Genomic DNA, 54,665 nt, shown 5'->3' on the forward strand with positions numbered 1-54,665 from the left:
CAGCAGCACGGAGATCGGGTCGCCCGAGGCGGCGCGCGTGAGCACGAAGACCAGCACGGCCACCAGCGCCAGCACGACGAGCATGCCGGCGAAGCGCGAGGCAATGAAACGGAACAAGCGCGCCTCCTACTTGATCTTCACATTCCAGAAGAAGGGCCAGTTCGTGGGTTGGTAGTTGTCCAGTGCCGGGCTCTTGGCCGAGAGGGCGTTGAACTTGCCGACGCTGATGTACGGCACCTCGTCGTACACCACCTGCTGCACCTTGCCCCACAGTGCGCCGCGCTTGGCCGGATCGCTCTCGGTATTGAATGCGCTGAGCGAGGCCTTCTTGGCGGGTGAGTCCCACCAGCCGGGCGCGCCGTCGCCCAGTTGCGGCGGCGACAGCATGGGCTCGGGGAACAGCCCCGAATGGGTGATGAAGATTTCCCACAGCCGCGGGTCGTTGCGGCGCTGGGTGAGCGTGGCCCAGTCGACCACGTTGAGGTCGACCTTGAAGCCGGCGCGCTTGAGCTGCTCGGCCATCAAGAGTGACATGTTGTAGTGGAAGTCGTACTGGCGGCTGGTGAGCACGCGGATCGGCTCGCCCTTGTAGCCGGCCTTGGCCGCGGCGTCCTTCGCCTTGGTGGCGTTGCGCTGGTTGTACTGGTCGGTGCCCGCCGCCGAGTAGAACGGCGAACTCTTGGGAAAGTGGTTCGCTTCCGCGATGAAGAAGCGCGTGTCGCCGAAGCCGGCCGCGAGCATCTCGCCCTGGCCCATCGCCGTCTGCAGGGCCTGGCGCACGGCCTGGCTGGCGAGCGGACCTTCCTTGGTGTTGAAGACCACCAGCGGAAAACCGAACGCGGGCGTGATGATCGGCAGCGTCTTGCCACTGGCCTTCTCCAGGCGCGGCAGCGCTTCCACCGGCAGCAGGTCGGCAAAGTCGTACTGGCCCGCGAGTGCACCTTCGACACGCGTGCTGGCGTTCGGCACGGGCACGAAGCGCAATTCTTCGATGACCGCTTCGCGCTTGCCGCCGTAGCCGCTCGCAGGTTCCTTGCGCGCGCTGTACTTGTCGAAGCGCGTGAGCAGCACGAACTGGTCGGGGCGACGCTCCTTGAACTTGTAGGGGCCGGTGCCGACGAAGTCCTTCAGCGGCGAGGCCATCGATTCCTTGGCCATCATCGCGGCGGTGCCATTGCTGGGCAAAGCCAGTTGCGAGAGCAGCGGCGCGTACGGCGCCTTCAGCACGATCTCCACGCCCAGCGGGCCCTTGGCCTTGAGGCTCTCGATTTCCTTGCCCACGGCCTTGCCGCGCGGCGACTGGTCCATCCAGCGCTGCAGGCTGGCCACCACGTCGTCCGCAGTGAGCTCGCGCCCGTTGTGCAGCGCCACGCCCTTGCGCAGTGTGATCGCGTAGGTCTTGCCGTCGGCCGAAATTTTCGGCATGCCCTCGGCCAGCATCGGCACCACGTTCCACTTGGCGTCGAAGGTGTAGAGCGTCTCGTACACGTGCTGCATGATGGTTCCGACCAGGTCGGCCGTGGAGGCCATCGGGTCGAGCGTCTGCGGCTCGGCCACCATCGCCAGCGTGGCGAAGTTGCGAGGGCCCTGCGCATGCGCTGGATGGTGGGGCAGCGTGGTGCACAGCATCGCGAGCAGCGAAGCGCCCAGCAGGCTGCGCTTGGACAGGCGGGGCAGGCGCTGGACAACAAGACCGGCGTGAGACATGGGGTGTTCCTTCATGGGCGATCGGTGGGCAATGAATTCACTTTTTTCAGGCCCGAACTTTGAAGCACAACCTATGCCAAAACATCACCATTTACCCTGAGCAATGATCTAAATATTCGAACCCTCCCTTCGAAATTCAATGCCGTTCGCGCACGCATCCGCTGCTAGATTCCGGTCGAATCTTTTCCCACCGAAAGATGGCGTCCGATCGAATTTGCGAGGATGAAAATGAGCACCAAGAAAGTTCTTGCGGTAGGTTTTCTGTTCGGCTGTGCGTTGCTGACGCATGCGGCGATCACCGGGGTGAACCCCCTGGACACGATCAGGAAGGCCGCCACCAGCATGGCCTCCGCGGCCGCTGACCTGGTGGCCGATCCCTTGCCGCTGCAAGGACCCGGACTGGGCAACCTGACCTACACGCAGGCCGAGCTGTTCAAACCCATCTCGATGATCAAGGAAGAGGTGGACACCGGCGTCGGAGCCGGCACCGGCGCCGACGTGCCGAAGATCCCCGGGGGCAGCGTGACGCACCCCACCGCCGGGTACACCAAGTACCACTACGGCCAGAACGTGGGCCTCATGATCAACGGCTACTTCCTGACGACGTTCACGCCCGACGGTGGGCTGGGCCCCGGGGGCTTCCTGCTGTATGACGTCTCCGATCCGCGCAACCTGCGGCTCGTCAAGCGCATCTACGAGCCGGACGGCCGCACCAAGGAGTTGAGGGAGCCGCATTCCATCGGCATCGCCAGCATCGGCGGCAAGCAGTACGTCGCCGTGCCCAGCGTCTTCGGCGTGGAATTCTGGGACTTCACCGACATCAACGATGTCAAGCAAGTGAAGAAGCTGGTGTTGCCCAACGTCAACAAGGGCGACTACAACAACGTGAGCTGGCAGCTGTGGTGGCAGGCGCCCTACCTGTACGTGGCGGCGGCGGAGCAGGGCGTGTTCGTCATCGACGCCGCCGACCCCGCGAACGCAGTGCTCGCGAACCGTGGCGCCGGCAAGCCCAACCCGATACCGACGGGCGAGCTCGGCGGCTTTCGCGTGGGGCCGATCTTCACCATGGGCAACCACATGGTGCTGACGTCCATGACCAACACCAGCGGCTTCGCCAGCCTGGACATTTCGGACCCGCTGAATCCCAAGGTGCTCGACACCGTCTCCGGGTCCACCGCCAGCTACTACTCCACCTGCTTCGACGGCAAGAAGGTCTACGCCTCGGCGCAGGAGAGCGGCGGCAAGATGTACGGCTACGACTTGAGCGACCGCTCGCGCTTCGTGGCCGAGGACAACCGGCTGGTGATCAACCAGCAGCTGTACTGCAGCACGCAAGACAACTTCGTGTTCCAGGGCGCGCAGAACTACATCCACAAGGTCGATGTGAGCAACCCGCTCAACCACGTCGAGGTCGGGCGCGGCGGACTGTTCGCAACGACGCACCCCGATTTCTCGAGCTCCGACCATGGCCAGGTGTCGCCGTTCGGCAACCTGATCTACGTCGGCAACGACCACGGCTCGGGCAGCGGCTTCATCGTGCATGCGGTGGACCCCGACACCACCAAGCCCGAAGTGAAGCAGGTCTCGCCCGTGAACGGTGCGAAGCAGCAGGCCCTCACCTCGCGCATCGGCCTGGGCATGACCGACAGCATCCGCCCGGAGAGCGTGAACGCCAACACCTTCATCGTGCGCTCGGTGGGCGGCAACACGCTGGCGGGAACCTACAGCGTGCAGCTGGGCATCGTCAACTTCCACCCCGCGCAGCCGCTGCAGCCGGGCACCGCCTACGAGGTGTTCCTGCCCGCCAATGGCCTGAAGGACTATGCGGGCAACGCCATCGCGGCCGACTACCGCTCGACCTTCAACACCGGCAACGCCAACGACATCAACCTGATGCACCACTGGGCGCTGACGGGCAACCTGGGCGACCAGATCAGCGCCAACAACGGCACGCCCGCCACCGGCGATGCCTTCGAGAGCATCGGCCTGAACTTCGCCAACCGCACCACGGGCGTGCAACTGAAGAACGACAGCGTGTCCACCACGCTGGGCGGCACCGCTTCGCTGAGTTTCTACATGAAGACCACGCAGGCCGGCGGTGCGAACTCGTGGACCGCGCCCGGCATCTTCGGGCGCGACCAGTCACCGGGCGTGGACGACGTGTTCTGGGGCTGGCTCGACAGCACCGGCAACATCAAGCTGTCGGTGGGCGACCACGCGGGCACGCGCTCGCAAAGCGCCGTGAACGATGGCAACTGGCACCACGTGGTGCTCACGCGCGACGCGGCTTCGGGTGCGCAGGCGGTGTACGTCGACGGCGTGAAGACCACCTCGACCGGGCCGACCGGCACCAAGGGCCTGTCGACCAAGTTCCAGCTGCTGGGGCAGATCCAGGGCAACGCCGCACTCTTCAAGGGCACGCTGGCCGAGGTGCGCGTGTACGGCCGCGTGCTCGGCGACACCGACGTGGCCGCGCTGCGGGCGCAGGCCGTGATCGGCGATCCCGGCATCGTGGGCGCACCGAAGATCGTCAACGGCCAGCTGAGCTTCAACCCGGCCACGCTCGGCGCCACCGGCGCGCAGTTCCGCTGGAACTTCGGCGACGGCACGCAGAGCACGTACGCCTCGCAACCCGGTGTCACGCACACCTACAGCAGCCCCGGCCACTACACCGTGACGCTGACGGTGAAGGCCGCGAACGGCCAGGAGACCTTCTACACCTACAACCTCACGGTGATCGCACCCGTCACGGCGGCGCCGCCGACGCACACGACCAACATCGCGGGCGATGCGAACTCGGTGTATTCGGTGAACCCCGACAGCGGCACGGTGGCGGCCATCAATGCCGAGACCTTCGCCAAGCGCTGGGAAGTGCGCGTGGGCGACGAACCGAAGACGCTGGCCGTGGGCCCCGACGGCCGCATCTGGGTCACGGTGCAGGGCGAAGACAAGCTGGTGGCGCTCAACGCGGCCGACGGCACGCTGTCGACGACGGTGCCGCTGGCCTACGGCAGCGGCCCGTACGGCGTCGTCTTCACGCCCAATGGCACCAAGGGCCTGCTGACGCTGGAGAGCAAGTCGGCCCTGGTCAGCTTCGATCCGACCACCGGCGCCGCCACCGGCACGCTCGCCCTGGAAGGCAGCCTGCGCGGCATTGCGGTCGATGCGGGTTCGCAATCGGCCTACGTGACGCGCTTCAAGTCGAAGATGACGGGCGGCCAACTGCACAAGGTGAACTTGCAGAGCTTCAGCGCCGCCACCACCATCGCCCTGGCGGTCGACACGACCACGGTCGACACCGAGGCCGCATCGCGCGGCGTGCCCAACTACCTGAGCCAGGTGGTGATCTCGCCCGACGGCGCGCGTGCGCTCCTGCCTTCGAAGAAGGACAACATCGTGCGCGGCACCTTCCGCGACGGCCTGCCGCTGGAGCATGACAAGACCGTGCGCTCCATCCTGTCGCAGGTGAACCTGCAGACGGCCGCGGAAGTGTTCAGCGAACAGCTCGACTTCAACGACCGCGCCCCCGCGCGCGCCGCGCTGTACTCGCCGGCCGGCGACTACATCTTCGTGGCGCAGATGGAAGGCAACCGCATCGCCATCGTCGATGCCTACAACCGCTCGGTGCGCGGCGAGATCAACGCCAGCAGCGCGCCGCACGGCCTGTACCTCGATGCGGCGCGCAAGCGGCTGTACGTCAACAACTTCCTGGCGCGCTCGGTGTCGGTGCACGACGTGGCGCAGGTGCTGTCCTCGGAGTCGGCTGCTCCGGCCTTCCTGCAGAACATCACCACGGTCGCGCAGGAACCGATGGCGGCTGCGGCGCTGCGCGGCAAGCAGGTGTTCTACAACGCGTCGGACCGGCGCATGAGCATGAACAACTACATGTCCTGCGCGAGTTGCCATGCCGATGGCAGCGACGACGGCATGGTGTGGGACTTCACGCAGCGCGGCGAGGGCCTGCGCCGCACCATCAGCCTGCAGGGCCGGCGCGGCACGGGCCACGGCAAGCTGCACTGGACCGCCAACTTCGACGAGGTGCAGGACTTCGAGCACGACATCCGCAACGAGTTCGGCGGCACGGGCTTCCTGACCAACGCCGACTTCTCGGCCACGGGCAACCCGCTCGGCGTGCCCAAGGCCGGCCGCAATGCGCAGCTCGACGATCTCGCGGCCTACCTGAACTCGCTGAACAAGTACATGCGCAGCCCGGCCCGCGCGGCGGACGGCAACCTCAGCGTGGACGCGGTGCGCGGACAGACCGTGTTCAACACGGCGCAATGCGCGACCTGCCACACGGCGGGCAGCCTGCGCGACGGTCTGCGGCACGACGTGGGCACCATCCAGCTCTCGTCGGGCAAGGGCAGCAACCAGCCGCTGGCTGGCGTGGGCTTCGACACCCCGACGCTCTACGGCACCTGGAGCAACCCGAGCTTCTTCCACAACGGCCAGAAGGCCACGCTGCAGGACGTGCTCGCGGGCGGCCACGGCAATGCCTCGGGCCTGCCGGCGGCCGACCTGCTGGCACTCGGCGAGTACGTGAAGTCGTTCGACACCGCTCCGGCGATCGACACGCGCATCCGCTCGGAGGTCAACAACCTGTGCGTCAACGTGTCGGGCGGCTCGACGGCCAGCGGCGCCACGGTGGTGCAGTGGGCCTGCGGCAACGGCGCCAACGAGACCTTCACCGTCAACAGCAGCGGCGGCTACAGCCAGTTCGTCGCGAAGCACAGCGGCCTGTGCCTGGCGCAGGGCAACACCAATGCCGGCGGCGGCCCGGTGGTGCAGCTGGCGTGCACGGCGGGCGCGGCCACGCAGTGGAGCGTGGTCGGGGCGACGCTGCGCAACCGGGTGTCTTCGGGTGCGTGCCTCGATGTGCCCGGCTCGACCACCACGCAGGGCACGGCGCTGTCCACCTACGCCTGCCATGGCGGGGCCAACCAGCGCTGGAGCCAGATTCCCTGAGCTCCTGCGCTCTTTCTCTCTCTTTCTCTCGCTCTCCAAAAAAGGAAATCACGTGTCGGCACTCCAACTCTCCCTCCCAGGCGGCTATCGGTTCATTCCGGGCGTCCAGCAGTACTCGGCTGGCGTGGCCGCCGAACCTGGGTTTCGCATCGAGCGCGTGCGCTTCCTGGAGCCCCTGCCCCTGAAGCAGGGCTTTCGTCGCATCAAGGAAATCCTGGAGGAGGCCTCGCGCCCGCTGGCCGCCTTCTGCGCGTGTGAACTGCGGTCCCCGGCACCGTTCACCGAACAGGGCTTCGTCGAGTTCAACAACCTCTACGTGGGCACGTTGAAGGAGTGGGGCATCTTCATCGGCGACCTGAACCCGGTGGCGCGAAGCAACGTGTGCCCCGCGCTGTCGCCGCCGTCGGAGCCCTCGTTCCATGCCTTCAGCTACACCGTGCCCGACGCCGAGGCGGCGGCATCGTTCGTGGTGGCCGGCAGCGCCGAAGCGCCGGAAGGCAAGGGGCACTACCGCGACCATGCCGTGCGCCTGGGCGACACCTCGCCGCCCGCCATCCTGAAGAAGGCGCAGTGGGTGCTCGACGAAATGGAACGCCGACTGGCATCGCTGGGCTTCACCTGGGCCAGCACCACGGGCTCCCAGCTGTACACGGTGCACGACATCCATCCCTTCATCGCCGACGAGATCGTCAAGCGCGGTGCCGCGCGGCACGGGCTCACGTGGCACTACAACCGCCCGCCCGTGGTCGATCTCGAGTACGAGATGGATTGCCGCAGCGTCCAGTTCGAACGCGTCGCGGTCTGACCGCGCGCGGGTCGCCACACCTTCTCACCGAGATGCCCATGCCCAAGAAATTGCCGCATCGCCTGGCCGCCACCTGCCTCGTCCTGAGCGCGTTCCTGGCGGCCGGCCTCGCCGCTGCGCAGAACATCCAGGAGCGCACCTTCAAGTTCGCCTTCGTGAACCAGAAGGAGCATCCGCAGGGCATGGGGGCGCAGCGCTTCTCGGAGATCGTCGAGAAGAAGAGCGGCGGCAAGATGAAGGTGAAGCTCTTTCCTTCGGGCGTGCTGGGCGGCGATGCCTCGGTCATCGCCTCACTGCAGGGCGGCACGGTGGAAATGACGATGGCGATCCCGGGCCTGCTCTCGGGCATGGCCCGGGAGTTCTCGCTGTTCGACCTGCCGTTCCTGTTCAACAACGAGAAGGAAGCCGACTTCGTGCTCGATGGCCCGGTCGGCCGCAAGCTGCTGGACAAGCTGCCCGAGAAGGGGCTGATCGGCCTCACCTACTTCGAGCACGGCTTTCGCAACGTCACCAACAGCCGGCGGCCGGTGGCGAAGATGGAAGACCTGCAGGGCCTGAAGCTGCGCGTGATGCAGATCCCCGTGATGATCGATGCCTTCCGCGCGCTGGGCGCCAACCCGTCGCCGCTGCCGCTGCCCGAGGTCTACACCGCGCTGGAGCAGAAGGCCGTCGACGGCCAGGAAAATCCGTACTCGCTGGTGGAAGCCTCGAAGTACTACGAGATCCAGAAGTACGGCTCCAACACGCGGCACGTGTTCAACCCCGTGGTGCTGCTGTTCAGCAAGAAGCGCTGGGAGCAGCTGTCGGAAGACGAACGCAAGATCCTTCTCGATGCGGCCCGGGAGACGCAGCCTTTCCAGCGCGCCGCCAACCGCGACGTCAACGCCAGGGCCGCCGAGTTCCTGAAGGGCCAGGGCATGGTGCTGACCGAGTTCCCCGCCGCCGAGCGCGAGCGCCTGCGCGAGAAGCTCGCGCCGGTCACGGACAAGCATGTCAGGCAGATCGATCCGGCGCTGACCCAGGAACTGTTCTCCGAGCTCGGCAAGGCACGCAGCAGCGCCGCCAGATAGCCAGCCAACCAACCACCAAGGAATGACGAATGAAGCTGTTGCGTTACGGGGCCGTCGGCCAGGAAAAGCCGGCGATGCTCGACGCAGAAGGCCGCTTGCGCGACCTCTCCATGCACGTGAACGACATCGCACACGAGGTGCTGCTGCCCGCCGGCCTGGCGCGCCTCGCCGCGCTGGACCCGCAGAGCCTTCCACTGGTGGAAGGCGCCCCGCGCATCGGCGCCTGCGTGGCCGGCTCGGGCAAGTTCATCTGCATCGGGCTCAACTACTCGGACCACGCGGCCGAGACCGGCGCCACGGTGCCGCCCGAGCCCATCGTTTTTTTGAAGGCCACCTCGGCGATCGGCGGACCGAACGACGTGCTGGAGATTCCGCGCGGTTCCACCAAGACCGATTGGGAGGTGGAGCTGGGCGTGGTGATCGGCAAGACCGCGAAGTACGTCAGCGAAGCGGATGCGATGGACCACGTTGCGGGCTACTGCCTGATCAACGACGTGTCGGAGCGCGCCTTTCAAACCGAACGCCAGGGCCAGTGGACCAAGGGCAAGTCGGCCGACACCTTCGGACCGATCGGGCCCTGGCTCGTGACGCCCGATGAAGTGCCCGACCCGCAGCAGCTGGACATGTGGCTGGAGGTCAACGGCGTGCGGCGCCAGAGCGGCTCCACGGCCACCATGGTCTACGGCGTGCGTTACCTGATCGCGTACCTCTCGCAGTTCATGAGCCTGCGCCCGGGGGACATCATTTCCACCGGAACCCCGCCCGGCGTGGGCATGGGGTTCAAGCCGCCGGTCTACCTGAAGGGCGGCGATGTCGTCACGCTGGGCATCGAGGGCCTGGGCACCCAGCGGCAGGTCGCCACGCAATTCGATTGAAGGGGAGGTGGCAGGGGGCGGCAGCGGGCCGTGAGGCGCCCGCTGCTGCCGCTGTGTCAGACCAGCGTGGCGCTCACGCCGCGCTGCACCACGGGCGCGATGCCGGCGTAGAAGAACGCCAGGCTGTCTTCCGGCCCGTTGACGGCGCGCCCGCGCACCTTGGCCATGGCGCAGACGCCGACCTGTGCACTGTCGGGGCCGATCACGAGGACGAAGGGGTTGTCGTCGTCGCCGCGCAGGTAGCGTCCGCCGAACTCGCGGCGTGCGGTTTCGAACACATAGGCCGACGCCAGAAAGTGCAGGTCGTCGGGCAAGGGCGCCTGCTGCTGGAAGAAGTCTTCGAGCACCTGGTCGACCAGGACCAGCGAGGCTTCGGAGTAGTCGAGCGCCGTGCTGTCGATGGGCGCGCCGGGTTGCGAGAAGGCGCCGATGAAGTCTTCCGCCTGCGAGGCCATGCCGGCCTCGAGGGTCGACGGCATTTCTGCTTCCGGCTGCTTTTTCTTCTTCAGGAAATCGAACAGTCCCATGGTGCTCAGGCCTGCACCGCGGCCGACAGTTGCCGCAGCATGGCCGACTGCCGCGCCTCTTCGGCGTCGCGCAGGCTCTTCGCGGCGCGCGCCGCGACGTAGGTGACGTACAGGGTCTCGACGGCCCGCGCCCATTCGTGCGCCTTCTGCGACACGCCTTCCGCCTTCACCGGCGAGCCGGTCGCCATCGGCGTCGACAGGTCGTCCAGCGGACGGGCCGGGACGTCGACGCCGGCCTTCCCGAGGATCACGGCTTTCTGAAGGATGGTGAGCATGGCGGACCTCTCTTTTTTCTTGTTCCAGAGTAACAGCGCCCTTCGCGGGCTGCCATTCGCCAGATGACGTATCCGCCCCCGAATTCAAGATGAACTTTCGGCTGACATGGGGTTTGTCTGGGTGGCCGGAAGCAGGGCCTACACGAAGCGCCATCGGCCTCTCGCAATGTCCCTTCGGTGGTTCTGGATGCAAATAATATTTGTTTTCATTCTCAATAGAATTGATGCTGATCAGTTGGTACGCAACAACAACGCATCCCGAGAGCGGCCCTGTTTTTCCTGCCGTTTCCCGTGGAGTTTTTGCATGTTGTTTTCGCGTTGCGGCCGTCGGCCGCGTCCGTCGGTGCTGGCGCTGGCCGCCGCATCCCTTTTTTCTCCCGCCCTGTTCGCCCAGACGCCCGCTGAACAACAACTGCGCGAGGTCGTCGTCAGCGCGACCGGCTTCGAGCAGGAACTCAAGGACGCGCCCGCGTCCATTTCGGTGATCACGCGCCAGGAGCTGGAAACGCGCCAGTTCCGCGACCTGGCCGAGGCGCTGCAGAACGTCGAAGGCATCGACGTGGGCGGCTCGACCGGCAAGACCGGGGGCCTGGACATCTCGATCCGCGGCATGCCCAGCGACTACACGTTGATCCTCATCGACGGCCGCCGCCAGAACGTGGCCGGCGACGTGACGCCCAACGGCTTCGGCGCCGCGCACACCAGCTTCATGCCGCCGCTGGCGGCCATCGAGCGCATCGAGGTCATCCGCGGCCCGATGTCCACGCTGTACGGCTCCGACGCCATGGGCGGCGTGGTCAACATCATCACGCGCAAGGTGGCGCGCGAATGGGGCGGCCAGGTGACGATGGAAACCGGCATTCCGCAGGACAGCGAGTGGGGTTCGCAGACGCGCTCCAGCGTCTACCTGAGCGGCCCCGTGGCCACCGACCTGCTGGGCCTGACCCTGCGCGGCAACATCTACCGCCGCGAAGCTGCCGACTGGGTGCTGGCTCCCGGCCAGGCGCAGCCCGCGACGGCGCGCAACCCCGCGCCCGCCGAGAGCCGCCAGCACAGCGTGGGCGGGCGCCTGATGCTCACGCCCAACCGCCAGCACGACATCTGGCTCGACGTGGAATCGGGCCGCAGCTGGTACGACAACGAAGACGGGCGCCTGGGCACGCGCGATGCCGCCGCGCCCAACCGCACCGGCAACAACCCGCCGGGCTATCTGGACGCGTTGCGCTTCAACCGCGACCAGGTCGCCATCGGCCACACCGGGCGCCTGGGCTTCGGCACGGTGGAAAGCAGCCTGATGCACACCACGACCGAAACCGTCGGCCGCACGATTCCTGGCGGCGCCATCCCGCGCAATGCCGCGGCCCGCCGCACCGTGTACTGGCTGAACGAAGCCGACCGCGGCCGCGCGCGCGAACTCAAGACCACCAACCTCGTGCTCGACAGCAAGCTCGTCGCGCCGGTGGGCGACGCCCACGTGCTGACCGTCGGCGGCCAGTGGTGGGACGCCAAGCTGGTCGACGGCCTGCTGCCGCGCTCGCAGAGCCAGACCATGTGGGCGCTGTTCGCCGAAGACGAATGGCGCCTCGCACCCGGCCTCACCGCCACGCTGGGCGGTCGCTACGACCATCACAGCGCCTTCGGCGGCCACGTGAGCCCGCGCGGCTACCTGGTCTGGGACGCCACGCCGCAGTGGACCTTCAAGGGCGGCGTCAGCAAGGGCTTTCGCGCGCCGCGCCTGAACCAGCTGATCGACGGCATCAGCGGCGTGAGCGGCCAGGGCGCCACGCTCAACATCGGCAACCCGAACCTCAAGCCCGAGACCAGCACCAGCACCGAGCTGTCGGCGCTGTTCAACAACCAGAAGGGCCTGACCGCCTCGGCGACCCTGTTCCACAACAAGGTGAAGGACAAGATCGCCAGCGGCGGCGACTGCAGCGTGGCGCGCATTTCCAGCTGCGTGGTCGACCCGACCGCCAACTACTCGGTCAACGTCGACCAGGCCAAGACCTGGGGCATGGAGCTGAGCAGCCGCGTGCAGCTGACCAAGGCCTGGGGCCTGAAGGCGGGCTACACCTGGACCGACAGCGAAGTGGTCGAGGGTGGCGTGAAGAACGGCAAGCTGGCCGACACCGCGCGCCACCTGCTGCACGCGCAGCTCGACTGGAACCCCGACGCCAAATGGCGCTTCTGGCTGCGTGGCGAGTACCGCGGCAAGAGCCCGCGCTTCACCGGCGACCCGGCGCGCCTCACGGGCAACAACCTGGCGATCTACCGCGCGGTGGGCGACATCAAGGCGTACCACCTGTTCCACCTCGGCGGCTCCTACCAGGTGTCGAAGAACGTGCGCCTGAACGCCAACATCAACAACCTGTTCAACAAGGACTTCCGCAAGTTCCAGCAGGTGAACCTGGCGGGCACTTCGGCCTGGGTCAACGAGTACTTCCAGGGCGGTGCGTCGGTGGCGGGCACCACGCCGGCCGGACGCACGATCTGGCTGTCGGCGAACGTGACGTTCTGACGCCGGCGATGGGCCGCGCGGACCTCAGGGGTCCGTGCGCGCCTGCCACACCAGCGTGGCCGCGCTCAGGTCTTCGAGCGCACTGCCCACGGCCTTGAACACCGTGCGCTCGGCATCGCCCGTGCGCCCGGGCCGCGCGCCACGGCACAGCTCGGCGAGCGTGCCCTGCACCGCGTCGGCACGCAAGGTGCCGGCGGCGATCGCGTCGAGCAGGTCGCCGGCCTTCTGCAAGGCTTCGGGCGTGTCGATGAAGGTGCGCGTGCCGTCGAAACACTGCACATCGGCCTCGCGCATCGCGGGCGTGAAGCTGCCGATCAGGTCCAGGTGCGCGCCCGGCGCGAGCCATTCGCCGCGCACCAGCGGCGTGGTCGCCAGCGTGGCGCAGCTCACGATGTCGGCACTGCGCACGGCCGCTTCGAGGTCGGTGCCGGCCGCCTGCGCGTTCCATCCTTCACTGCGCCATTGCTCGGCCAGCGCTTCGGCGCCCTCGGGCCGATGGTTCCACACCCACACCTCGTCGATGGGCCGCACGCTCGCGTGCGCGGCGGGCAGCATGCGCGCGATGCGACCGGTGCCCAGCACCAGCAGCTTGCGCGCATCGGTGCGGGCCAGGAACGAAGCACCCAGCGCCGAGGCGGCCGCCGTGCGCCGCGCGGTGATCTCGTTGCCGTCCATCATCGCCAGCGGCACGCCGGTGCGCGCGTCGTACAGCACGTAGGTCGCGTGCAGCCCGGGCAGGCCGCGCGCGCCGTTGCCCGGAAAGATGTTGATCGTCTTGATGCCCAGGAAGCCCGCGTCGCTCCACGCCGGCATGATCAGCACCGTGCCGCGCGTGGCCGCGTCGCCGCCGGTCTCGATGCTGTGCACGTGGCGCGGCGGCACCTGTGCCTCGGCCGCGAAGGCGGCGTGCAACGCGGGCACCAGCTGCTCGAAACCCAGGGGTGCGGCGGTGGCGGCTTCGTCGAAGTGTTTCATGGGCGGGAAGGCAGCGCCGGGGCGCTGTCGAAGAAGGTGGTGAGGGCTTGCTGGTACGTGGCGCCAAAGCGCGGCGCCGCCATCGGCTCGAGGTGGCCGGCGCCCGGCACCTCGATCAGCTGCTTGGGTTTTTTCGCATCGGCCAGCAGGCGCTGCGAGTGGTGGTGCGGAATCACCGCGTCGGCTGTGCCGTGGATCAGCAGCAGCGGAATCGGCGCGATGGCCGCGACGAATTTCGAGGCCGCGTAGTCGTCGCGCACCAGCAGGCCGGCGCCCGGCAGCTTGTCGTTGGCGATCGAGCGGTACGAATAGAAGGTCGACTCGATCGCCACCGCCTTCACGCCGGCCCGGTTGCCCGAGCCCACGGCGGCGATCGCGTTCGTGCCGCCCAGGCTCTGCCCGAAGACGAACAGCCGCGACGCATCGACATCCGCGCGGGCGCGCACATGGTCGAGCGCGGCGTTCGAATCCTCGAACACGCCCCGGGGTTCGGGCTCGCCGTCCGATTCGCCATAGCCGCGGTAGTCGAACACGAAGACGTTGTAGTCCTGCGCGGGCAGCCACGCCACGAAGCGCCAGTGGCTGCTCATGTTCTGCGCGTTGCCGTGGAAATGCACCACCGTGCCCTTCGCCGTCTTCGGGTCCGCCCGGCCCGCGGCGGGAATGAACCAGCCGCTCAGGCGCGTGCCGTCGGCGCTGGTGAAGCGCACGTTCTCGTAGCGCAGGCCCAGCGCGTCGGGCGTTTCGTAGCGCACGCGGTCGGGGTAATAGAACATCGACTGCACGCAGCCGCCGAGCAGGAAGAGGGGCAGGGCGGCGAGCGACATCCACCAGCGGCGAGCAGGTGCGGCGGTGGTGGTCGTCATGCCTGCGATCCGCCGGCCCGCCGGCTTTCGGCGAGCATGTTGCAGAAGAGGGCGCCTTGCTCGATGGCGTCGTCCAGCGCCACGTGCGTGTGCGGCAGCCCGGCATCGAACCAGCGGCGCGGCATCGCGCGCTTGGTGCTGTCGCGGTAGCCGATCTTCAGCAGGGCCATCGCGAAGCTCTTCATGTCGAGCGCCGAATGGCTGAACGGGCTCTCGCCTGCGAAGCGCATCAGGTACCAGTAGACGAACAGGAAGTCGAAGCCCGCCGGGTACGCCACGAACACCGGCCGCGCCTTCAGCCCCTTGAGCCACGCGACGTAGTTCTTCATGGCGTGCGTCGGGTCCTGCAGGTCGGTGCGGCACGCGGCCCAGGCTTCGGGCTGCGTCTGCCACCAGGCAGCCGTCTTGGGGTCGGCCTCGGCGCCGGGCAGCGTGTGCAGGTTGGCACTGAAGGTGGACACCAGTTGCTTGTCGGCCGTAAAGGCGGCCGAGCCGAAGCTGAGCATCGAGTGCGGGCCGGGAATGGGGCCGTCGGTTTCGACGTCGGTGCTGATGTAGATCTCGGTCATGGGCGAAGGATCGTCGCGGGGTCGGTGAGGGGGAAGACATGCATGTCCATCCAGCGCCCCGACGCGTTCTCGATGAGCACGACCTCCGTGCAGTGCGCCTGCACCGGCCCCGATGCAAGCAGCCGCGCCTGCAACTCGATGGCCGCTTCTTCCGCATGCAGCGCGTTGCCATGCGCCACCGACAGATGCGGAACGATGTCGTCGTGCGCGCCGTCGTACGGCGGGAAGTCGGGAAACTCTTTCACCAGCGCGCGCGTCATTTCGATGAACGGCGCAGCGGGCTCCGGTGCGAGGTAAGCGGTCTCGGGAAAGCGTCCGACCTTGCCGAGCACGAACGAGAACGGCGCCGTGCGTTGCAGCACGCGCCGCGCACGGGCGAGCACCTCGTCGGTGATCAACGCGGGGTCCATGAAAGGAACGAGCAGCGTGATGTGCGCGGGCACGCCGAGTGCCACGGTGGGGTCGAAGCGGCGGCGAAGGTCTGCGGCGATGGTTTCAGCCGCGGGAACCTTCACGGCGAATGCGGAGATGGGCATCGGGCGGAGGATAGCCCATCGATGCTCCGATTCGCTCCCGGAAAACGCGGCGATGAAGGCCCCTCCTGCCTCAAAAGAAGTCGGCCTCCCGCAGTGCTTTCGCGGCGACCACCAGCCGTCGGACGGTGATGCCGATCTGTTCGTGTTCCACCCCATTCGACAAGACGGCGCCTGCATGGAAGTCCGGCTCCAGGGTGACCCGGTAGCGCATCTGGAAGCGGATGGCGCTGTTGATGGTCTCGATGACCATGTACAGCGCGTTCTCGTTGAACTGCTTGCCGGTCTTTGCGCCGGAGGCCTTGAGCACCTGCCAATCGTCCTGCTTGTGAGCTCGAAGGTCTCCCAGATCGTGCTGCCAGGCATCCAGCAGCTTGTCGCAGATGGCCAGCCCGATCTGGTCGTCGGGCGCCGATGCGTCGAGCACGATGGGCGTGCCGGTCTCGGCAATGCTCGTGGTCGAGGAGACGATGTACGTGCTGTCCCCGTACAGGTACAAGACCGCGCGCAGTTCCTTGCCGGTGCGCAACCTGGCGTCGTTGATTTCGACGGCGGAATGGTCGGGCGACGCCCTCCTGGCGGGCTCTTCCTTGGGGGCTTTCTTCAAGAAGTCGAACATGGACAGGTTCTCCTCAGTGCTTCGCAAGCGTTGAAATCCGGCCCCAGTCCAGCCCCATCTTGGCCAGGTACTTGCGCAGCCGGTCCGCATCGTTGACCACGGTGCGCTGCGTCCGCGAGGCCTGGAACAGCTGCCGCCCCGCCTCCGACAAGCTGCGCGCCGGCCGGCACACGCGCACCACCGCTTCGAGCTGCAGGCGGTCGAACAGGTCGAGCGCCGCGAACTTCTCTTCGCCGAGCAAGGCTTCCAGGTCGACCTCATCGTCCGCCGCCACTGAGGCGCCCGTGCCCTCGTGCTTCCACAGCCAGCGCAGCCGCGCGATCTCCGCCTCGACCAGCGCGACGGCGATGCGCCCGCCGTCAGCCAGCGTGGCAAGCCGCGTCACGCTCGCCGAGAGGTCGCGGAAGTTGCCGCGCCAGATTGCCTCGCTGCTCTGCGCAAAGCGCAGGTAGGCCGTGCGCGCCTCGGCGTTGAAGCGCACCACGCGGTGGTTCTCGGCCGCGTGCAGGGCCAGCAGGTGGTCGAGGTTGGGCTCGATGTCCTCGGGCCGCTGCGCGAGGCCGGGCAGGTCGTAGGTCCAGAGGTTGATGCGCGCGAACAGGTCTTCGCGAAAGCGCCCCTGCGCCACGTCGCGGCGCAGGTCGCGGTGGGTGCCGGCGATGAGCTGGAAGTCGCTCTCCACTTCCTTGTCGGCGCCCACGGGGAAGAAGCGCTTTTCCTCGATGGCCTTGAGCAGCATCGCCTGTTCGTCCAGGCCCAGCTCGCCGATTTCGTCGAGGAACAGCGCGCCCTGGTGCGCGGTGCGCAGCAGCCCCGCGCGGTCGCTCGCTGCGCCGGTGAACGAGCCCTTCTTGTGCCCGAACAGCGTGGACGCCGCGCCGTCGCCGCGCAGCGTGGCGCAGTTCACCTCGACGAAGGGCCCCGTCACCTGGTGGCGCGCCTGCTTCAGCTCGAACATGCGGCGCGCCAGGAACGACTTGCCCGCGCCCGTCGGCCCCACCAGCAGGATCGGCGCGCGCGAGCGCACGGCCACGCGCTCGATCTCGTCGATGAGCGCGTTGAAGCGCGCATTGCGCGTGGCGATGCCGCTCTTCAAGAAGGCGACCGCGTCGCGCTGGTCGGCGTCGAAGCGGCGCGCGATCGGGTCGTAGCGCGACAGGTCGAGGTCGATCAGCGCGACCTTGCCGGCGTCGCCCTGACGCTGCTTGCGCGGCGGCGAGGTCTGCGCCAGCACGCCCGGCACCACGCGCGATTCCGACAGCAGGAACATGCAGATCTGCGCCACGTGCGTGCCCGTGGTGATGTGCGTCCAGTACTGCTCGCGCTCGGGCTGGAAGGGGTAGGCGCGCGCCCAGTCGTACAGGCGCGTGTAGACCTCGCCGAAGTCCCACGGGTCTTCGAGGTCGAAGGGCACGAGGTTGACGAGTGTCTCGGGCGACACGGCGGCGATGTCGGCCTTCACCAGCTCGGCCAGCGCCGTGTGCTTGCGCGTGTGCAGCAGCTCGATGCGCGCCACCACCATGTCGTCGTGCTGCGCGAGCGAGACCGTGGGGCGCCACTTGTTCCAGCGGCCCGCGCCCTGGCCGGCATCGAGCTGGGTGCCGAGGAAACCGATGACGACGATGGGCTTCATGGATAAAAGACTAGCTGAATTTCTAGAAATTATCCGAATGCTAGCAAGGGATAGGCGCCGTGTCACACCGGATGAAGAAGAAATTTCCCTTTCTGGTCAATGACTTGCATCGCCGTCGCCGCGTTTCCAGGCGCCGTGCACGCAAGTTGGCACGCTCGCTGCAATAGAGAACCTGTCCGGATGCAGTTCATCCGCTCCCAGGTGCCGCATGAAAGCGGCCCGGTGCCGCAGGCCAGACCTGTTCTTGGGTCCGCGGTATGCCGCTGTTGAACTGTGCTGGTCACTGGACTTGATCCAGTCTGCTCATGGTGGAGCACCGTGCTAACCCACGGCGTGGCGGGTTCGATTCCCGCAAACAACCTTCGGCGGTGTTCGCACCGCCGCTTTGATGGGGGCGAAAGCCCCACCGCCCCGGCACACCGGAGCGAGGCGCAGGGCAGGGCCCGGCCGAGCGACACCGTGCCAGTGCAGGCGGCTTGCGCATCGCGCGTTCTGCAAGGAACCGCATGCAGCCATCGACGCAGAAGGAGGCGATGGCGTAGCCACCGCACCGACCCGTCGACCGCTGTACTGCTGACCTCGCAAGCCACGGTGCCCGCCGCCTGCCCTTCGTGGGCCCCGACACGAAACACAGACAAACAACGAACGACAACCGCAACGAAGAAGAAGAGAGAGGAAGAAAAAATGCTGGGATTCACCCAATTCACCGTCAAGAAGAACGAACGCGTGCTGCTGCTGCGCAACGGCGATTTCGAGGGCCTGTATACCGCCGGCAAGTACCGCGTGTTCACGGGCTTCGACACCGTGCAGCTCGAGCGCTTCTCGCTGGCCGAGCCGGCCTTCGACCACGAACTGGCCGACTACTTCCTGGCGCGCGAGCCGCAGCTGGTGCAGCGCGAGTTCGTGCAGGTGTCGCTGGGCGAGACCGAGGTCGGCCTGCGCCATGAAGACGGCGTGCTGGTGCAGGTGCTGCCGCCCGCCACCCGCAAGCTCTACTGGCGCGGCCTGCGCGAGCAGCGCGTCGACGTGATCGACGTGGCCGCCGATGCACGCCTGCCGGCCGAGCTGCTGGCCAAGCTGCAGAGCGTGGCGCTGCGTCCGCGTGCGGTGCAGGGGCTCGAAGGCGTGCTGCTGGTGCAGGTGCCCGAGTTCCACGCCGGCGTGCTGACCCTCGAAGGCCAGATGCAGGCGCTGCTGCCGCCGGGCAACCACGGCTTCTGGCGCTTCAACCGGCAGGTGGCCGTGACCAGCGTGGACCTGCGCTCGCAGATCGCCGAAGTGAGCGGCCAGGAAATCCTGACCCGCGACAAGGTGGGGCTGCGGCTGAACCTGTCGGCGGTGTGGCGTTTCGCCGATGTGCGCCAGGCCCTGGCGCAGATGCCCAAGCCGGCCGAACATGTGTACCGCGAGCTGCAGTTCGGTCTGCGCGCGGCGGTGGGCGAGCAGACGCTCGACGCCCTGCTGGAGAACAAGTCCGCCATCGACCAGACGGTGCTGGCGCAGGTGCGCGAGCGGCTCGAGGGTTCGGGCCTGGTGTTGGAGAGCGTGGGCGTGAAGGACATCATCCTGCCGGGCGAGATGAAGACCATCCTCGCGCAGGTGGTGGAGGCCGAGAAGTCGGCCCAGGCCAACGTGATCCGCCGCCGCGAGGAAACCGCGGCCACGCGCTCGCTGCTGAACACCGCCAAGGTGATGGAGGGCAACCCCGTCGCCTTGCGCATGAAGGAACTCGAGACGCTGGAACGCGTGGCCGAGCGCATCGACAAGATCTCGGTGGTCGGCGGCCTGGACCAGGTGCTCAACGGACTCGTGACGTTGCGGCCGAACGGGTCCTGAGCGGTAGAGAAAAGAGAGAGGCACGGGCACGCAGGCACAGAAGGGAGCGCCACTGCCAAAAATGTTTGAAATTGCCGGCAGCCTGGGTAAGACCAGGTACGGCGGGCAAGTCGGTTGACGAGCAAGGTTGAGGATGCAGGTGCTGGCTCCGATGACGGGTCTGTCACTGGCGCGCGTTTCCAATCGTCGACTGGGCCGCTGGATTCAAACACCACGGTCGCCGTATTGATGCGGGTTCGAATCCCGCCGTGTCCACCAAACGAGTGTGAAGAATAGATAGAGAGAAGAGGAAAGAAAAATGACGAACTACAAACTGCATGAAGTCGCCAACGGCGTCCCCGTGAAGATGTGGACGAACGGCGTGCCCGTGGAAGACGAAGCGCAAAAGCAGCTCGAGAACGCCGCGCGCCTGCCCATCGTGTTCAAGCACATCGCGGCCATGCCCGACGTGCACTACGGCATCGGTGCGACCGTGGGCTCGGTGATCCCGACCTTCAAGGCCATCATCCCCGCCGCTGTCGGCGTGGACATCGGCTGCGGAATGATGGCCTGCAAGACCACGCTCAACGCACGCGACCTGCCCGACAACCTGGGCCCGCTGCGTTCGGCGATCGAGAAGGCCGTGCCGCACGGAAGCAACCCCAAGCGCATGGGCCGCGACAAGGGTTCGTGGGAAACCCCGCCCGACGAAACCGACGCCGCCTGGGCGAAACTGGTGGACGAGTTCGAGCTGATCTGCGAGGACCATCCACGCATCAGGAACACGAACAACCACAAGCACCTGGGAACGCTGGGTACCGGCAACCACTTCATCGAGGTGTGCCTCGACGAAGCGGGCGCCGTGTGGTTCATGCTGCACTCGGGTTCGCGTGGCGTGGGCAACGCCATCGGCACGCACTTCATCGAACTCGCGAAGAAGGACGCGCAGCTGCACCAGCGCAACCTGCCCGACCAGGACCTGGCGTACTTCGAAGAAGGCGCCCAGTACTTCGGCGACTACGTGCGTGCCGTGGGCTGGGCCCAGAAGTTCGCACGGGCGAACCGCGAAGTGATGATGCAGCGCGTGGTCGCGGCCGCGCGCAAGGTCATCGCCAAGCCGTTCGAAGCGCACGTGGAAGCGGTGAACTGCCACCACAACTACGTGAGCCGCGAAACGCACTTCGGGCAAGACGTGCTCGTGACCCGCAAGGGTGCGGTGAGCGCGAAGCTCGGCGAGCTGGGGATCATCCCCGGCAGCATGGGCGCCAAGAGCTACATCGTGCGCGGCAAGGGCAACCCCGAGAGCTTCATGAGCTGCAGCCACGGCGCGGGCCGGAAGATGAGCCGGACGAAGGCCAAGAAGCTCTTCACCGTCGCCGACCAGATCGCTGCGACCGAAGGCGTGGAATGCCGCAAGGACGCCGACGTGATCGACGAGATCCCGATGGCCTACAAGGACATCGACGCGGTGATGGAGGCGCAGAAGGACCTGGTGGAGGTGGTTTACACGCTCAAGCAGGTGGTGTGTGTGAAGGGTTGACCGTGGGCATCGAGTACCGCGTCAAGGTCGCACTGCCGTCGCGCGAAGTCGCGCAAGGCATCTGCAGGAAGGCAGGCATCGGCGGTCACCTGAACGTCGAGGGCGAGCGCGCGGATTTCTATCCGGCGCCGCCTTCGACGCCTTCGGAATGGGCACAGGCCGTGGTCAGCATCGAGGCGGATGGCTTTGTGGTCTGCCTGCTTGCGAATACCGACTTTGCGCGACAGGTGTTGGGCAGCATCGTTCAACTCGCTGCGAGCGAAGGTATCGTGACAGTGGAAGAGCTATAGGAGGGGGATCGGGAGACCGACCTGCCTTCGTAGCGACGTATTGCGGAGGTTCAAAGAAAAATGAAAAGCAACAAACAACGCCGCGCCGAAATCAAGGCGCACCGCCTCGAACGCGCCGCGCGCGCCGGGGCACTGCAGCAGCGCCAGGCCGATGCACGCCTGCTGCGCGCCGAAGGCATGGTCGCGGCCGACACGGCCTTGCTGGCCGCGCACAACAACACCTACGGACCGTTGCCCACCTTCTACGTCGACAAGGCGTTCACCTGCCGCGACTGCGGCGCGCAAGAGGTGTGGACGGCCAAGCAGCAGAAGTGGTGGTACGAGGTGGCGCTCGGCAGCATCCACAGCACGGCGGTGCGCTGTCGCGCATGCCGGCTCGGAACCGCGCGAACAAGAACAACGACAAACGACTGAAAAAAAAGAAAGAAGTGTCCCGATGACGGAAGCACAAGAAGAACAACGAGCACTCGATGCCGTCGAACTCGACGGCTCCCAAGGCGAAGGCGGCGGCCAGATCCTGCGCACCGGCCTCGCACTGTCGATGGTCACGGGCCGGCCGCTGGCCATCGCGAAGATCCGCGCGGGCCGGGCCAAGCCGGGCCTGATGCGCCAGCACCTCGCGTGCGTGCATGCGGCGGCGGAGATCAGCGGCGCGCAGGTCGATGGTGCCGAGCTGGGCTCGCAGTCGCTGCGCTTCGTGCCGGGGCCGGTGCGCGCGGGCGACTACCGTTTTGCGATCGCCGGCGCGGGCAGCTGCATGCTGGTGCTGCAGACCGTGCTGCCGCCGCTGCTGCTGCAACCCGCGGGCCAGGTCAGCCGGCTGCGGCTGAGCGGCGGCACGCACAACCCGATGGCGCCGCCGTTCCACTTCCTGGAGCGTGCGTTCGCGCCGCTGGTGCGTCGCCTCGGCGGCGACCTGCAGCTCGTGCTGCGCCGCTGCGGCTTCTATCCGGCCGGTGGCGGCGAGGTGGACGCGACGATCGTGCCGGCGGCGGATGGCGCGCGGCTGCAGGCCTTCGACCTGCTGTCGCGTGGTGAGCTGCGCGCGGGCCATGCGGAGTGCCTGGCGCCCGGCCTGCCGCGCCATGTGGCGGCGCGCGAACTTGAGACGGTGGGGACGGCGATGGGCTGGTCGGTGGAAGCCGAGCAGCTGCGCACGGTGCCGACGCGCCAGAACGAAGGTCCGGGCAATGCGCTGCTGGTGACGCTGGCCTACGCCCACCTCACCGAGGTGTTCACGGCCTTCGGCGAGAAGACGCTGAGCGCGGAGCAGGTGGCGCACGGCCTCGTGAAGGAGGTGCGCGCGTTCCAGAAGCACGAGGACGCGGCCGTGGGGCCGCACCTGGCCGATCAGCTGGCGCTGCTGCTGGCGCTGGCGGTGTTCCGGCAACCGGGGCAGTCGGGCGCGTTCACCTGCAGCGAAGTGACGCCGCACACGCGCACGAACTGCGCGGTGATCGAGCGCTTCCTGCCGGTGCGCTTCACGATCACCGAGGCCGCAGGCCCGCGCGCGGCGCGGGTGCAGGTGGCGTCGTGATTACAGGCCGGCCTGGCGCGTGAAGCTCACGGCCGGCTTTTTGTAGGCGGCGGGCACTTCGTCGCGGTAGAAGGCGCGGCGGTCCAGGCTTTGCAGCGGGTTGTGGGCAGCGGCCACAGCCTGGTCGCGCACGGCCTGGCGGTCGAGCGTGGAGGTCACGGCGACGGTGCCTTCGGCGGCGGCGTCGGAGTATTCGTTGCCGTTGCGCGCGGCGGCGACGGCTTCGGTGCGCACGTCGGCGCGGCTGGCGGCCGAGGTGATGGCGTGCACGCCTTCATACGTTTCGGCGTGGGCCGCGCCCACGGTGCCCAGCAGGGCGAAGGCGGCGGAAATGGCGAGGAGTTGCTTGCTGTTCATGGTGAGATTTCCCTTGAGTCTGTGGGCGGCGGACAGTCGTCGTTGCCACAAGCTGCAGTGTGAAACCGCATCACGGAAGGCGCTGTGCGTTTGCGCACCGAATCCGGCAGGTGGTGCTCAGGCCGCTTTCCCGGCGCGTGAATACATCACGGCCAGCGGCTCGGAGCGCCCGCGCACGTTCAGCGTGTCGACCTCGCCCAGCGTTGCTTCGGCGCCGGCCTGCTGCGCCGCGAACTGCGAGACCACGAGCCGCGCCGAGGCCGTCTTGGAATGGTCCTGCAGGCGGCTCGCGGTGTTGACCACTTCGCCGATGGCGGTGAAGGTGGTGGTCTCGAGGTAGCCGACTTCGCCGACGGCCGCGCGCCCGGCGTGCAGGCCCATGCCGAAGTCCAGCTGCTGGCCGAACTGGGCCTGGAAGTCGACGTTCCATGCGTCCATGCGCTCGCCGATGAGTTGGGTGGCATGCAGCGCCTGCCGGCAGGCGGTGGGCAGGTCGCTCTCGAGGCCGAAGATGGCCATCACGCTGTCGCCGATGAACTGGTTAGGCACGCCGCCGCTCTCGCGCACGGCGGCGCCCACGATGGCGAAGTAGCGGTCGAGCACGTAGGCGAGGTCGAAGGGCCACTGCCGCTCCGAGAGGCCCGACCAGCGCCGCAGGTCGACGAACAAGATCGCCACGTCGCGCTCGTGCCCGAAGCGGCCGACCGGCGCGGGCCGGCCTTCGCGCGGCAGCGGCGCGAACAGCGGCGTCACCTCGATGCTGCCGCGCGGGCGCAGCTGGCACGCCAGACGTACGTCGTGCGGGGCGCGCACGCGCTCGAGCGTGCGCTGCTCGTCACGGCCCGGCGTGCCGATGTGTTCGGGCGCACCGCCCACGCGCACGCGGCAGGTGGAGCAGCGCGCGCGCCCGCCGCAGATCGACACGTGCGCGATGCCGTGCGAGCGGCTGGCTTCGAGCACGCTCCAGCCGGGCGGCACGTGCACGGTGCGGCCGGGGTAGCGCAGCGCCACGGTGGCGCCGCGCGCGCGCCGGGCCAGGCTGCTGCGCGCCGCGTAGGCCGCGAGCAGGGCCAGCAAGGCCAGCGCGTAGTAGAGCTTGAGGTTCGTCTCGGCGGCGTTGAGGGCGCGGCCCTGTTCGGGCGTCGGCAGCACGACGGGCGGCACGCCGGTCCACTGGAACTCGCGCCCCATCGAGACGAAGCCCATCGCGGCGGTCACCGGCAGCAGCACGGCCACGGCGAGCAGCGGCGCGAACAGGCGCCGGTAGAGCGGGCGCACGCGCAGGGCGAAGTGCAGGCCGAGGCAGCCGTGGGCCCAGGCGGCCAGCATCATGCCCAGCTGCGCGCCCGCGCCGGCCAGGTCCCACAGGCCCCAGACCACGCGCACGTACGAACCCTCGATGCCGTAGGCCAGCCAGGCGCCGCGCATGGCGGTGAGGTGGGTGGCCAGCAACAGCGGCAGCGCAAAGCCCAGCAGCACGCGCAGGGCTTCGAGCGGCGGCATGCGCAGGGTGCGGCGTTCCCACAGCGCGGCCACGGCCAGCACGAGGTGGGTGACGGCGGCGCCGTACAGCAGCAGCGTGCCGGGCAGGCTGTGCCAGAACTTCTGCACGCCGCGCAGCACGGTTTCGGCCGCGGTGAAGGAGACGATGCCCAGCGAATGGTTCAGCAGGTGCGCCGTGATGTAGGCCATCAGCACCAGCCCGCTCGCCCAGCGGAGGTTGCGCCGTGTCGGCGTTCTCAGCAAAAAAGGGGAAGGAGGGGAACGTCTGTCCATGAACGGGTTCGAAGCGGCACCCGAGCATAATGCGCGCGCCTCGATGACCACCGGCATGGCCCTACCCGAACCCACCCCCCGCTCCAGCCTCGCGCTGCGCCGCATCGCGCTGCTCGAAGGCCTCTCCGACGACCGCTTCGACCATCTGGCGCGCCAGTGCCTGTGGCACAGCGTGGCGGCCGGCAAGCCGCTGATGCTGCGCGCCGACCTGCAGGGCGAGGTGTTCCTGCTGGTGTCGGGCCGCGTGCGGGTGACGACCTACGCGGCCAACGGCCGGCAGGTGACGTTCCGCGATTCGGAGGCCGGCGCGCATTTCGGCGACATCGCCGCTTTGGACGGCGGGCCGCGTTCGGCCGACGTGGTCACGCTCGAACCCTGCGTGGTCGCCAGCCTGGACCGCGCGGCCTTCCTGGCGCTGCTGCGCGAGGAGCCGCTGGTGGCCGAGCGCGTGATGCAGCGGCTGGCCGCGCTGGTGCGGCAGCTGTCGGAGCGGGTGATCGACCTGAGCACGCTCGGCGTGCAGAACCGCCTGCATGCCGAGCTGCTGCGCCTGGCGCGCGAGGCCGGCATCGACGGCAACGAGGCCCGGCTGGAGCCCGCGCCCAAGCACGCGGCGCTGGCCAGCCAGATCAGCACCAACCGCGAGCAGGTGACCCGCGAACTCAACACGCTGGTGCGCGGCGGCGTGCTGCGCAAGGACGGCAAGGCGCTGGTGGTGGCCGATGCCGAGCGCCTGGCGCTGATGGTGTCGCAGGTGCGCGGGGACTGACCCGGTCCGCTCAGTTCCAGCGGCCGTTCGGGCCGGCCACGCTGTAGCGGCCCGCGCCCATCAGCGCCACGCTCAGCGCGCCGAACAGGTACAGGCCCTGCAGTTCCAGCGCCCAGCCGCCCTGCTTGGTCAGTGCGAACAGGTCGGCCATGTGCACGAGGCCGAAGGCGAAGAGCATGTTGATCACCACCACGGCGGCGGCGGCGCGCGTCCACAGGCCCGCGATCATCAAGAGCGGCGCGACGATCTCGCCCACGAACACGAGGTAGGCCAGCCCGCCCGGCAGGCCGGCCTTGGCCAGCATGCCGCTGATGAAGCCGACGCCGGCCGAGAGCTTGAAGATGCCGTGCAGCAGCATCAGCACGCCGACCGACACGCGCAGCACCAGCTTGCCGGCGTCGTCGCGGGCGGCGGGCGTGGCAAGGAACGACGAGGAGGAAGACGCCGAAGCGGCGGAGGCGATCGGGGCAGCCTGGGTGTTCATGGCGAATCCTTGAGTGGAAGAAAAAAGGAAGAAGGCCGCCGCGGACTGCGGCGGTTGCCATGCCAGTGTGAGAGCCCCGCCGCCGCCGGTCGGTGCGTTTACGCACACTTTTCGGCGATTGGGTCGTTGCCGCCGGGCGTCAGTCGCCCTTGTAGCCCGAGGCCTTGATCACCGGCAGCCAGCGTGCGGCCAGCGCGTCGGTGTAGCGCACCACCTCTTCGCTCGAGGCGCCGGGCAGCAGGTCGTAGCCCACGCGGCCCAGCTTTTCGCGCACGTCGGGCAGGGCCAGCACCTTGCGCACGGCCCGGTTCCACTGCGCCAGCGTGGCAGGCGCGGTGTTGGCGTGGGCATACAGCACGTAGCGCGACGAGGCCACGAGCGTCGGGTAGCCCGACTCGGCGAAGGTCGGCACGTCGGGCAGGCCGTCGGCGCGCTTGTCGCCGGCCACGGCCAGCACGCGCAGCTTGCCCGCGCGGTGGTATTCGGTGAGGGTGGTGGTGGCGTCCATGCCCGAGGCCACCTGGCCGCCGATCAGCTCGGTGACCATGGCCGCGCCGCCGCGGTAGGGCACCAGGGTGGCACCGCTGCGCGACAGGGCCACGAAGTCCATGGCCAGGAAGTGCAGCAGCGAGCCCACGGTGGTGATGCCGATCGAGCCCTGGTCGGGATTCGCCTTGGCGGCCTGGACGAACTGGGCCAGCGTCTTCACCGGCGAGGCGGCGCTCACGGCCAGGCCGAACTGGATGCCGCTCACGTCGGTCACGGGCTTGAAGTCGGTGGCCGGGTTGAAGCGCATGTTGGCGTAGATGGCGGGGCCGATGAACATCGGGTCGACCGGCGCCAGCAGCATGGTGGTGCCGTCGGCGGGGCTGTTCTTCAGCACCTCGGCCGCCAGCCGCGTGCCGGCGCCGGGGCGGTTGTCGACCATGACCGAGCGGCCGAGCTCGTCCTTGAGCTTTTCGGACAGCAGCCGGCCCATGAAGTCGGCCGGGCCGCCGGCCGGGAACGGCACGATCAGGCGGTTGACCGCCGGCTGCGCGTTCGCGCCGTACGGCAGCAGGCCGCCCAGGCCCGTGGCCGCTGCCGCGCGGATGAGGCTGCGCCGCGAGAGCGCAGCGCCGGTGGGGAAGGTGAAGGGGGTCATCGAAAGTCTCCGGGTGGTTGGAATCGTTGGAAGAACAGGAAAAGAAAGATCACTGCGCGACCAGCGGCGTGAAGCGGGCCGCGTCTTCGATCGCCTGGCCGGCCTCCAGCAGCAGGTCTTCGCGGAAGCGCCAGGCCAGCAGCTGCACGCCCATGGGCGCGCCGCCGGCCATGCCGGTGGGCACCGCGAGGCCGGGCAAGCCCAGCGCGGCGGTCGCGAGCAGCGGGCTCTGGGCGTCGATGAGGGCGCGGGCGCGCTCCAGGCTGGCGACGTCTTCGTCCTGCGGGCAGGGGCGCTGCCACGACACGGGCATCAGCACCAGCGGATGGGTCTGCATGAACACCGACCAGCTGCGCAGCAGCGCCTGGCGCCGCGCGAGGGCGTCGAGAAAACCGTCGCGGTCGGTCTCGGCCATGCCTTCGAGCAGGTAGCGCTGGCTGCGCCGCATGAGGTCGTCGCCGTGCTGCTCGACGCCCGCGATGATGTTGCGGCGGGTGTCGTCCACGATCAGCGTGCGCCACAGGGCGGCGGCTTCGCCGAAGCAGGGCAGCTCGGCTTCGTCGACCGCGTAGCCCGCCTGCTGCAGCCAGCGCGCGGCGTCGTCCAGCGCCTGCGTGACGGCCGGGTCCACCGGAATGCCCGGCGCGCGCTTGAACAACGCCACGCGCAGCGGGCCGGCAGGACGCGGCAGCTCGTGCGGCACCGGCACCCAGTTCGGGTCGCGCGCGTCGGGGCGCGCCATGGCCTCGTAGCCCAGTCGCAGGTCGGCGATGCTGCGCGCCAGCGGCCCCTGCACCGACATGAGCTGCGGCGTGATGCCGCGCTCGCTCGTGGCGCTCGGGTTGAAGGCCGGCACGCGGCCGGCCGTGGGGCGCAGGCCGGCCACGCCGCAGGCGTACGCGGGGTAGCGGATCGAGCCGCCGATGTCGTTGCCGTGCGCCAGCGCGCCCATGCCGCTGGCCACCGCCGAGGCCGCGCCGCCGCTGGAACCGCCGGGGGTGATGGCCGCGTCCCACGGGTTCAGCGTGCGGCCGTGCACGCCGTTGTCGGTGAACCAGCGCGACGAGTAGGTCGCGGTGTTGCTGCGCCCCACGATGACGGCGCCCGCGCTGCGCCAGTGCGCCACCACCGGCGCGTCTTCGCGGGCGATGTGGTCCTTCAGCGGGATCACGCCGTTGGTCGTGGCGTGGCCGGCCTGGTCGACGTTGACCTTGATGCTCACCGGCACGCCGTGCAGCGGGCCCAGCGCTTCGCCGCGCAGGGTGCGGGCGTCGGCCGCGTCGGCGCTGGCCAGGGCTTCGTCGGCCAGCACTTCGGCCAGGGCATTGAGGCGCGGGTTGAGTTCGGCGATGCGCGCGAGCACGCTGGTCGTCACTTCGCGGCAGGACACCTCGCGGCGGCGCACGGCGTCGGCGAGGTCGGTGGCGCTGCGCTGCCAGAGGGCGGGGGATGCAGTCATGGTCTGTGTCAGGGAAAGTTCGGGCAAAGGAAACCCCGCACCCCGGCGCGACCGGGGTGAAGGCAAGAGAGCAGGGGAAGAGTGCGGCGGCGGATCAGCCCGCGCCGCGCAGGCGTCAGCCGGTCGGTTTCTTCATGAGCAGGCTGCCGCGGTCGACACGGGATTCGGCCTCCAGGGCCAGGGCTTCGGCGTGTTCCATGTGCACGCGCATGACCTCGCGCGCACGCGCGGGGTCGCGGGCACGCAGCGCGTCGAGCAGTTCGGTGTGGCTGTCGACGATCTCCTCGTCGAACTGGTCGAACTCCGTGAGCGCGTTGCGCACGATGATCACGCGGCGGATCACGTCGTTGAGCAGGCGGCACACCAGCGCCAGGAAGGGGCTGCTGCAGGCCTCGGCCAGGCGGTCATGGAACAGCAGGTCGGCCTCGCGGCGCTCGTTCCAGTCGGCGCTGCCGCCGTGCGCCGGGTGGCTGTGGCCGATCAGCGCCTCGAGCGCGGTCAGGTCTTCTTCGGTGAGGCGCGTGGCCACGTTGGCGGCCAGCTCGGGCTCGACCACGCGCCGCAGCGCGTACAGCATCGTGATGTCGACCGGCTGGAAGTACAGGAAGTTCGACACCGCCTGCAGGCACTGTTCGTACGAGGCCTGCGTGAGCGTGGCGCCGCCGTTGGGGCCGGTGCTGATCGCGACCAGCCCCTGCACCTGCAGCGCGGCCAGCGCCTCGCGCACCGTGCCGCGCGACACGCCGAGCTGCTCGATCAGCTCTTTCTCCTGCGGCAGCTTGTTGCCGACCTGTTGCTGGGTCTGCACGACCCAGCGCTTGATGTTGTCGACCACCTGGTCGGAACGCTTCACGCGCTTGTCGCGCGTGAGCGAAGGCTTGGGTTGGGAAGGGGGCATCTGCGTTTCGGGTATTTATGATCATAAATGTCATAAATCTCGAAAATGCTGTCAAGCGGGTTGTCCCGCGAGGCGTGGCTGGGGCGGGCCGTCGGCAGGAATCCGGGCTTCCTGCTACGCTCCCCGACGGCCCGCCTGCCCCTGGCGGGCTTTTTTCTGCGCTGCTGGTTTCCCCATGGTTTTTCCCCTCATCACCGACCCGTCGTTCTACGCGGTCGCCGTCCCCGCCGTGCTGCTGCTCGGCATCAGCAAGAGCGGCTTCGGCGCCGGATTCGGGTCGCTGGCCGTGCCGATGATGGCGCTGGCCGTCACCGTGCCGCAGGCGGCGGCGATCCTGATGCCGCTGCTGCTGCTCATGGACCTGCTCGGCCTGGCCGCGTTCCGGCGCGACTTCGACCGCTCGCTGCTCAAGTTCCTGATTCCGTTCGGGCTGGTCGGCACGGTGATCGGCACGCTGCTGTTTCGCGTGCTCTCGGCCCACACGGTGGCGGGCATCGTGGGCGTGTTCACGCTGGTGTTTCTGGCGCAGCGCCTGCTGTTTCCGCCCAAGCCCAACGACCCGCTGCCGTCGCGTGCGGTGGGCGCGGTGCTGACGGCCGTGTCGGGCTTCACCAGCTTCATCGCGCATGCGGGCGGGCCGCCGATCAATGCCTACGTGATCCCGCTGAAGCTCAAGCCGGTGGTGTTCACGGCGACGATGGCCTACTTCTTCTTCGTGGTGAATCTCAGCAAGTGGATTCCCTACGCGTGGCTCGGCCTGCTCGACTTTCGCACGCTGGCCACCTCGCTCGTGCTGATGCCGATCGCACCGCTGGGCGTGTGGATCGGCATCCGCATTGCACGCCGCATCGATGCGACTTGGTTCTATCGCTTCGTCTATCTGGGCATGCTGTTGACAGGCCTGAAGCTCGTCTACGACGGCTTTTTGGCCTGAGAAAACATCAGAGCTCGACGATCGATTTGAAGCCGCCGAAGATCATGCGTTTGCCGTCGAACGGCAGGTTCTTCATGTCCATCATGGCCTCCAGGCGCGGGTCGGCCATGACCTTCTTGTTGATCGTGTCGCGGTGCTTGCGCGACTTGTAGGTGATCCACGAGAAGGCCACGGTCTCGTCGGCCTTGAGCTTCACGCTTTGGGGGAACGACGTGAGCTTGCCGGGCTTCACGTCGTCGGCGATGCACTCCACGTACTCGAGCGCGCCGTACTCCATCCAGACCTTGCCGGCCTTGCGCGCCAGCTTGCGGTAGGCCTCGACGTTCTTGGTGGGAATGGCGACGATGAATCCGTCTACATAACGAGCCATGTCTGTTCTCCTGAATAGGGGATAGAAACGTTGAAAAAGAAAAAGCGGGGGCTGCATGGCGCCGTCGCGTTCACGACGACGCCGTGTTGCCCGCCGCGCCCGGGGCCGACGCTGCTTCGTTGTTGTTGTGGGTGTGTCCCGGCGCGGCCGGGCGAAGCAGCAGGACCCCGATCAGACCCGCCGCCGCCGCGAACACGGCGCCGACCAGGAATGCCAGGTTGTAGCCACCGGTGAGCGCCAGCGGCATCTGCGCGCCTGCGGTGGCCATGGCGGTCGTGCGTGCCGCCGCGGCGCTGGCCAGCACGGCCAGGCCCAGGGCGCCGCCCATCATGAAGGCGGTGTTGACCACGCCCGAGGCCAGGCCCGAGTCGGCCGGGTCGACCTCGCTCATGGCCGCCAGCAGCACCGGGTTGAAGGCCATGCCCGCGCCCAGGCCCAGCAGCACCATGCCGGGCAGCACGTCGAGCACGAAGCTGCCGTTGACCGGTGCGCGCGCGAACAGCGCCAGCCCGAGGGCCGCGAGCCACAGCCCCGCCGCCAGCGGCTTGCGGATGCCGAAGCGCATCACGATCTTGGCCGAGAGGCCGAGCGAGAACACCGCCATGATCACGTTGGCCGGCAGGAAGGCCAGCCCGATCTGCATCGGCGTGTACTGCAGCACCAGCTGCATGTACAGCGCCGAGATGAAGAACCACGCGAACATGGCCGCGGCCCACAGCACGCCCACCACGTTGGCCACCGACACGCTACGCAGCTTGAAGAGGCCCAGCGGCATCAGCGGATGCTGCACGCGCGCCTCGATGGCGATGAAGACGGCCAGCAGCACCACGGCCGCGCCGAGCAGGCCCATCGTCTGCGTGGAGCCCCAGCCCGCCTCGTTGCCGTTGACCACGCCGTACACCGCGAGCATCAGCGACGAGGTGACGGTGATGGCGCCGGCCACGTCGAGCTTCTCGCCGTGCGCATGGCCGCGCGCGTTGGGCAGCAGCGCCACGCACAGCGCGTACACCGCCACGCCGATCGGCAGGTTGACCAGGAAGATCCAGTGCCAGCTCAGCGTGCTCGTGAGCAGGCCGCCCAGCAGCACGCCGATGCTGCCGCCGCCCGCGCACACGAAGCCGTACACGCCCATCGCCTTGGCGCGGTCGGCCGGCTCGGTGAACAGGTTCATGATCAGCGAGAGCGCCACGGCCGACACCACCGCGCCGCCCAGGCCCTGCACCGCGCGCGCCGCCACCAGCAGGCCCTGCGAGGTCGAGACCCCGCAGGCCAGCGAGGCCAGCGTGAACAGCACCAGGCCCGCGAGGAACACGCGGCGGTGGCCGTACAGGTCGCCCAGCCGACCGCCCAGCAGCAGGAAGCCGCCGAAGGTCAGCATGTAGGCGTTCACCACCCAGACCAATGACGTCTCGGAAAAGCCGAGGTCGGTGCGGATCGAAGGCAACGCCACGTTCACGATCGTGGTGTCCAGCACGATCATCAGCACGCCCAGGCACAGCACCATCAGGGCGAGCCAGCGCTTTCGGTTGTCGAGGGTTTCGGTCATGGAAGGTGCTTCCTGCGAAGAAGGGAAAAAGTAGAGAGAGGCGGCTCCGCGCTCAGACCAGCGCCTTGCCGCCGTTGATGAGCCACGGCGTGCCGAAGCGGTCGGTCACCATGCCGAAGCCTTCGACCCAGAAGGTCTTCTCGAACGGCATGCCGATCGAGCCGCCGTCGGCGAAGGCGTCGAAGATGCGCCGCGCCTCGGCCACGGTGTCGAGCGTGAGCGCCACGCCGAAGCCCTTCATGCCTTCGAAGGGCTGGCCCGGCATGGTGTCGGAGGCCATGAGGATGCCGTCGCCGTAGGTGAGCGACGCATGCATGATCCGCTTCTTGGCCTCGGCCGGCATCTGCTCGGTGTCGGGCGCTTCGCCGACGGTCATCATCATCTGCATGGTGCCGCGCAGCGTCTTTTCGTAGAAGCGCATGGCCTCGGCGGCGTTGCCGTCGAACGTGAGGTAAGCGTTGATGGGGGACATGAGAGTTCCTTGAATGATTGAGGTGAGTCGATGAGGGGAGGAGGCGTTTACTTTTCGGTTGCGCTCTTCAGATTGGCCAGGCCCGCCTCGAAGTCCTTGCCGATCATCTGGTCCATGTCGAAGAAGATGCCCATGAGCTTGGCCATGTAGGGACTCGGGCCGTACATGGCCCAGGTGACCTGCGTGGCGCCGCCCTGCGGCTGCAGCGTGAACTCGGCCGTGTTGTGGCCTTCGAAGGGCTTCACGAAATCGAGCTTGATCGCAACCTTCGACGCCGGCTGCGACTCGGTGATTTCCATCGTGCCCGCGCCCGCCTTGCTGTTGCCTTCCCAGGCGTAGGTCGCGCCCTTGCCGCTGGCGGCGCCGCCGTAGGTGCGCTTCATGGCCGGGTCGAGCTTCTCGTAGGGCGACCACGCGCTCCAGCGGTGGAAGTCGTCGATCAGCGGAAAGATTTTTTCGGCCGGCGCCTCGATGCGCGTGGTGCGCTCGACGCGAAAGCTGTCGGGCCGCGTGGCGCCGTAGATGAGCAGCGCGGCAATCAGCGCGAGGACGGCGAGGACGATGGTCTTGAGCATGATGAAGAAAAGCGAGTGGGAAGAGTGAAGAACGAGCCCTCGCGCATCACGCGGCGGCCGGGTCCGCCACCAGCAGCCAGCCCACGCCGAAGCGGTCGCTGAGCATGCCGAAGCTGGTGGTGAAGAAGGTCGGGATCAGCGGTTGCATCACCTGGCCGCCATCGGCCAGTGCGTCGAACCACTTGCGGGCGTCGGCGTCGCTGTCGGCCGACAGCGACAGCATGATTCCCTTGAACTCGGCCTGGCCGGAGCAGCGTCCGTCGGACAGCATGAGCTCGGTCTGGCCGATGCGCAAGACCGAATGCATCACTTTGTCAGGGCCGGGCATGCCGCCGGCGCAGCCGGCTTCGGGGTCGCCCTCGGGGCCGCCGGTGGCCGGCGCTTCGCTGTAGCGCATCAGCTGCACGACTTCGGCGCCGAGCGCCTTCTTGTAGAAGGCAATCGCTTCGTCGCAACGACCTTCGAAGGACAGGTAAGACTGGACTTTCATGGCGTTTCCTTTTGGTTGGTTCACGGGCACAACGGGTCTGCGCGAAAACAATGGAATTACTTTGTGTACACCGTCCACAAAGAATAGCAGAGATAATGGACAGTGTCCACATGGAGTCGCGATGAAGCTCAACAACGTTCCCGAAAGCCTGCCGCCCGCGCGCAGCACCTACCGCCACGGCGATCTGCGCCGTGCGTTGCTGGATGCGGGCATCGAACTGGCGCGGGACGGGGGCCCCAGTGCCGTGGTGCTGCGCGAGGCCACGCGCCGCGTGGGCGTGGTGCCGAACGCGGCGTATCGCCACTTCGCCAGCCGGCACGACCTGCTGCTGGCGGTGCGCGCCGCGGCGCTGTCGGAGGCGGCCAAGGCGATGGAGAGCGAGCTCGCCGTGCTGCCCTGCGACCAGCCGCCCGCCGACTTCGCGCGCGCCCAGGTGCGCGCCATCGGCACCGCCTATCTGCGCTTTGCGCAGGCGCAGCCGGGGCTGTTCCGCACGGCCTTCGTGGTGTCGGAAGACGCGCAGGGCGACGTCGGTCCCGACGGCGCGGGCGCCAGCGGCATGAACCCGTTCGAGTTGCTGGGCGCGGCCGTCGACCGGCTCGTGGACGCGGGCCTGCTCGACCCGGCGCGGCGCCCGGGTGCCGAATACCTCGCGTGGTCGGCGGTGCACGGGCTGGCGTTGCTCATCATCGACGGCCCGCTGCGCGGGGTCGACGCGGCGGCGACGCACGCGCTGGGGCAGCGCCTGATCGACATGGTGGAACGCGGCCTGTAGTCGCCGCGCTCAGTGCTCAGAGATAGATCTTCTGCAGCAGCTTGATGAGCGTCTCGCGCTCGCGCGTGCTCAGGCGGCTGCTGGCTTCGGTTTCCAGTTGCACCACGGCCTGCTCGGCCTCGCGGATCAGCGTCTCGCCGGCCGGCGTGAGGTGCAGGCCGACGGCGCGCCCGTCGTGCGGATGCGGGCGGCGTTCGATGAGGCCGCGGCCGTCGAGCGTGGCCACCAGGCTCACGAGGTTGGGCGGCAGGATGTCCAGCGTGTTGCACAGCTGCCGCGAGGTGGCGCCCGGGTTGTGCGCCAGCAGCGAGAGCACCGAGAAGTCGATCTGCTTGAGGCCGTAGGGCGCCATGCGGTCGGCGAACACGGTGCTCACGATCAGCCAGGCGCGCCGGGCGTTGTAGCCGACCAGCCCTTCGAGCACGCGGGCGTCGAGCCGGTCCGTGCGGGGCGACGGCAGGGCGGCGGATTCGGTTTTGGCGGACGGTGTTTTCGCGGGAGGAGGCATGCGGCGAGCGTAACCGCGCGTTGCTTTCTCGAACAACTAGCGTGACGCCTCTTGTGCGGAATGCGCCAGTGCGACACCCTCACAAGCCCGCTTGACGATGCCCAGTCGCATCTCGAACTCGGGCAGCACCCAGCGCCGGAAGGCCGCCGCGGCGCGAAGGCGATCCGCATCGTCGGGCGCGGCCACCTCGATGCGGGCCCAGGCCCACGCCATCAGCGTGAGCGCGGTCACGCGCAGGAAGTCGTCGGCCACCTCGTAGGGCAGCACGGGGTTGGCGTGCGCCGCCATCGCCACCGTGGTGCCCAGGTAGCGCAACTGCGCCAGCCGGCGCTGCACGTCGGCATCGGCCTCGCGCGAGGCGTCGAGCGTGTCGCGCAACTCGAGCAGCACGGCCGACAGCGCCGCGCCGCCGTCGGGCAGCACCTTGCGCACCAGCAGGTCGATGGCCTGGATCTCGTTGGTGCCCTCGTAGATCATGGTCACGCGCGCGTCGCGCACCACCTGCTCGACGCCCCATTCGCGCACGTAGCCGTGGCCGCCGAACACCTGCAGACAGTCGCTCGCGCCGTGGAAGGCCTGGTGCGTGCAGGCGGCCTTGAGTACCGGCGTGACCAGCGAGCACCAGCGCTGCGCGCGCTCGCGGGCCTTGGGGTCGCTGTCGTGCGTGGCGATGTCGAGCATCAGCGCGCTGCGGTAGGCCAGTGCGCGCGAGCCGTCGATCCAGGCGCGCTGGGTGTCGAGGATGCGGCGCACGGCGGGGTGCTCGGCGATCAGGTCGGCCGCCTCCGTGCCGCGGCTGGCGGGCACGGCGCCGGGCGCGCGCATCTGGCGGCGCTCGGCGGCGTAGGCGTCGGCCTTCTGCCAGGCGGCGTCGAGCAGGCCGATGCCCTGCAGCGCCACGTGCAGGCGCGCCGCATTCATCATCACGAACATTGCAGCCAGTCCGCGACCGGGTTCGCCGACCAGCCAGCCGGTGGCGTCGTCGAAGCGCATCGTGCAGGTCGGGCTGCCGTGCAGGCCCATCTTTTCTTCGATGCGCTCGCAGTGCACCGCGTTGCGCGCACCGTCGGGCAGCCGCTTGGGCACCAGCGCCAGCGACAGGCCCTTGGGCCCCGCCGGTGCATCGGGCAGGCGGCACAGCACGAGGTGCACGATGTTCGGCGTGAGGTCGTGCTCGCCGCCCGAAATGAAGATCTTGCTGCCGTTCACGCGCACGCTGCCGTCGGCCTGCGCCGTGGCGCGCGTGCGCACCTGGCCGAGGTCGCTGCCGGCATGCGCTTCGGTGAGGCACATGGTCGCGAGCCATTCGCCGGTCGCGATCTTCTGCAGATAGCGGCCTTTCAACTCGTCGCTGCCGTGGTGCTTGAGGCAGGCGTACGCGCCGTGCAGCAGCCCCGGCGCCATGGTGAAGCCGTGGTTCGCGGCGCTGAGCCATTCGTAGAGGATGGCTTCGAGCACCGCCGGCAGGCCCTGGCCGCCGTCTTCGGTGGCGGCGGAGAGCGCCGGCCAGCCGCCGTCCACGAAGGCCTGGTAGGCCGCGCGAAAGCCCGGTGGCGTGACGACCTCGCCGCCGTCGAAGCGGCAGCCCACCTCGTCGCCTTCGCGGTTCAGCGGCGCGATCACCTCGCCGACGAAGCGTGCGGCTTCTTCGAGCACCTGCGACTGCAGCGGCTCGTCGACCTCCGCGAAGGGCGCGAGTGCGCGCAGGCGCGTGGGCGCATCGAGCACCGCGTTCAACAGGAAGCGGACGTCTTCGGGGCGAGGCTGGTAATGCATCGGGTTCAGGACTCGGCGGTGAAGCCGATCTTCTTGACCAGCGGGCCCCAGCGTTCGTACTCGGACTGCAGCGACTTCTTCATCTCCTCGGGCGAGGAGCCGTGCGCGATCAGGCCCACCGACAGCAGGCCGTCGGCCACGGCCTTGTCCTTCAGTGCGGCCTGGATCGCAGTGCTCGCGACGGCGATGGTCGCGGCCGGCGTCTTCGCCGGTGCGAAGAAACCGAACCACTCGTCGGCCACGATCTCGGGGAAGCCCTGCTCGGTGAAGGTCGGCACGTCGGGCAGGTAGGCGGGGCGCTGCGCGCCCGAGGTGGCGAGCACGCGCAGCTTGCCGGCCTTGGCGAACGGCAGGCAGTCGCCGGCGGGCGTCAGGCACGAGGCGATCTGGCCGCCCACCACGTCGTTGATGCCGGGCAGCGAGCCGCGATACGGCACGTGGCGCAGGTCGGTGCCGGTGCTCAGGCCCAGCAGCGCGCCCAGGAAGTGCGGCGTGGAGCCCGCGCCCGGCGAGCCGTAGCTGGCCTGGCCGGGGTTGGTCTTGGCCCAGGCGATGTAGTCCTTCAGCGTCTTCACGCTGGCCGGCACCATCGGGCCGACGGCCAGGCCGTGCGTCATCACGGCGCCGATGGAGATGGGCGCGAAGTCGGGGATGGCGTAGCTGAGCTTGGTGTAGATGTGCGGGTAGATCGACAGCGCCGAGGCCTGCGCGAGGCACAGCACCGCGCCGTCGGCCGGCGAGGTCTTGAGCGTGTCGAGCGCGATGCGCCCGCCCGCGCCGGGCTTGTTCTCGACCACCGGGTTGGTGGCAGTGAAGGGCGTGTTGCCCAGCTTGTCGGCCACGCGGCGGGCCACGCTGTCGCCCGCGCTGCCGGCCGGGAAGCCGTAGTAGATCTTCACCTGCTGCTGCACCGCCTGGGCGAGTGCGGCAAGGGGGTGCAATGCGGCGAGCGCGGCGGTGCCGCCGAGCGCCGCCGTGAATTGGCGTCGGGTGGTCATGGTCTTGTCTCCTGGTTGTCTGCGGGGGCGGGAATCAGCGCGGCGCCATGCGCAAGGCGCCGTCGAGGCGAATCACTTCGCCGTTCAAGTGGCCGTTGGTCACGATGTGGCAGGCCAGCTCGGCGAATTCCGACGGCTTGCCCAGGCGCGGCGGGAACGGGATCGACGCGGCCAGCGAGTGCTGCACCGGCTCGGGCAGCTCCAGCAACAGCGGCGTGGCAAAGAGGCCGGGCGCCACGGTGCACACGCGGATGGCGTGCTGCGCGAGGTCGCGCGCCATCGGCAGGGTCATGCCGACGAGGCCGCCCTTCGACGCGCTGTAGGCCTGCTGGCCCACCTGGCCGTCGAAGGCAGCGACCGAGGCGGTGAAGAGCATCACGCCCTTCTCGCCGTTGTCGAGCGCGTCGAGCTTCGCGCAGCGCGCCGCGAACAGGCGCGCCATGTTGTAGCCGCCGATCAGGTTGATGTTGACCACGCGCACGAAGTCTTCGAGCGGCGCGGGGTTGCCGTCCTTGCCGACGATGCGCTTGGCACTGCCGATGCCGGCGACGTTCATCAGGATGCGTGCGGGGCCGTGTGCGGCGGCTGCCTTGTCGAGCGCGGCGTTCACGCTGTCGGTGTCGGTGATGTCGCAAACGCAGGCAACGCCGCCGATCTCGGCGGCCACTTTCTCGGCGAGTGCGGCGTTGCGGTCGAGCACCGCGACCTTGGCGCCCAGGCGTGCGAGTTCGCGCGCGGTGGCCTCGCCGAGGCCCGAGGCGCCGCCGGTGACGAGTGCGGCTTGTCCTTCGATCTTCATGGTGTGTCTCCTGAATGGGTTAGCGGGGCTTGAGCGTGAAAGGCAGCGTGTCGGCGTGCAGCGCGTCGGCCAGCGCGGCGCGGTGCTTGAGCACGGCGCGCTGGTTGATGGAGCCCTTGTCGGTCACTTCGCCCTTGTCGATCGACGGCGGCTCGGCCATCAGGTGCAGCCGCGCGATGCGGTTGGCGCTGCCGGTGGCGCCGGCCGCGAGCGTGTCCACCACCTGCTGGAAGTGCGCCTGCACGGGCGCGCTTTCGAGCACCTGCTGCAGCGGGGCGTCGGCGGGCAGGTCGGCGAGCTGGCGCACCTTCTGCGTCGGGAAGATCAGCGCGCCGACTTCCTTCAGGTTGATGCCGGTGAGCACCGCGTCCTGCACATAAGGCGAGCCGGCCGCGATGATCTTCGCGCGCAGCGGGCCCACGCTCACGAAGGTGCCGGTGGCGAGCTTGAAGTCCTCGGCGATGCGGCCGTCGAAGCGCAGGCCGCGGTGGATGTCGCCGTCGTCGATCCACTTCACCGCGTCGCCGGTGGAGAAGAAGCCTTCGTTGTCGAAGGCCTCGGCGGTGGCCTCGGGCGCGCGCCAGTAGCCGGGCGTGATGTTGGGGCCGCGGTAGCGCACCTCGGTCTTGCCGTCGACCTCGATCAGCTTGAGCTCGATGCCGGCGGCCGGCAGGCCCACGTCGCCCGACTTCACGTCGGGGCCGGTCACGTACAGCGCGAAGGGGCCCGACTCGGTCATGCCCAGGCCGGTGCCCATCACGATGCGCTCACCGACTTCCGATTCCTGCGTGCGGTGCAGGCTGTCCCACACGGGCTGCGCGAGTGCCGCGCCCGAGTAGAAGAACATCTTCACGCGCGACAGCAGGTTGCGGCGCAGCATGGCGTCGCTCTCCATCGCGTTGGCGATGGCCTCGAAGCCGGTGGGCACGTTGAAGTAGATGGTGGGCGCGATCTCGCGCAGGTTGCGCAGCGTCTCGGCCATGCCGGCGGGCGTGGGCTTGCCGTCGTCGATGAACAGCGTGCCGCCGTTGTCCAGCACGATGCCCACGTTGTGGTTGCCGCCGAAGGTGTGGTTCCAGGGCAGCCAGTCGACCAGCACGGGCGGCTCGTCGCCCAGCGCGGGAATCGACTGGCGCAGCTGCTGCTGGTTGGCGCACCACATGCGGTGCGTGTTGATCACCGCCTTGGGCATCTTGGTCGAGCCCGAGGTGAAAAGAAACTTGGTGATGGTGTCGGGGCCGGTGGCCTGCATCGCCGCGTCGATGGCGGGCGTGGCCGGCGTGGCGGCGAGCACGTCGAAGCGCGTGGTGGCGCGGCCTTCGAGCGTGCCTTCGGCGAGCACGACCTCGGTGCCGGCGGGCACGGTGGCCGCGATGGCCTTGGCGAAGCGCGCGGCGTCGGCCGCGAACACCAGGCCGGGCGTGAGCGTGTCGATGACGTGGCGCAGCTTGTCGTAGTCCTGGCTCACGATCGCATAGGGCGGCGACACGGGGCAGTAGGGCACGCCCGCGTAGAGGCAGCCCAGCGCGAGCAGCGCGTGCTCGATGCCGTTCTCGCTGAGGATCACGACCGGGCGCTCGGCGTTCAGGCCGCGATCGAGCAGGGCCTGTCCGATGCCGCGCGCTTCTTCCAGCGCCTGCGCATAGCTCACGCGCAGCCAGTCGCCGGTGCGGCCGTCGGGCAGGCGCTCGCGGCGTGCGATGAAGGTGCGATCGGGCGCGACCTGCGCCCAGTGCGCGAGCCGGTCGGTCATGCGCTCGCGGTAGGCCTGCAGCGGCGTCTCGGCCGTGAGGTAGCGCGTGCCCGGCGCGCCGTCGCGCAGCACCGCGCGCGTCACGCCGAAGGCCAGCGGGCGGTAGCGGACGGCGGTCATCCCTTGCTCACCTTGGCGCCGCGGCCTTCGAGGAAGTCGCGCACGCGTTCCTTCGCTTCGGGCGCGGCCTGGACGATGCCCGACATCAACGCCTCGGTGAAGAAGCCGTGGTCGGCCGACTGCTCGGAGATGCGCGGCAGCGCGTGCATCAGCGCGTAGTTGGTGAGCGGCGCGTTGGTGGCGATGCGCTTGGCAAGCTCCAGGGCCTTGTCGAAGGCGGTGCCCTCGTCGACCAGGTACTGCGCGAAGTTGGCGCGCTCGCCGTCTTCGGCGTTGTAGACGCGGCCGGTCATCATCATGTCGGTCATGCGCGCCACGCCGATCAGCTTGGGGATGCGCACCGAGCCGCCGCCGCCCACGAAGATGCCGCGCGAGCCTTCGGGCAGTGCGTAGAAGGTGGAGCGGTCGGCCACGCGGATGTGGCAGGCGCTGGCCAGCTCGAGCCCGCCGCCGACCACCGCGCCGTGCAGCGCGGCCACCACCGGCACCGGGCCGTGCTGGATCAGGTCGAGCGCGCTGTGCCACAGGCGCGAGTGCTGCATGCCCTGGCCGGCGTCGCGCTCCTTGAGCTCGCTCAGGTCCAGGCCGGCGCAGAAATGCGGGCCCTCGCCGTCGAGCACGGCCGCGCGCACCGTGGCGGGCAGCGTCTCGAAGGTGTCGCGCAGCGCGAGGATCAGGCCGTCGGACAGCGCGTTGCGCTTGGCGCCGCGCGTGAGACGAACGATGGCGACGTCGTCGCGGATGTCGAGGTGGAGGTCTGGATTGGTCATGATGGTGTGCGGGGTTGCGTTGGATTATGGTTATGAGAAATAATCAATTCAAGGCATTGGAGCCTCCCGAAACCTAGGGACTTACCCGAACCGGAGACAACGACATGGACCCACGGAACCTGATCGCGATCGACATCCACACCCACGCCGAAGTGAGCTGCTGGAACCCTTTCGACAACTACGGCGAGGAATACGACCGCGCGGCCGACAAGTTCTTCGGCTCGAACCGCCGCCCCACCATCGCCGAGAGCGTGGCGTACTACCGTGAAAGGAAGATCGGGCTGGTGATGTTCATGGTCGACGCCGAGTCGAACATGGGCCGCCGGCGCATCCCGAACGAGGAGATCGCCGAGGCCGCGCAGCAGAACAGCGACATCATGATTGCCTTCGGCAGCGTCGATCCGCACAAGGGAAAGATGGGCGCGCGCGAGGCGCGCCGGCTCATCGAGGAGCACGGCGTGAAGGGCTTCAAGTTCCACCCCACCGTGCAGGGCTACCACCCCTACGACCGCATGGCCTGGCCGATCTACGAGGTGATCGCCGAGTACAAGCTGCCGGCCATCTTCCACACCGGCCACAGCGGCATCGGCTCGGGCATGCGCTGCGGCGGTGGCCTGCGGCTGGAGTACAGCAACCCGATGCACCTGGACGACGTGGCCATCGACTTCCCCGACATGCAGATCGTCATGGCCCACCCCAGCTTCCCCTGGCAGGACGAGGCGCTGAGCGTGGCCACGCACAAGCCCAACGTGTGGATCGACCTGTCGGGCTGGAGCCCCAAGTACTTTCCGAAGCAGCTGGTGCAGTACGCCAACACGCTGCTGAAGGACCGCGTGCTGTTCGGCAGCGACTACCCGCTGATCACGCCCGACCGCTGGATGAAGGACTTCGAGGCCGCCGGCTTCAAGCCCGAGGTGATGCCCGGCATCCTCAAGGACAACGCGGTGCGCCTGCTGGGGCTCGGAACCCCGGCGGCCTGAGGCTCAGGCGGCGCGCGGCGCCGCCTCGTTCCAGTGCGGCTCCCACAGCGCCGCGCCGCGTTCGAACACGGCGGCCAGCTCCTTCTTGCGGCGCTGCGCCACCGCGGTGATCAACGCGTTGCAGACCGACAGCGCCGCCGTGTACGAATCGAAGGGCGAGGCGCTGGAGGTGCGCACCAGCAGCAAGTGATCGGCCGAGGGCGCCGCGGGCGCGCTGGGGCTGTCGGTGACCATGACGACCTTCGCGCCCTTCTCGCGAAAGTAGGCCGCCGTGCGCGCGATCGCGAGCGAGTGCCGGCGGAAGGTGAGCGTGAGCAGCAGGTCGTTGTCGTCGATGCGCAGCAGCTGGTCTTCCAGTGGCAGCGCACCCGCGCCGCCCAGCAGCCGCACGTCGGGCAGGCACAGGTTCAGGTTCAGCGCGAGGTGGCTGGCCAGCGGCAGGCCGTTGCGCTGGCCGAGCACGTGCACGCGCACCTTGCGCTGCGTGAGCAGCTTCACCGCCGCCTCGAACGCGCCCACGTCGAGCGCCGCGAAGGTGGCGGCCAGGTTGTGCTGGTCGTGCAGCAGCGCGTTGTCCAGGCAGCTGCGCACGGAGGTGTCGTCGCCGATGACGGCGTCGGCGCGCGTGGCGGGCGAGGCGAGCAGGGCGGTGACTTCGGCGCGCGCCTCCATCTGCGCCTGGGCGTAGCTCTCGTAGCCCAGCTTGGCGAGCAGCCGCACCACGGTCGAGGCGCTGGTGCCCACCTTTCTTGCAAGGCTCGTTGCAGATTCGAGCAGCCCCTGCGGGTGGTGCGCCTGCAGCTCCTCGATCAGGCGTCGCTCGCTTTTCGTGAGCTTCTTGCCGTAGCCCGAGATGCGCTGGTTCAGGCTGGGGGCGGCGGGGGTGTCTGCGTGCGGCATCGGAGAAACCTCATGTTTGCAACGAGTATTGCAAAAATTAGGTCTCCTTGCAAAAATGAATGCACGATTTCGGCCGGCCCTGTCCGCCCGATTGCCCGCTTCTTCTGCAGAAAGACCTTGCCATGCGTTCCACCACCCCCGCCGTGCCCGCCCTGCGCCGGCGCGAGATCCTCGGCGCCGGCTTGACGGCGGCGCTGCTGCCCCTGTCCGCGCGCGCCCAGGCCTTCCCGGCCCGCCCGGTCACGCTGGTGGTGCCGTTCCCGGCCGGCGGCTCGGTCGACCTGATCGCGCGGCTGTACGCCGAGCCGCTGTCGAAGGCGCTGGGCACGCCGGTGGTCATCGACAACCGCGCCGGCGCCGGCGGCTCCATCGCCAGCGCCCAAGTGGCGCGCGCCAAGCCCGACGGCTACACGCTCGTGGTGTCGTCGCAGAGCTCGCACCTGGCCAACCCGCTGACGCAGGCCAACCCGGGCTACGACCCGATCAAGGATTTCCTGTCGATCAGCCAGCTCGCGCGCTCCATCAACGTGCTGCTGGTGAACCCGGCCGTGCCCGCCAAGACCTTCAAGGAGTTCGTGGCGCTGGTGAAGTCGCGCCCGGGCGAGCTCAACTTCTGCAGCGCCGGGCCGGGCAGCATGGGCCAGCTCAACGTGGAGCTGATGAAGTCGCAGCTGCAGCTCAACGCCACGCACGTGCCCTACCGCGGCGGCGGCCCGCTGGTGACCGCGCTGATCTCGAACGAAGTGCAGTTCGGCCTGGACAACCTCGCGCCCTTCCTGCCGCACATCCAGGCCGGCAAGCTGCGCGCGCTGGCCGTGGCCTCGCCCACGCGCGTCGCGGCGCTGCCCGACGTGCCGACCTTCACGGAGCTGGGCTATCCGGTGCTGAACACCACCTCGTGGATCGGCCTGGCCGCGCCCGCGAAGACGCCGCCCGAGGTCATCGCCGCGCTGCACAAGGCGGTGCGCACGGTGGCTGACCAGCCGACGATGGTCGAGGCGCTGCTGGCGCGCGGCTCGCTCGCGCCCGAGGCGCAATCGCCCGCGCAGTTCACGGCCATGATGTCGGAGCGGCTCGCGCTGTACGGCGAGATGGTCAAGCGCGCCGGCATCCGCGGCGAGTGAGCGGGTTGCTGGTTCCATGACGCAGACACTGCAGGCCTTCGCACCCGACACCGCCCCGCTGGAGGTGCTGCCGCGCGACCTCTCGGCCTACCGCCAGGGCAACACCGGCATCGACTACGTGCACCGCTTCGCGTCCGGCAAGCCGGGCCCGCACGTGCTCGTCAACGCGCTCACGCACGGCAACGAGATCTGCGGCATGGTCGCGGCCACGCACCTGCTCGACACCGGCGTGCGCCCGAAGATCGGCACGCTCACCGTGAGCTTCGCGAACGTCGAGGCCTACGAGGCCTTCGACATCGACCGGCCCTACGAGAACCGCCAGCTGGTGCACAACCTGAACCGCATCTGGTCGCCTGAGCTGCTCGACGGCACCGAACACAGCCCCGAGCTGCGCCGCGCGCGCGAGCTGCGGCGGGTGCTCGATGCGGCCGACTACGTGCTGGACATCCATTCCACGCGCGCCCCCGTGCAGCCCTTCTGGGTCTACCCGGAGTTCGAGCGCAATGCAGGCCTGGCGCAGGCCGTCGGTGGCCCGGCGGTGCACCTCGTGATGCCCGTGGGCGCCGCGCCCGGCACGGGTGTCACGGCCTATGGGCGGCACGGCGAGCCGGGCATCGACGGCGGTGCGGTGGTGGTCGAGTGCGGCCAGCACTTCGCGCAGTCGGCGGCCGACCTGGCCACCGACGTGTCGCTGCGCTTCCTGGCGCACCTCGGGCTCGTCGACCCGGTGCCGCGCGTGCCGGTGGCCGCGCGCCGCTTCCGGCTGCTCGAGGTCCACATGGTCACGTCGGACGACTTCGCCTTCGTGCGGCCCGTGCTCGGCTTCGAGACCTTCGACCAGGGCGCACTGATCGCGGTGCAGGCCGGGCGCGAGATCCGCTCGCCCTGCGACGGCTGCACGATCTTCATGCCGACCCGCGCACCGGTGATCGGCCGCGAAGGCGTGTACCTGACCGTGCCGGTCTGACCCCGGGCCTCAGGGCGCCTTCGCGTCGCCCGCTGGTTCGTCTTCGCCGAGCCGGTCCCAGTCCTGGCCCGAGCGCAGCTTGCGCTCCTCGCGCTCGCGCGCCATCTGTTCCTCGAACTGCTGGCGGCCCGCCTTGTTGGCGGCGATCAGCTTGGCGCGGTCCTTGTAGTGCGGGTAGATCTCGTCGCTGAGCTTGAGGTTTCGCTGGCGGAAACGCATCGACGCCTCGCGCGCCTCGGCCGCCGGCCAGCCCAGCGCCTCCAGCGCCGAGCGCGCGCTGCGCAGCGACGACTCGAACACCTCGCGCTCGATGTCCTGCACACCGCGGTCGCGCAGCTGGAACAGGTGCGTCACGTTGCGTGCGCGCGCAATGATGCGCGCCTGCGGGAAGTTCTCGCGCACCAGGTCGACGATGTCCAGCGACTGCTCGATGTCGTCCACCGCCACCACGATGGCGCGCGCCGTGCCCGCGCCGGCGGTGCGCAGCAGGTCCAGCCGCGTGGCGTCGCCGTAGAACACCCGGAAGCCGAACTGGCGCAGGCCTTCGACGGTGTCGGCGTCGTGGTCGAGCACCGTCACGCGCAGGCCCTGCGACATCAGCAGGCGACCGACGATCTGGCCGTAGCGCCCGAAGCCGCAGATCAGCACCTTGGCGTCCTGCTGCTCCGAAATCTCTTCGAGCTGCGGACCGCCCGCGTGGCTGTAGCGCGGCAGCACGAACTTGTCGAGCAGCACCAGCAGCAGCGGCGACAGCAGCATCGACAGCGCCACCGCGCCGATCAGCAGCGAGGTGGTCTGCGGCGGCAGCACGTCGGGCCCGGCGGCCTGGAACACCACGAAGGCGAACTCGCCGCCCTGCGCCAGCAGCAGCGTGAACACCGGCCGCTCCTGGTAGGCCAGGCCCATGGCCTTGGCCAGCGCGTAGATCACCACCAGCTTGATGACCAGGAAGCTCACGACCAGCAAGGCCATGACCCCCGGGTTGGCCAGCAGCACGCCGAAGTTGATCGACATGCCCACCGCGATGAAGAACAGCCCCAGCAGCAGGCCCTTGAAGGGCTCGATGTCGGTCTCGAGCTCGCGCCGGTACTCGCTTTCGGCCAGCAGCACGCCGGCAAGGAAGGCGCCCAGCGCCATCGACAGCCCGACGAACTGCATCAGCGCCGCGATGGCTACCACCAGCAGCAGCGCGGCGGCGGTGAAGATCTCGGGCGTGTCGCTGCGCGCGATCCAGCGCAGGATCGGACGCAGCAGCAGCCGGCCGCCGAGGATGATGCCGGCGATCACGCCGACGATCTTCAGCGCCTCGAGCGCGCGGTCCAGCCCGCTCACGGCCTGCTCGGCCGCGGTGGCGCCGGCCAGCAGCGGCAGCAGCGCGAGGATCGGGATCGCCGCCACGTCCTGGAACAGCAGGATCGAGAAGCCGGCCTGGCCGCTGGGCGTCTTCAGCAGGTTGCGTTCGCCGAACACCTGCAGCGCGATGGCGGTGGACGACAGCGCCAGCCCGAGGGCGGCCACCAGCGCCACGCGCCACGGCGCGCCCACGGCCCAGCCGACGGCGAACAGCACCGCCGCGCAGCTGAGCACCTGCGCCGACCCCCAGCCGAAGATCGGGCGGCGCAGGCTCCACAGCCGCTTGGGCTCGAGTTCGAGGCCGACCAGGAACAGCATCAGCACCACGCCGAACTCGGCGAAATGCAGCACGTCTTCGACGCTGGACACGAGGCCCAGGCCCCAGGGGCCGATGGCGATGCCGGCCACGAGGTAGCCGATGATCGAGCCCAGGCCCAGGGCCTTGGACAGCGGCACCACCAGCACGGCGGCGCTCAGGTAGATCAGGCTGCTGGTCAGCCAGGCGGGTGCGTGTTCCATGCTCAGGCCGCCTTGTGGGTGCTGTTGCTGCCGTTGGCGACGGCCAGGCCGTGCGTCATCGCGCTGTGGAACGCGCCGGCCATCACCTGGCCCACGTCGTCGGATTCGGCGGGGCGGTCGGTCTCGGGCACCGGGCAGGCGATGCAGGCATCGAGCTCGTCCATTTCGGGCCACACCGGGTAGCTTTCCAGCCGCTGCACGAACACCTCGACATGCGCGGCCACCTCGGCCTCGCTGGCGCGGCGCGCGCCGTGCAGCAGCAGCGGCGGCAAGAAGCGCATGCCGCACAGCGCGGCGGTCTGCTCGTAGGGTGGCAGGAAGGCGTCGAAGAAGTAGCGGTTGTAGCTTTGCGGGTGGTAGCTCGGCTCGGGGCCGCCGGTGGTGGCGACCAGCCAGCAGTCCTTGCCCTGCAGCGCGGTGCCGCCGGGGCCGTAGGCCCAGCCGTAGCCCAGCACGTCGTCGACCCAGAGCTTCTGCAGCGGCGGCATCGAATACCACTGGATCGGGTGCAGCAGCACCACCAGATCGGCGCGCGCCAGCCGCTCGCGTTCGACCTCCACGTCGATGGCGAAATCGGGGTAGCTGCCGTACAGGTCGTTCACCTCGACGCCGGGCACGCGCTGCGCCGCGGCGAACAGCCGGCGGTTCACGCGCGAGTCGCGCCAGTGGGGGTGGGCCGCCAGCACATAGATGCTGCTGGCGGGGTTCTCCGCGGATGTTGTTGTCGTCATGTGGCGAACATAACGCAGACGGCCCGCCGTCGCCGACGCGCCACCCGGGGCGACTACCATCCAGCCCTGTTCCCGTTCTGGAGGAGATCCTCATGCCGGTGGTTCTGGTCGCCAATCCCAAGGGGGGCGTGGGCAAATCGACGATTGCAACGAACATCGCGGGCTACTTCGCGAGCCGCGGCCATGCCGTGATGCTCGGCGACGTGGACCGCCAGCAGTCCTCGCGGCTGTGGCTCGGCCTGCGCCCACCGCAGGCCCGCCCCATCGCCACCTGGGAGGCCACCGGCGACAGCACCGTGGTGCGCCCGCCGCGCGGCACCACCCACGCGGTGCTCGACACGCCCGCCGGCCTGCACGGCTGGCGCTTCAAGGAGGTGCTGGCGCTGGCCGACCGCGTGATCGTGCCGCTGCAGCCGAGCATCTTCGACATCTACGCCACGCGCGATTTCCTCGACCGCCTGCTGGAAAGCCGCCGCGCCGAGAAGACCCGCATCGGCCTGGTCGGCATGCGCGTGAACGCCCGCACGCTGGCGGCCGACCGGCTGCACGAGTTCATCGCCGGGCTCGGCGTGCCCGTGCTGGGCGAGCTGCGCGACACCCAGAACTACGTGCAGCTGGCCGCGCGCGGCCTCACGCTGTTCGACATCGCGCCGGGGCGCGTGCAGCGCGACCTCGACCAGTGGGCGCCGATCTGCGAATGGCTCGACGCCTGAACTGATCCCCCGGATTTCCCTGAATCCCGGTTGTCGCAAGTCCGACAGCCAGCCTTGTGCCCTTGGCACCAGAATGCCCCGCATGACCAAAAAGACATTCCAGACCCTTCAGGATCTCGCCGCCTGCGTCGGCCAGGAAGTCGCCGTGAGCGACTGGATTTCCGTGACGCAGCAGCAGGTCAACCAGTTCGCCGAGGCGACGGGTGACCACCAGTGGATCCACGTCGATGTGGAGCGGGCCAAGTCCGGCCCCTTCGGCGCGCCGATCGCGCACGGGTTTCTCACCTTGTCGCTGCTGCCGAAGTTCTTCGAGACGGCCATCGACGTGGTCGAGTCGCGCATGGGCGTGAACTACGGCCTGAACCGCGTGCGCTTCATGTCGCCGGTGCCGGTGGGCCAGCGCCTGCGCGCCCGCATGAAGCTGCTGAGCGCCGAGCCGATTCCCAACAACGGCCTGCAGATGACCTGGGAAACCACCATCGAACTCGAAGGCGCCGCCAAGCCGGCGTGCGTCGCCGAGTCGGTGGTGCGCCGTTTTCCCTGAGCGGACTTTTTCTTCTTTTTCTCTTTACATCCGGCGGTCGGTGACTTCGCCGTAGGCGGCGGCGCCCTGTCGGGTGATGCCGACGGCGCTCGCGCGCACCGCCGCACGGTCGACGTTGCCCGCGGTCGGGCGGGCCACGCCGGTGCCGCCGTTGCTGATCTGCAGCGGCTGCAGGGCTTGCTGCTGGACCTGGGCGCGCGTCAGCGACGACTGGAAGGGCGCGGGCGGCAGCGGGTTCTGCTCGCCCTGGAAGGCATGGGCGCCGCCGGCGAAGGCGAGGGCGGCGAGGGTGATCAGGCGCAGGGTGGTGGTGTGCATGGCGGGACTCCTTGGCAGTCGGCGTTGAGGGGACGGATGCCGGTGCGAATCACCGGCATGCCTTCCCATACGCTGTGCAGCGCCGATCGGATGTGCCCCTGCCGTGCGAAGGGCCGTCAGGCGAAACCGTTTTGCCGCCAGGCTTCGAACACCGTGACTGCCACCGCGTTCGACAAATTCAGGCTGCGCTGGCCGGCGCGCATCGGCAGCCGCAGGCGCTGCGCCTCGGCAAAGCCGTCGCGGATCGGCGGTGGCAGGCCGGCGGTTTCCGAGCCGAACACCAGCCAGTCGCCGGGCTGGAAGCGCACGTCGTGCACTGGGCGGGTGCCGCGCGTGGTCAGAGCGAACATGCGCTCGGCGGGCGGTTGCTGCGTGGCCAGCAGCGCGGCCCAGTCGGCGTGGCGCTTGACTTCGGCGTACTCGTGGTAATCGAGCCCGGCGCGGCGCAGCAGGCGGTCGTCCATCGAAAAGCCGAGCGGCTCCACCAGGTGCAGCGTGCAGCCTGTGTTGGCCGCGAGCCGGATCACGTTGCCGGTGTTCGGCGGAATTTCGGGGTGGACCAGGACGATATGGAACATGCGCCGATTGTCGCGGGCGCCGCCGGCGGGTTCAGCGCGGCGGGTCGGTCCGCGCCAGCACCACGCCGGTGATGTGCGCCGCGCCCGCCAGGCGCAAGGTGGCGGCCGCGGCGAACAGCGAGGCGCCGCTGGTCATCACGTCGTCCACCAGCACCACGCGCCGCCCCCGCAGGCCGTCGGCGCGCAGCGGCTCCACGGCGAAGGCGCCGCGCAGGTTGCGCAGCCGGTCGGCGCGCGGCAGGCCGCTCTGCGCAGGCGTGTCGCGCGTGCGCAGCAGCAGGGTGGCGTCGGTCTTGGCCGGCGCCAGCCGGCGCGCGAGCTCGTGCGCCTGGTTGAAGCCGCGCTCGCCCAGTCGGCCGGGCGCCAGCGGCATCGGCAGCACGAGGTCGCACTGCTCCAGCGCCGGCTCCACCCATGGCGCGCTGCGCAGCAGTGTGGCCAGCGGACCGGCCCAGCCCGCCTCACCGCGGAATTTGAACTGGGCGATGCAATCGGGCCACGGCCACGCATAGGTGCATGCCGCCAGGCAGGCGTCGAGCGGCGGCGGGTGCTTGATGCACTCGCCGCAACGCGTCACGCCCTCGGGCATCGGCAGCGCGCAGCCGCCGCAGCGCGGGGTCGGCGGCGCGAAGCGGGCCACGCAGGCGTCGCACACGCGCTGCGCCGGCCAGGCGCGGCAGACCTCGCACTGGCTGGGCAGCCGCGCGAGCAGCGAGGTGAAAGGCCTCAGGGCCCGGCGGTTGTGCATGCCTCAATATACTCACGGCCCCATGGCCACCGACCCCGCAAGAAGACCGCCGACCATCGATCCCACGGCGGCCGACCGCTGGCGCCGGCTCGCGCCCGCCGAGGGCTCGCCCTGGCTGCACGAGGAAATCGGCCGCCGGATGGAAGACCGGCTGCAATGGATCAAGGCCCAGCCCCGCACCTGGGCCGACTGGTCGCCGCTGCGCGGCGGCCTCGAGGCGCACGCGCTGCTGGCCCGCCGCTACCGCGACGCCGAAGCCTTCGTCATCGAATCCGAACCCGCCTTGGCCGAACGGACCGGCGAGGCGCTGACCGCGCCCTGGTGGAGCGCGCGCCGCTGGCAGGGCGGCAAGGCCCGCTTCGACGCGCCGCCCGAAGACGGCGTCGACCTGCTCTGGGCCAACATGTCGCTGCACATGGCGGCCGACCCCGAGGCGCTCATCGCGCAGTGGCACCGGCTGGTCGCGACCAACGGCTTCCTGATGTTCTCCTGCCTCGGCCCGGACACCGTGCGCGAGCTGCGCGCCCTGCACGCCCGGCTCGGCTGGCCCGCCGCCGGCCATGAATACACCGACATGCACGACTGGGGCGACATGCTCGTGCACGCCGGCTTCGCCGAGCCCGTGATGGACATGGAGCGCATCGTGCTCACCTGGGCCACCCCTGAAGCTGCCCTGGCCGAGCTGCGCACCCTGGGGCGCAACCTGCATCCGGCGCGTTTCCCCGCACTGCGCGGCAAGGCCTGGCACCGCGCGCTCAAGCAGGCCCTGCCCGAGCTGGCACCGGCCGCGGAAGGCGAGGGCCGCATCGCGCTGACCTTCGAGGTCATCTACGGTCACGCCTTCAAGCCGACGCCGCGCGTCGCGCTGTCGCCCGAGAGTGCGGTCTCACTGCGCGAGATGCGATCGATGCTCCAGCGCGGCCGCCCTGGCGCCTGAGCGACCCGGCAGCCCTCATTCGGTGCGCGGGGCCCGCGCTCTACCCGCTACAATCCGCCGTTGCGTGAAACTCGCGGGTATTGTCCCGTGATCGAGGGGTGTCGGATCCTGTTTGTACGAGGGGTTTGGCCACCATCGACGCACCGATTTGCTGAACTCGCCCGTGTCGAATTCCGTGTTTCGTTTTGCCACCGTCTCAGGCCAGAACATCCACTGGTTCCTGAAACGCAATTGCTCGGTGACGCCGAGCCAGCTGGGCTGGCTCTACGCCTCGCTGTGCGTGGTATCTCTGGGAACGGGCATGGTGTTCTGGCTGCACGGTGCGCCGCTGGTATTGCCATTCGCCTGGCTCGAACTGGCCGCGGTGGGCTTTGCGTTCATGATGTACGCGCGGCATGCCACCGATGGCGAACGGATCGCGCTGCAGGGCGGGCGCCTCGTCGTGGAGCTCGAGAACGGTGGGCACTACGAACGCACGGAATTTCTTCCGCACCAGGTGCGGATCGAACCGCAGACCGGCGATCGTTCGCTGATCGAGGTCTCGGGGCAAGGTCGATCGGTCAGGGTGGGGCGCTATGTACGCCCGGAGTTGCGAGCCGCACTGGCGCGCGAGATTCGCATGGCGTTGCGTGGCGCCTGAGGGGGCTCGCGCGGTGCTGCACGGTTGGGTTTTCGAAAAATTGAAGAAACGTGAACACGATGAAGAGCATTTGGCGCAATAAGTACAGGCCGGCGAATCTGTTGCTGGCGGCCGGCGCGGCGTTCAGCAACGCGGCGCACGCAGTCAACGATCTGCCCGGCGGCCCCGCGGTGCGCCAGCTGAATCTTCCGGTCGGCGTGACCAAGATCGCGCAGGAGCAGCATCTGCTCCACACGATCATGATGATCATCTGCACGGTCATCTTCGTCGCCGTGTTCGCGGTGATGTTCTATTCCATCTGGAAGCACCGCAAGTCGGTGGGCCACAAGGCCGCGAACTTCCATGAATCGGTGGTGGTCGAGGTCATCTGGACCATCGTGCCCTTCCTCATCGTGATCGTGATGGCGCTGCCCGCCACCAAGGTGCTCGTGGCCCAGAAGGACACCACGAACGCCGACCTCACGATCAAGACCACGGGCTACCAGTGGAAGTGGGGCTACGACTACCTGAACGGCGAAGGCGAGGGCCTGGCCTTCATCTCGACGCTCGACAGCTCGCAGCGCGCCATGTCCGACGCCGGTGCCAAGGGCGCCATGCCCGACGACTACCTGCTCAAGGTCGACAACCCGATGGTCGTGCCGGTGCAAAAGAAGGTCCGCATCATCACCACCGCGAACGACGTGATCCACGCCTTCGCCGTGCCGCAGCTGGGCCTCAAGCAAGACGCCATTCCCGGCTTCGTGCGCGACACCTGGTTCCGCGCCGAGACCGTGGGCGACTACTACGGCCAGTGCCAGGAACTGTGCGGCAAGGAACACGCCTACATGCCGATCCACGTGAAGGTGCTGTCGGCTGCCGACTACACCGCCTGGGTCGCCACCAAGCGCAAGGAAGCCGCAGCCAAGCTCGACGACCCGACCAAGGTCTGGACGCTGCCCGACATGCTGGCACGCGGCGAGAAGGTCTACGCCGCCAACTGCGCGGCCTGCCACCAGGCCAACGGCAAGGGCGCAGGCCCGATCAAGCCGCTCGACGGCGCAGCCAAGGTGACCGATTCCGACCACAAGGTGCAGCTGCTGGTGCTGCTCAACGGCCAGAACAACGGTGCCATGCCTGCCTGGAAGCAGCTGAGCGACACCGACCTCGCGGCCGTGGCTACGTACACCAAGAACAGCTGGTCGAACAAGACGGGCCAGCTGGTGCAACCGGCTGAAGTGCTGGCCCTGCGCGGCAAGTGATCCGACGGCGCCCCGCGAAGAAGAAATTGCAAGGAACAACGACATGAGCGCAGTCCTCGACCCCCACGGTCACGCCCCAGGCGGCCACGCACACGACGACCATCACGACCACCACGCGCCCACCGGCTGGCGCCGCTGGGTGTTCGCGACCAACCACAAGGACATCGGCACGCTCTACCTGCTGTTCAGCTTCACGATGCTGATGATCGGCGGCGTGCTCGCCCTGCTGATCCGCGCCGAGCTGTTCCAGCCCGGCCTGCAGATGGTGAACCCCGAGCTGTTCAACCAGTTCACCACCATGCACGGCCTGATCATGGTGTTCGGCGCCATCATGCCGGCCTTTGTGGGCTTCGCGAACTGGATGATCCCGCTGCAGATCGGCGCATCCGACATGGCGTTCGCGCGCATGAACAACTTCAGCTTCTGGCTGCTGATCCCGGCGGCCATCATGCTGGCCGGTTCGTTCTTCATGCCCGGCGGCGC

The 54,665-nt window shown here is 68.7% G+C and carries 54 protein-coding genes (1 of these 54 running past the window's edge); 22 read left to right on the plus strand and 32 right to left on the minus strand.

All coding sequences use genetic code 11. The annotated features are described in order from the left end of the window. Positions 1-126: 126 nt before the first annotated feature. Positions 127-1,707: an ABC transporter substrate-binding protein gene (locus tag AC1RLW_RS11040; RefSeq protein WP_493193080.1), complete on the minus strand. Its 1,581-nt coding sequence runs from the start codon at positions 1,705-1,707 to the stop codon at positions 127-129. 228 nt (positions 1,708-1,935) lie between these two features. Between AC1RLW_RS11040 and AC1RLW_RS11045 the strand changes: the two genes are divergently transcribed. The 4 genes from AC1RLW_RS11045 to AC1RLW_RS11060 are packed head-to-tail and all read left to right on the plus strand — an operon-like array spanning position 1,936 to position 9,422. Further along, complete coding sequence (locus tag AC1RLW_RS11045; RefSeq protein WP_493193081.1) at positions 1,936-6,672, plus strand: Ig-like domain-containing protein; 4,737 nt, start codon at positions 1,936-1,938, stop codon at positions 6,670-6,672. A 52-nt stretch (positions 6,673-6,724) separates the two neighbouring features. Next, the gene (cnbZ, locus tag AC1RLW_RS11050; RefSeq protein WP_062479841.1) at positions 6,725-7,477 is read left to right on the plus strand and encodes a 2-amino-5-chloromuconate deaminase CnbZ; all 753 of its coding nucleotides are present in this window, start codon (positions 6,725-6,727) and stop codon (positions 7,475-7,477) included. Positions 7,478-7,515: 38 nt separating this feature from the next. Beyond that, complete coding sequence (locus tag AC1RLW_RS11055) at positions 7,516-8,547, plus strand: TRAP transporter substrate-binding protein (protein ID WP_062479843.1); 1,032 nt, start codon at positions 7,516-7,518, stop codon at positions 8,545-8,547. A gap of 29 nt (positions 8,548-8,576) precedes the next feature. After that, positions 8,577-9,422, plus strand: a complete 846-nt coding sequence (locus tag AC1RLW_RS11060; RefSeq protein ID WP_493193082.1) for a fumarylacetoacetate hydrolase family protein — start codon at positions 8,577-8,579, stop codon at positions 9,420-9,422. A gap of 56 nt (positions 9,423-9,478) precedes the next feature. Here AC1RLW_RS11060 and AC1RLW_RS11065 read toward each other — a convergent pair whose 3' ends face one another. After that, positions 9,479-9,949: a hypothetical protein gene (locus AC1RLW_RS11065; RefSeq protein WP_493193083.1), complete on the minus strand. Its 471-nt coding sequence runs from the start codon at positions 9,947-9,949 to the stop codon at positions 9,479-9,481. Between the two features lie 5 nt (positions 9,950-9,954). Continuing rightward, on the minus strand, positions 9,955-10,224 hold the full coding sequence (locus AC1RLW_RS11070; RefSeq protein WP_307589336.1) for a hypothetical protein: 270 nt from the start codon (positions 10,222-10,224) through the stop codon (positions 9,955-9,957). A gap of 304 nt (positions 10,225-10,528) precedes the next feature. Between AC1RLW_RS11070 and AC1RLW_RS11075 the strand changes: the two genes are divergently transcribed. Beyond that, positions 10,529-12,742, plus strand: coding sequence for a TonB-dependent receptor domain-containing protein (locus tag AC1RLW_RS11075; RefSeq protein ID WP_493193084.1), 2,214 nt, complete (start codon positions 10,529-10,531; stop codon positions 12,740-12,742). Positions 12,743-12,766: 24 nt separating this feature from the next. Here the strand turns inward: AC1RLW_RS11075 and lhpI are convergent, their stop codons facing one another. The 6 genes from lhpI to rtcR all read right to left on the minus strand — a co-directional run bounded on the left by lhpI (position 12,767) and on the right by rtcR (position 17,937). Then, on the minus strand, positions 12,767-13,717 hold the full coding sequence (gene lhpI / locus AC1RLW_RS11080; RefSeq protein ID WP_493193085.1) for a bifunctional Delta(1)-pyrroline-2-carboxylate/Delta(1)-piperideine-2-carboxylate reductase: 951 nt from the start codon (positions 13,715-13,717) through the stop codon (positions 12,767-12,769). Further along, the gene (locus AC1RLW_RS11085; RefSeq protein WP_493193086.1) at positions 13,714-14,583 is read right to left on the minus strand and encodes an alpha/beta hydrolase; all 870 of its coding nucleotides are present in this window, start codon (positions 14,581-14,583) and stop codon (positions 13,714-13,716) included. Before AC1RLW_RS11085 ends, lhpI begins: the two co-directional genes overlap by 4 nt. After that, positions 14,580-15,152: a 3'-5' exonuclease family protein gene (locus AC1RLW_RS11090; protein WP_493193087.1), complete on the minus strand. Its 573-nt coding sequence runs from the start codon at positions 15,150-15,152 to the stop codon at positions 14,580-14,582. The genes AC1RLW_RS11085 and AC1RLW_RS11090 overlap by 4 nt, the downstream gene beginning before the upstream one ends. Beyond that, on the minus strand, positions 15,149-15,688 hold the full coding sequence (locus AC1RLW_RS11095) for a 2'-5' RNA ligase family protein (protein WP_493193088.1): 540 nt from the start codon (positions 15,686-15,688) through the stop codon (positions 15,149-15,151). Before AC1RLW_RS11095 ends, AC1RLW_RS11090 begins: the two co-directional genes overlap by 4 nt. A gap of 70 nt (positions 15,689-15,758) precedes the next feature. After that, a complete protein-coding gene (locus tag AC1RLW_RS11100) occupies positions 15,759-16,304 on the minus strand; it encodes a hypothetical protein (RefSeq protein WP_493193089.1) in 546 nt (181 codons plus the stop codon). 13 nt (positions 16,305-16,317) lie between these two features. Next, positions 16,318-17,937 carry an RNA repair transcriptional activator RtcR gene (gene rtcR, locus AC1RLW_RS11105; protein WP_493193090.1) on the minus strand — a complete coding sequence of 540 codons (1,620 nt, stop codon included), beginning with the start codon at positions 17,935-17,937 and terminating at the stop codon, positions 16,318-16,320. 684 nt (positions 17,938-18,621) lie between these two features. On the opposite strand from rtcR, the gene AC1RLW_RS11110 reads away from it, so the two are divergent. From AC1RLW_RS11110 to rtcA, 5 genes are all read left to right on the plus strand, one after another. Further along, positions 18,622-19,773 carry a slipin family protein gene (locus AC1RLW_RS11110; protein ID WP_493193091.1) on the plus strand — a complete coding sequence of 384 codons (1,152 nt, stop codon included), beginning with the start codon at positions 18,622-18,624 and terminating at the stop codon, positions 19,771-19,773. A 298-nt stretch (positions 19,774-20,071) separates the two neighbouring features. After that, the gene (locus tag AC1RLW_RS11115) at positions 20,072-21,292 is read left to right on the plus strand and encodes an RtcB family protein (protein WP_493193092.1); all 1,221 of its coding nucleotides are present in this window, start codon (positions 20,072-20,074) and stop codon (positions 21,290-21,292) included. Between the two features lie 2 nt (positions 21,293-21,294). Further along, positions 21,295-21,582 (plus strand): hypothetical protein, encoded by a 288-nt coding sequence (locus tag AC1RLW_RS11120; RefSeq protein WP_493193093.1) that lies wholly within the window; start codon positions 21,295-21,297, stop codon positions 21,580-21,582. 60 nt (positions 21,583-21,642) lie between these two features. Further along, positions 21,643-21,996, plus strand: coding sequence for a zinc-ribbon domain-containing protein (locus AC1RLW_RS11125; RefSeq protein ID WP_493193094.1), 354 nt, complete (start codon positions 21,643-21,645; stop codon positions 21,994-21,996). 22 nt (positions 21,997-22,018) lie between these two features. Then, on the plus strand, positions 22,019-23,119 hold the full coding sequence (gene rtcA / locus AC1RLW_RS11130; RefSeq protein ID WP_493193095.1) for an RNA 3'-terminal phosphate cyclase: 1,101 nt from the start codon (positions 22,019-22,021) through the stop codon (positions 23,117-23,119). Here the strand turns inward: rtcA and AC1RLW_RS11135 are convergent, their stop codons facing one another. Beyond that, complete coding sequence (locus AC1RLW_RS11135; RefSeq protein ID WP_493193096.1) at positions 23,120-23,476, minus strand: alpha/beta hydrolase; 357 nt, start codon at positions 23,474-23,476, stop codon at positions 23,120-23,122. Between the two features lie 117 nt (positions 23,477-23,593). Continuing rightward, positions 23,594-25,252 (minus strand): adenylate/guanylate cyclase domain-containing protein, encoded by a 1,659-nt coding sequence (locus AC1RLW_RS11140; RefSeq protein ID WP_493193097.1) that lies wholly within the window; start codon positions 25,250-25,252, stop codon positions 23,594-23,596. 43 nt (positions 25,253-25,295) lie between these two features. Here AC1RLW_RS11140 and AC1RLW_RS11145 point away from each other — a divergent pair, with 43 nt between their 5' ends. Beyond that, a complete protein-coding gene (locus AC1RLW_RS11145) occupies positions 25,296-26,021 on the plus strand; it encodes a Crp/Fnr family transcriptional regulator (protein ID WP_139700373.1) in 726 nt (241 codons plus the stop codon). Positions 26,022-26,031: 10 nt separating this feature from the next. Here the strand turns inward: AC1RLW_RS11145 and AC1RLW_RS11150 are convergent, their stop codons facing one another. The 4 genes from AC1RLW_RS11150 to AC1RLW_RS11165 all read right to left on the minus strand — a co-directional run bounded on the left by AC1RLW_RS11150 (position 26,032) and on the right by AC1RLW_RS11165 (position 30,006). Further along, complete coding sequence (locus AC1RLW_RS11150; RefSeq protein ID WP_062479555.1) at positions 26,032-26,505, minus strand: DoxX family protein; 474 nt, start codon at positions 26,503-26,505, stop codon at positions 26,032-26,034. Positions 26,506-26,644: 139 nt separating this feature from the next. Further along, the gene (locus tag AC1RLW_RS11155; protein ID WP_493193098.1) at positions 26,645-27,649 is read right to left on the minus strand and encodes a tripartite tricarboxylate transporter substrate-binding protein; all 1,005 of its coding nucleotides are present in this window, start codon (positions 27,647-27,649) and stop codon (positions 26,645-26,647) included. 49 nt (positions 27,650-27,698) lie between these two features. After that, complete coding sequence (locus AC1RLW_RS11160) at positions 27,699-29,108, minus strand: amidase family protein (RefSeq protein ID WP_493193099.1); 1,410 nt, start codon at positions 29,106-29,108, stop codon at positions 27,699-27,701. A 115-nt stretch (positions 29,109-29,223) separates the two neighbouring features. After that, a complete protein-coding gene (locus tag AC1RLW_RS11165) occupies positions 29,224-30,006 on the minus strand; it encodes a FadR/GntR family transcriptional regulator (RefSeq protein WP_493193100.1) in 783 nt (260 codons plus the stop codon). A 175-nt stretch (positions 30,007-30,181) separates the two neighbouring features. Between AC1RLW_RS11165 and AC1RLW_RS11170 the strand changes: the two genes are divergently transcribed. Further along, entirely contained in the window at positions 30,182-30,940 is a 759-nt protein-coding gene (locus tag AC1RLW_RS11170; protein ID WP_070061947.1) for a sulfite exporter TauE/SafE family protein, read from the plus strand. A gap of 7 nt (positions 30,941-30,947) precedes the next feature. On the opposite strand, the gene AC1RLW_RS11175 is transcribed toward AC1RLW_RS11170, so the two are convergent. The 5 genes from AC1RLW_RS11175 to AC1RLW_RS11195 form a co-directional block, all read right to left on the minus strand. After that, positions 30,948-31,310: a DUF1428 domain-containing protein gene (locus AC1RLW_RS11175; protein WP_062479540.1), complete on the minus strand. Its 363-nt coding sequence runs from the start codon at positions 31,308-31,310 to the stop codon at positions 30,948-30,950. Between the two features lie 70 nt (positions 31,311-31,380). After that, entirely contained in the window at positions 31,381-32,856 is a 1,476-nt protein-coding gene (locus AC1RLW_RS11180) for a DHA2 family efflux MFS transporter permease subunit (RefSeq protein WP_493193101.1), read from the minus strand. Between the two features lie 52 nt (positions 32,857-32,908). Then, positions 32,909-33,328: a VOC family protein gene (locus tag AC1RLW_RS11185; protein ID WP_062479535.1), complete on the minus strand. Its 420-nt coding sequence runs from the start codon at positions 33,326-33,328 to the stop codon at positions 32,909-32,911. 47 nt (positions 33,329-33,375) lie between these two features. Then, a complete protein-coding gene (locus tag AC1RLW_RS11190) occupies positions 33,376-33,903 on the minus strand; it encodes an SRPBCC family protein (RefSeq protein WP_070061949.1) in 528 nt (175 codons plus the stop codon). A 46-nt stretch (positions 33,904-33,949) separates the two neighbouring features. Next, complete coding sequence (locus AC1RLW_RS11195; RefSeq protein ID WP_095951004.1) at positions 33,950-34,393, minus strand: VOC family protein; 444 nt, start codon at positions 34,391-34,393, stop codon at positions 33,950-33,952. Positions 34,394-34,514: 121 nt separating this feature from the next. Between AC1RLW_RS11195 and AC1RLW_RS11200 the strand changes: the two genes are divergently transcribed. Beyond that, a complete protein-coding gene (locus tag AC1RLW_RS11200) occupies positions 34,515-35,168 on the plus strand; it encodes a TetR/AcrR family transcriptional regulator (protein ID WP_139699947.1) in 654 nt (217 codons plus the stop codon). A 16-nt stretch (positions 35,169-35,184) separates the two neighbouring features. Here AC1RLW_RS11200 and AC1RLW_RS11205 read toward each other — a convergent pair whose 3' ends face one another. From AC1RLW_RS11205 to AC1RLW_RS11230, 6 genes are read right to left on the minus strand one after another with little or no spacing between them, the layout of a single operon-like run. Further along, positions 35,185-35,676, minus strand: coding sequence for a MarR family winged helix-turn-helix transcriptional regulator (locus AC1RLW_RS11205; RefSeq protein WP_070061951.1), 492 nt, complete (start codon positions 35,674-35,676; stop codon positions 35,185-35,187). 36 nt (positions 35,677-35,712) lie between these two features. Continuing rightward, positions 35,713-37,452: an acyl-CoA dehydrogenase family protein gene (locus tag AC1RLW_RS11210; RefSeq protein WP_493193102.1), complete on the minus strand. Its 1,740-nt coding sequence runs from the start codon at positions 37,450-37,452 to the stop codon at positions 35,713-35,715. Positions 37,453-37,457: 5 nt separating this feature from the next. Next, positions 37,458-38,450, minus strand: a complete 993-nt coding sequence (locus AC1RLW_RS11215; protein ID WP_493193103.1) for a Bug family tripartite tricarboxylate transporter substrate binding protein — start codon at positions 38,448-38,450, stop codon at positions 37,458-37,460. Between the two features lie 34 nt (positions 38,451-38,484). Beyond that, positions 38,485-39,249 carry an SDR family NAD(P)-dependent oxidoreductase gene (locus tag AC1RLW_RS11220; RefSeq protein WP_095746704.1) on the minus strand — a complete coding sequence of 255 codons (765 nt, stop codon included), beginning with the start codon at positions 39,247-39,249 and terminating at the stop codon, positions 38,485-38,487. Between the two features lie 19 nt (positions 39,250-39,268). After that, a complete protein-coding gene (locus tag AC1RLW_RS11225; RefSeq protein ID WP_493193104.1) occupies positions 39,269-41,122 on the minus strand; it encodes a feruloyl-CoA synthase in 1,854 nt (617 codons plus the stop codon). Continuing rightward, entirely contained in the window at positions 41,119-41,892 is a 774-nt protein-coding gene (locus AC1RLW_RS11230) for a crotonase/enoyl-CoA hydratase family protein (RefSeq protein ID WP_095746702.1), read from the minus strand. The genes AC1RLW_RS11225 and AC1RLW_RS11230 overlap by 4 nt, the downstream gene beginning before the upstream one ends. 104 nt (positions 41,893-41,996) lie before the next feature. On the opposite strand from AC1RLW_RS11230, the gene AC1RLW_RS11235 reads away from it, so the two are divergent. Continuing rightward, positions 41,997-42,872, plus strand: a complete 876-nt coding sequence (locus AC1RLW_RS11235) for an amidohydrolase family protein (RefSeq protein ID WP_062479505.1) — start codon at positions 41,997-41,999, stop codon at positions 42,870-42,872. 3 nt (positions 42,873-42,875) lie between these two features. Here AC1RLW_RS11235 and AC1RLW_RS11240 read toward each other — a convergent pair whose 3' ends face one another. Beyond that, positions 42,876-43,772, minus strand: coding sequence for a MurR/RpiR family transcriptional regulator (locus AC1RLW_RS11240; RefSeq protein ID WP_492684825.1), 897 nt, complete (start codon positions 43,770-43,772; stop codon positions 42,876-42,878). Positions 43,773-43,894: 122 nt separating this feature from the next. On the opposite strand from AC1RLW_RS11240, the gene AC1RLW_RS11245 reads away from it, so the two are divergent. Both AC1RLW_RS11245 and AC1RLW_RS11250 read left to right on the plus strand, forming a co-directional pair. After that, positions 43,895-44,896: a Bug family tripartite tricarboxylate transporter substrate binding protein gene (locus tag AC1RLW_RS11245; protein ID WP_062479498.1), complete on the plus strand. Its 1,002-nt coding sequence runs from the start codon at positions 43,895-43,897 to the stop codon at positions 44,894-44,896. Between the two features lie 16 nt (positions 44,897-44,912). Beyond that, entirely contained in the window at positions 44,913-45,863 is a 951-nt protein-coding gene (locus AC1RLW_RS11250; RefSeq protein ID WP_493193105.1) for a M14 family metallopeptidase, read from the plus strand. Positions 45,864-45,872: 9 nt separating this feature from the next. Here the strand turns inward: AC1RLW_RS11250 and kefC are convergent, their stop codons facing one another. Beyond that, complete coding sequence (gene kefC / locus AC1RLW_RS11255) at positions 45,873-47,735, minus strand: glutathione-regulated potassium-efflux system protein KefC (RefSeq protein ID WP_307589379.1); 1,863 nt, start codon at positions 47,733-47,735, stop codon at positions 45,873-45,875. A 2-nt stretch (positions 47,736-47,737) separates the two neighbouring features. After that, complete coding sequence (gene kefF, locus AC1RLW_RS11260) at positions 47,738-48,466, minus strand: glutathione-regulated potassium-efflux system oxidoreductase KefF (RefSeq protein ID WP_492684822.1); 729 nt, start codon at positions 48,464-48,466, stop codon at positions 47,738-47,740. 92 nt (positions 48,467-48,558) lie between these two features. Between kefF and AC1RLW_RS11265 the strand changes: the two genes are divergently transcribed. After that, on the plus strand, positions 48,559-49,179 hold the full coding sequence (locus tag AC1RLW_RS11265; RefSeq protein WP_070061962.1) for a nucleotide-binding protein: 621 nt from the start codon (positions 48,559-48,561) through the stop codon (positions 49,177-49,179). Between the two features lie 73 nt (positions 49,180-49,252). Further along, positions 49,253-49,723, plus strand: a complete 471-nt coding sequence (locus tag AC1RLW_RS11270) for a MaoC family dehydratase (RefSeq protein WP_062479484.1) — start codon at positions 49,253-49,255, stop codon at positions 49,721-49,723. A 24-nt stretch (positions 49,724-49,747) separates the two neighbouring features. On the opposite strand, the gene AC1RLW_RS11275 is transcribed toward AC1RLW_RS11270, so the two are convergent. The 3 genes from AC1RLW_RS11275 to AC1RLW_RS11285 all read right to left on the minus strand — a co-directional run bounded on the left by AC1RLW_RS11275 (position 49,748) and on the right by AC1RLW_RS11285 (position 51,367). Next, positions 49,748-50,041, minus strand: a complete 294-nt coding sequence (locus AC1RLW_RS11275; RefSeq protein ID WP_493193106.1) for a DUF4148 domain-containing protein — start codon at positions 50,039-50,041, stop codon at positions 49,748-49,750. 116 nt (positions 50,042-50,157) lie between these two features. Next, a complete protein-coding gene (gene trmL, locus AC1RLW_RS11280) occupies positions 50,158-50,619 on the minus strand; it encodes a tRNA (uridine(34)/cytosine(34)/5-carboxymethylaminomethyluridine(34)-2'-O)-methyltransferase TrmL (protein ID WP_493193107.1) in 462 nt (153 codons plus the stop codon). Between the two features lie 31 nt (positions 50,620-50,650). Further along, the gene (locus tag AC1RLW_RS11285; RefSeq protein WP_493193108.1) at positions 50,651-51,367 is read right to left on the minus strand and encodes a ComF family protein; all 717 of its coding nucleotides are present in this window, start codon (positions 51,365-51,367) and stop codon (positions 50,651-50,653) included. Positions 51,368-51,389: 22 nt separating this feature from the next. Here AC1RLW_RS11285 and AC1RLW_RS11290 point away from each other — a divergent pair, with 22 nt between their 5' ends. The 4 genes from AC1RLW_RS11290 to ctaD all read left to right on the plus strand — a co-directional run. Continuing rightward, positions 51,390-52,304, plus strand: a complete 915-nt coding sequence (locus AC1RLW_RS11290) for a class I SAM-dependent methyltransferase (RefSeq protein WP_493193109.1) — start codon at positions 51,390-51,392, stop codon at positions 52,302-52,304. 163 nt (positions 52,305-52,467) lie between these two features. Further along, on the plus strand, positions 52,468-52,944 hold the full coding sequence (locus AC1RLW_RS11295) for a DUF2244 domain-containing protein (RefSeq protein ID WP_056578078.1): 477 nt from the start codon (positions 52,468-52,470) through the stop codon (positions 52,942-52,944). Positions 52,945-53,003: 59 nt separating this feature from the next. Further along, the gene (coxB, locus tag AC1RLW_RS11300) at positions 53,004-54,182 is read left to right on the plus strand and encodes a cytochrome c oxidase subunit II (protein WP_062481354.1); all 1,179 of its coding nucleotides are present in this window, start codon (positions 53,004-53,006) and stop codon (positions 54,180-54,182) included. A gap of 43 nt (positions 54,183-54,225) precedes the next feature. After that, a protein-coding gene (gene ctaD, locus AC1RLW_RS11305) for a cytochrome c oxidase subunit I (protein ID WP_062481356.1) crosses the window boundary here: on the plus strand, positions 54,226-54,665 show its beginning. Its footprint extends 1,198 nt past the window's final position; only the first 440 of its 1,638 coding nucleotides appear in the window; the start codon lies at positions 54,226-54,228; its stop codon lies off the right edge, out of view.

It is taken from the genome of Variovorax sp. GW822-FHT04A09 (assembly GCF_058801005.1).

What these genes read in the sequence shown, in the direction of transcription:
- AC1RLW_RS11040 (WP_493193080.1), bottom strand. Translation starts at nt 1,707, where the DNA reads ATGTCTCACGCCGGTCTTGTTGTCCAGCGCCTGCCCCGCCTGTCCAAG.
- AC1RLW_RS11140 (WP_493193097.1), bottom strand. Translation starts at nt 25,252, where the DNA reads ATGGACAGACGTTCCCCTCCTTCCCCTTTTTTGCTGAGAACGCCGACA.
- coxB (WP_062481354.1), top strand. Translation starts at nt 53,004, where the DNA reads ATGAAGAGCATTTGGCGCAATAAGTACAGGCCGGCGAATCTGTTGCTG.
- trmL (WP_493193107.1), bottom strand. Translation starts at nt 50,619, where the DNA reads ATGTTCCATATCGTCCTGGTCCACCCCGAAATTCCGCCGAACACCGGC.
- AC1RLW_RS11115 (WP_493193092.1), top strand. Translation starts at nt 20,072, where the DNA reads ATGACGAACTACAAACTGCATGAAGTCGCCAACGGCGTCCCCGTGAAG.
- rtcR (WP_493193090.1), bottom strand. Translation starts at nt 17,937, where the DNA reads ATGAAGCCCATCGTCGTCATCGGTTTCCTCGGCACCCAGCTCGATGCC.
- AC1RLW_RS11100 (WP_493193089.1), bottom strand. Translation starts at nt 16,304, where the DNA reads ATGTTCGACTTCTTGAAGAAAGCCCCCAAGGAAGAGCCCGCCAGGAGG.
- AC1RLW_RS11205 (WP_070061951.1), bottom strand. Translation starts at nt 35,676, where the DNA reads ATGCCTCCTCCCGCGAAAACACCGTCCGCCAAAACCGAATCCGCCGCC.
- AC1RLW_RS11225 (WP_493193104.1), bottom strand. Translation starts at nt 41,122, where the DNA reads ATGACCGCCGTCCGCTACCGCCCGCTGGCCTTCGGCGTGACGCGCGCG.
- AC1RLW_RS11135 (WP_493193096.1), bottom strand. Translation starts at nt 23,476, where the DNA reads ATGAACAGCAAGCAACTCCTCGCCATTTCCGCCGCCTTCGCCCTGCTG.
- AC1RLW_RS11210 (WP_493193102.1), bottom strand. Translation starts at nt 37,452, where the DNA reads ATGCATTACCAGCCTCGCCCCGAAGACGTCCGCTTCCTGTTGAACGCG.
- AC1RLW_RS11275 (WP_493193106.1), bottom strand. Translation starts at nt 50,041, where the DNA reads ATGCACACCACCACCCTGCGCCTGATCACCCTCGCCGCCCTCGCCTTC.
- AC1RLW_RS11170 (WP_070061947.1), top strand. Translation starts at nt 30,182, where the DNA reads ATGGTTTTTCCCCTCATCACCGACCCGTCGTTCTACGCGGTCGCCGTC.
- AC1RLW_RS11220 (WP_095746704.1), bottom strand. Translation starts at nt 39,249, where the DNA reads ATGAAGATCGAAGGACAAGCCGCACTCGTCACCGGCGGCGCCTCGGGC.
- AC1RLW_RS11110 (WP_493193091.1), top strand. Translation starts at nt 18,622, where the DNA reads ATGCTGGGATTCACCCAATTCACCGTCAAGAAGAACGAACGCGTGCTG.
- rtcA (WP_493193095.1), top strand. Translation starts at nt 22,019, where the DNA reads ATGACGGAAGCACAAGAAGAACAACGAGCACTCGATGCCGTCGAACTC.
- AC1RLW_RS11060 (WP_493193082.1), top strand. Translation starts at nt 8,577, where the DNA reads ATGAAGCTGTTGCGTTACGGGGCCGTCGGCCAGGAAAAGCCGGCGATG.
- lhpI (WP_493193085.1), bottom strand. Translation starts at nt 13,717, where the DNA reads ATGAAACACTTCGACGAAGCCGCCACCGCCGCACCCCTGGGTTTCGAG.
- AC1RLW_RS11125 (WP_493193094.1), top strand. Translation starts at nt 21,643, where the DNA reads ATGAAAAGCAACAAACAACGCCGCGCCGAAATCAAGGCGCACCGCCTC.
- AC1RLW_RS11190 (WP_070061949.1), bottom strand. Translation starts at nt 33,903, where the DNA reads ATGCTCAAGACCATCGTCCTCGCCGTCCTCGCGCTGATTGCCGCGCTG.
- AC1RLW_RS11240 (WP_492684825.1), bottom strand. Translation starts at nt 43,772, where the DNA reads ATGCCGCACGCAGACACCCCCGCCGCCCCCAGCCTGAACCAGCGCATC.
- AC1RLW_RS11270 (WP_062479484.1), top strand. Translation starts at nt 49,253, where the DNA reads ATGCCCCGCATGACCAAAAAGACATTCCAGACCCTTCAGGATCTCGCC.
- AC1RLW_RS11065 (WP_493193083.1), bottom strand. Translation starts at nt 9,949, where the DNA reads ATGGGACTGTTCGATTTCCTGAAGAAGAAAAAGCAGCCGGAAGCAGAA.
- AC1RLW_RS11165 (WP_493193100.1), bottom strand. Translation starts at nt 30,006, where the DNA reads ATGCCCCCTTCCCAACCCAAGCCTTCGCTCACGCGCGACAAGCGCGTG.
- AC1RLW_RS11175 (WP_062479540.1), bottom strand. Translation starts at nt 31,310, where the DNA reads ATGGCTCGTTATGTAGACGGATTCATCGTCGCCATTCCCACCAAGAAC.
- AC1RLW_RS11265 (WP_070061962.1), top strand. Translation starts at nt 48,559, where the DNA reads ATGCCGGTGGTTCTGGTCGCCAATCCCAAGGGGGGCGTGGGCAAATCG.
- AC1RLW_RS11055 (WP_062479843.1), top strand. Translation starts at nt 7,516, where the DNA reads ATGCCCAAGAAATTGCCGCATCGCCTGGCCGCCACCTGCCTCGTCCTG.
- AC1RLW_RS11245 (WP_062479498.1), top strand. Translation starts at nt 43,895, where the DNA reads ATGCGTTCCACCACCCCCGCCGTGCCCGCCCTGCGCCGGCGCGAGATC.
- AC1RLW_RS11215 (WP_493193103.1), bottom strand. Translation starts at nt 38,450, where the DNA reads ATGACCACCCGACGCCAATTCACGGCGGCGCTCGGCGGCACCGCCGCG.
- AC1RLW_RS11070 (WP_307589336.1), bottom strand. Translation starts at nt 10,224, where the DNA reads ATGCTCACCATCCTTCAGAAAGCCGTGATCCTCGGGAAGGCCGGCGTC.
- AC1RLW_RS11230 (WP_095746702.1), bottom strand. Translation starts at nt 41,892, where the DNA reads ATGACCAATCCAGACCTCCACCTCGACATCCGCGACGACGTCGCCATC.
- AC1RLW_RS11235 (WP_062479505.1), top strand. Translation starts at nt 41,997, where the DNA reads ATGGACCCACGGAACCTGATCGCGATCGACATCCACACCCACGCCGAA.
- AC1RLW_RS11045 (WP_493193081.1), top strand. Translation starts at nt 1,936, where the DNA reads ATGAGCACCAAGAAAGTTCTTGCGGTAGGTTTTCTGTTCGGCTGTGCG.
- AC1RLW_RS11090 (WP_493193087.1), bottom strand. Translation starts at nt 15,152, where the DNA reads ATGACCGAGATCTACATCAGCACCGACGTCGAAACCGACGGCCCCATT.
- AC1RLW_RS11285 (WP_493193108.1), bottom strand. Translation starts at nt 51,367, where the DNA reads ATGCACAACCGCCGGGCCCTGAGGCCTTTCACCTCGCTGCTCGCGCGG.
- AC1RLW_RS11085 (WP_493193086.1), bottom strand. Translation starts at nt 14,583, where the DNA reads ATGACGACCACCACCGCCGCACCTGCTCGCCGCTGGTGGATGTCGCTC.
- AC1RLW_RS11250 (WP_493193105.1), top strand. Translation starts at nt 44,913, where the DNA reads ATGACGCAGACACTGCAGGCCTTCGCACCCGACACCGCCCCGCTGGAG.
- AC1RLW_RS11160 (WP_493193099.1), bottom strand. Translation starts at nt 29,108, where the DNA reads ATGACTGCATCCCCCGCCCTCTGGCAGCGCAGCGCCACCGACCTCGCC.
- AC1RLW_RS11095 (WP_493193088.1), bottom strand. Translation starts at nt 15,688, where the DNA reads ATGCCCATCTCCGCATTCGCCGTGAAGGTTCCCGCGGCTGAAACCATC.
- AC1RLW_RS11185 (WP_062479535.1), bottom strand. Translation starts at nt 33,328, where the DNA reads ATGTCCCCCATCAACGCTTACCTCACGTTCGACGGCAACGCCGCCGAG.
- AC1RLW_RS11145 (WP_139700373.1), top strand. Translation starts at nt 25,296, where the DNA reads ATGACCACCGGCATGGCCCTACCCGAACCCACCCCCCGCTCCAGCCTC.
- kefC (WP_307589379.1), bottom strand. Translation starts at nt 47,735, where the DNA reads ATGGAACACGCACCCGCCTGGCTGACCAGCAGCCTGATCTACCTGAGC.
- AC1RLW_RS11155 (WP_493193098.1), bottom strand. Translation starts at nt 27,649, where the DNA reads ATGACCCCCTTCACCTTCCCCACCGGCGCTGCGCTCTCGCGGCGCAGC.
- AC1RLW_RS11075 (WP_493193084.1), top strand. Translation starts at nt 10,529, where the DNA reads ATGTTGTTTTCGCGTTGCGGCCGTCGGCCGCGTCCGTCGGTGCTGGCG.
- AC1RLW_RS11200 (WP_139699947.1), top strand. Translation starts at nt 34,515, where the DNA reads ATGAAGCTCAACAACGTTCCCGAAAGCCTGCCGCCCGCGCGCAGCACC.
- AC1RLW_RS11150 (WP_062479555.1), bottom strand. Translation starts at nt 26,505, where the DNA reads ATGAACACCCAGGCTGCCCCGATCGCCTCCGCCGCTTCGGCGTCTTCC.
- kefF (WP_492684822.1), bottom strand. Translation starts at nt 48,466, where the DNA reads ATGACGACAACAACATCCGCGGAGAACCCCGCCAGCAGCATCTATGTG.
- AC1RLW_RS11290 (WP_493193109.1), top strand. Translation starts at nt 51,390, where the DNA reads ATGGCCACCGACCCCGCAAGAAGACCGCCGACCATCGATCCCACGGCG.
- AC1RLW_RS11180 (WP_493193101.1), bottom strand. Translation starts at nt 32,856, where the DNA reads ATGACCGAAACCCTCGACAACCGAAAGCGCTGGCTCGCCCTGATGGTG.
- AC1RLW_RS11195 (WP_095951004.1), bottom strand. Translation starts at nt 34,393, where the DNA reads ATGAAAGTCCAGTCTTACCTGTCCTTCGAAGGTCGTTGCGACGAAGCG.